The organism is Pseudomonas sp. CFBP13508, assembly GCF_005233515.1.
GTDB lineage: Bacteria > Pseudomonadota > Gammaproteobacteria > Pseudomonadales > Pseudomonadaceae > Aquipseudomonas > Aquipseudomonas mercuritolerans.
Genome location: NZ_QFZZ01000001.1, coordinates 108923 through 162943, shown reverse-complemented (window position 1 = coordinate 162943; position 54021 = coordinate 108923). Strand labels below are relative to the sequence as shown.

58 protein-coding genes (2 of these 58 only partly in view) are annotated in these 54021 nt (G+C 59.8%); 41 read left to right on the top strand and 17 right to left on the bottom strand.

What is annotated here, in order from left to right; genetic code table 11:
- Positions 1–891, top strand: partial view of an MFS transporter gene (locus PspCFBP13508_RS00865; protein ID WP_137213363.1) — the 3' portion only. Its footprint begins 420 nt before the window's first position; only the last 891 of its 1311 coding nucleotides appear in the window; its start codon lies beyond the left edge, outside the window; the stop codon is at positions 889–891.
- A gap of 165 nt (positions 892–1056) precedes the next feature.
- Positions 1057–1959, top strand: coding sequence for a bestrophin family ion channel (locus PspCFBP13508_RS00860; RefSeq protein ID WP_024012629.1), 903 nt, complete (start codon positions 1057–1059; stop codon positions 1957–1959).
- Positions 1960–2002: 43 nt separating this feature from the next.
- Here PspCFBP13508_RS00860 and PspCFBP13508_RS00855 read toward each other — a convergent pair whose 3' ends face one another.
- Positions 2003–2302, bottom strand: a complete 300-nt coding sequence (locus tag PspCFBP13508_RS00855) for a hypothetical protein (RefSeq protein ID WP_073475000.1) — start codon at positions 2300–2302, stop codon at positions 2003–2005.
- Positions 2303–2412: 110 nt separating this feature from the next.
- On the opposite strand from PspCFBP13508_RS00855, the gene PspCFBP13508_RS00850 reads away from it, so the two are divergent.
- The 3 genes from PspCFBP13508_RS00850 to PspCFBP13508_RS00840 all read left to right on the top strand — a co-directional run bounded on the left by PspCFBP13508_RS00850 (position 2413) and on the right by PspCFBP13508_RS00840 (position 5459).
- A complete protein-coding gene (locus tag PspCFBP13508_RS00850) occupies positions 2413–3024 on the top strand; it encodes a transferase (protein ID WP_137213362.1) in 612 nt (203 codons plus the stop codon).
- A gap of 230 nt (positions 3025–3254) precedes the next feature.
- A complete protein-coding gene (locus PspCFBP13508_RS00845) occupies positions 3255–4238 on the top strand; it encodes a helix-turn-helix domain-containing protein (RefSeq protein WP_137213361.1) in 984 nt (327 codons plus the stop codon).
- 93 nt (positions 4239–4331) lie between these two features.
- On the top strand, positions 4332–5459 hold the full coding sequence (locus PspCFBP13508_RS00840) for a mechanosensitive ion channel family protein (RefSeq protein ID WP_137213360.1): 1128 nt from the start codon (positions 4332–4334) through the stop codon (positions 5457–5459).
- A gap of 36 nt (positions 5460–5495) precedes the next feature.
- Here the strand turns inward: PspCFBP13508_RS00840 and PspCFBP13508_RS00835 are convergent, their stop codons facing one another.
- On the bottom strand, positions 5496–7415 hold the full coding sequence (locus tag PspCFBP13508_RS00835) for a tyrosine-protein phosphatase (protein WP_137213359.1): 1920 nt from the start codon (positions 7413–7415) through the stop codon (positions 5496–5498).
- A gap of 338 nt (positions 7416–7753) precedes the next feature.
- On the opposite strand from PspCFBP13508_RS00835, the gene PspCFBP13508_RS00830 reads away from it, so the two are divergent.
- The 4 genes from PspCFBP13508_RS00830 (at position 7754) to PspCFBP13508_RS27330 (ending at position 10962) form a co-directional block, all read left to right on the top strand.
- Complete coding sequence (locus tag PspCFBP13508_RS00830) at positions 7754–9292, top strand: class I SAM-dependent methyltransferase (RefSeq protein ID WP_137213358.1); 1539 nt, start codon at positions 7754–7756, stop codon at positions 9290–9292.
- Positions 9293–9572: 280 nt separating this feature from the next.
- Entirely contained in the window at positions 9573–10454 is an 882-nt protein-coding gene (locus PspCFBP13508_RS00820; RefSeq protein ID WP_016774362.1) for a manganese catalase family protein, read from the top strand.
- A gap of 52 nt (positions 10455–10506) precedes the next feature.
- A complete protein-coding gene (locus tag PspCFBP13508_RS00815) occupies positions 10507–10809 on the top strand; it encodes a hypothetical protein (RefSeq protein WP_137213356.1) in 303 nt (100 codons plus the stop codon).
- A gap of 12 nt (positions 10810–10821) precedes the next feature.
- Entirely contained in the window at positions 10822–10962 is a 141-nt protein-coding gene (locus tag PspCFBP13508_RS27330) for a hypothetical protein (RefSeq protein WP_161984061.1), read from the top strand.
- Between the two features lie 22 nt (positions 10963–10984).
- On the opposite strand, the gene PspCFBP13508_RS00810 is transcribed toward PspCFBP13508_RS27330, so the two are convergent.
- Entirely contained in the window at positions 10985–11416 is a 432-nt protein-coding gene (locus tag PspCFBP13508_RS00810; protein WP_137213355.1) for a DNA methylase, read from the bottom strand.
- A gap of 160 nt (positions 11417–11576) precedes the next feature.
- On the opposite strand from PspCFBP13508_RS00810, the gene PspCFBP13508_RS00805 reads away from it, so the two are divergent.
- Positions 11577–13160, top strand: coding sequence for a sensor domain-containing diguanylate cyclase (locus PspCFBP13508_RS00805; protein WP_137213354.1), 1584 nt, complete (start codon positions 11577–11579; stop codon positions 13158–13160).
- Positions 13161–13163: 3 nt separating this feature from the next.
- On the opposite strand, the gene PspCFBP13508_RS00800 is transcribed toward PspCFBP13508_RS00805, so the two are convergent.
- Positions 13164–13400, bottom strand: a complete 237-nt coding sequence (locus PspCFBP13508_RS00800; RefSeq protein ID WP_016774354.1) for a hypothetical protein — start codon at positions 13398–13400, stop codon at positions 13164–13166.
- 163 nt (positions 13401–13563) lie between these two features.
- On the opposite strand from PspCFBP13508_RS00800, the gene PspCFBP13508_RS00795 reads away from it, so the two are divergent.
- The 3 genes from PspCFBP13508_RS00795 (at position 13564) to PspCFBP13508_RS00785 (ending at position 15461) form a co-directional block, all read left to right on the top strand.
- Entirely contained in the window at positions 13564–14007 is a 444-nt protein-coding gene (locus PspCFBP13508_RS00795; protein ID WP_137213353.1) for a TspO/MBR family protein, read from the top strand.
- On the top strand, positions 14004–14987 hold the full coding sequence (locus tag PspCFBP13508_RS00790; protein WP_137213352.1) for an alpha/beta hydrolase fold domain-containing protein: 984 nt from the start codon (positions 14004–14006) through the stop codon (positions 14985–14987). The genes PspCFBP13508_RS00795 and PspCFBP13508_RS00790 overlap by 4 nt, the downstream gene beginning before the upstream one ends.
- Before the next feature lie 222 nt (positions 14988–15209).
- Positions 15210–15461: a DUF2790 domain-containing protein gene (locus PspCFBP13508_RS00785; protein WP_016774351.1), complete on the top strand. Its 252-nt coding sequence runs from the start codon at positions 15210–15212 to the stop codon at positions 15459–15461.
- Between the two features lie 70 nt (positions 15462–15531).
- Here PspCFBP13508_RS00785 and PspCFBP13508_RS00780 read toward each other — a convergent pair whose 3' ends face one another.
- Positions 15532–16458 (bottom strand): LysR family transcriptional regulator, encoded by a 927-nt coding sequence (locus tag PspCFBP13508_RS00780; protein ID WP_041480513.1) that lies wholly within the window; start codon positions 16456–16458, stop codon positions 15532–15534.
- 211 nt (positions 16459–16669) lie between these two features.
- Between PspCFBP13508_RS00780 and PspCFBP13508_RS00775 the strand changes: the two genes are divergently transcribed.
- Genes PspCFBP13508_RS00775 through PspCFBP13508_RS00765 form a run of 3 tightly spaced genes read left to right on the top strand, consistent with a single transcriptional unit; the run spans position 16670 to position 19452 of the window.
- Positions 16670–18106 (top strand): NAD-dependent succinate-semialdehyde dehydrogenase, encoded by a 1437-nt coding sequence (locus PspCFBP13508_RS00775; protein WP_137213351.1) that lies wholly within the window; start codon positions 16670–16672, stop codon positions 18104–18106.
- Positions 18107–18116: 10 nt separating this feature from the next.
- A complete protein-coding gene (locus PspCFBP13508_RS00770; RefSeq protein WP_137213350.1) occupies positions 18117–18443 on the top strand; it encodes a carboxymuconolactone decarboxylase family protein in 327 nt (108 codons plus the stop codon).
- A 7-nt stretch (positions 18444–18450) separates the two neighbouring features.
- The gene (locus PspCFBP13508_RS00765) at positions 18451–19452 is read left to right on the top strand and encodes an NAD(P)H-quinone oxidoreductase (protein ID WP_137213349.1); all 1002 of its coding nucleotides are present in this window, start codon (positions 18451–18453) and stop codon (positions 19450–19452) included.
- Positions 19453–19518: 66 nt separating this feature from the next.
- Here PspCFBP13508_RS00765 and PspCFBP13508_RS00760 read toward each other — a convergent pair whose 3' ends face one another.
- Positions 19519–20529, bottom strand: a complete 1011-nt coding sequence (locus tag PspCFBP13508_RS00760) for an NAD(P)-dependent alcohol dehydrogenase (protein WP_137213348.1) — start codon at positions 20527–20529, stop codon at positions 19519–19521.
- A gap of 157 nt (positions 20530–20686) precedes the next feature.
- Here PspCFBP13508_RS00760 and PspCFBP13508_RS00755 point away from each other — a divergent pair, with 157 nt between their 5' ends.
- Entirely contained in the window at positions 20687–21601 is a 915-nt protein-coding gene (locus PspCFBP13508_RS00755) for a LysR family transcriptional regulator (RefSeq protein ID WP_137213347.1), read from the top strand.
- A 38-nt stretch (positions 21602–21639) separates the two neighbouring features.
- On the opposite strand, the gene PspCFBP13508_RS00750 is transcribed toward PspCFBP13508_RS00755, so the two are convergent.
- Together PspCFBP13508_RS00750 and PspCFBP13508_RS00745 are read right to left on the bottom strand one after the other, a co-directional pair.
- Positions 21640–22026 carry a carboxymuconolactone decarboxylase family protein gene (locus PspCFBP13508_RS00750; protein ID WP_137213786.1) on the bottom strand — a complete coding sequence of 129 codons (387 nt, stop codon included), beginning with the start codon at positions 22024–22026 and terminating at the stop codon, positions 21640–21642.
- Positions 22027–22102: 76 nt separating this feature from the next.
- On the bottom strand, positions 22103–22489 hold the full coding sequence (locus PspCFBP13508_RS00745) for a MerR family transcriptional regulator (RefSeq protein WP_137213346.1): 387 nt from the start codon (positions 22487–22489) through the stop codon (positions 22103–22105).
- A 281-nt stretch (positions 22490–22770) separates the two neighbouring features.
- Between PspCFBP13508_RS00745 and PspCFBP13508_RS00740 the strand changes: the two genes are divergently transcribed.
- The 5 genes from PspCFBP13508_RS00740 to PspCFBP13508_RS00720 all read left to right on the top strand — a co-directional run bounded on the left by PspCFBP13508_RS00740 (position 22771) and on the right by PspCFBP13508_RS00720 (position 26826).
- On the top strand, positions 22771–23127 hold the full coding sequence (locus tag PspCFBP13508_RS00740; protein ID WP_122610110.1) for a metalloregulator ArsR/SmtB family transcription factor: 357 nt from the start codon (positions 22771–22773) through the stop codon (positions 23125–23127).
- A gap of 24 nt (positions 23128–23151) precedes the next feature.
- Entirely contained in the window at positions 23152–24435 is a 1284-nt protein-coding gene (locus tag PspCFBP13508_RS00735; RefSeq protein ID WP_137213345.1) for an arsenic transporter, read from the top strand.
- Between the two features lie 16 nt (positions 24436–24451).
- Complete coding sequence (locus PspCFBP13508_RS00730; protein ID WP_137213344.1) at positions 24452–24922, top strand: arsenate reductase ArsC; 471 nt, start codon at positions 24452–24454, stop codon at positions 24920–24922.
- Between the two features lie 47 nt (positions 24923–24969).
- The gene (gene arsH / locus PspCFBP13508_RS00725; protein WP_137213343.1) at positions 24970–25683 is read left to right on the top strand and encodes an arsenical resistance protein ArsH; all 714 of its coding nucleotides are present in this window, start codon (positions 24970–24972) and stop codon (positions 25681–25683) included.
- A gap of 69 nt (positions 25684–25752) precedes the next feature.
- Positions 25753–26826, top strand: a complete 1074-nt coding sequence (locus PspCFBP13508_RS00720) for an ArsO family NAD(P)H-dependent flavin-containing monooxygenase (RefSeq protein ID WP_137213342.1) — start codon at positions 25753–25755, stop codon at positions 26824–26826.
- Between the two features lie 28 nt (positions 26827–26854).
- On the opposite strand, the gene PspCFBP13508_RS00715 is transcribed toward PspCFBP13508_RS00720, so the two are convergent.
- Positions 26855–27406 carry an arsinothricin resistance N-acetyltransferase ArsN1 family B gene (locus PspCFBP13508_RS00715; protein WP_073475408.1) on the bottom strand — a complete coding sequence of 184 codons (552 nt, stop codon included), beginning with the start codon at positions 27404–27406 and terminating at the stop codon, positions 26855–26857.
- A 297-nt stretch (positions 27407–27703) separates the two neighbouring features.
- On the opposite strand from PspCFBP13508_RS00715, the gene PspCFBP13508_RS00710 reads away from it, so the two are divergent.
- From PspCFBP13508_RS00710 to PspCFBP13508_RS00695, 4 genes are all read left to right on the top strand, one after another.
- Positions 27704–28036 (top strand): hypothetical protein, encoded by a 333-nt coding sequence (locus PspCFBP13508_RS00710; RefSeq protein WP_137213341.1) that lies wholly within the window; start codon positions 27704–27706, stop codon positions 28034–28036.
- A 189-nt stretch (positions 28037–28225) separates the two neighbouring features.
- The gene (locus PspCFBP13508_RS00705; RefSeq protein ID WP_137213340.1) at positions 28226–29050 is read left to right on the top strand and encodes an oxidoreductase; all 825 of its coding nucleotides are present in this window, start codon (positions 28226–28228) and stop codon (positions 29048–29050) included.
- Between the two features lie 284 nt (positions 29051–29334).
- Positions 29335–30276, top strand: a complete 942-nt coding sequence (locus PspCFBP13508_RS00700) for an AraC family transcriptional regulator (RefSeq protein WP_137213339.1) — start codon at positions 29335–29337, stop codon at positions 30274–30276.
- Positions 30277–30324: 48 nt separating this feature from the next.
- Positions 30325–30954, top strand: a complete 630-nt coding sequence (locus tag PspCFBP13508_RS00695) for a DUF3885 domain-containing protein (protein WP_137213338.1) — start codon at positions 30325–30327, stop codon at positions 30952–30954.
- 7 nt (positions 30955–30961) lie between these two features.
- Here the strand turns inward: PspCFBP13508_RS00695 and PspCFBP13508_RS00690 are convergent, their stop codons facing one another.
- Positions 30962–31417 carry a GNAT family N-acetyltransferase gene (locus PspCFBP13508_RS00690; RefSeq protein WP_137213337.1) on the bottom strand — a complete coding sequence of 152 codons (456 nt, stop codon included), beginning with the start codon at positions 31415–31417 and terminating at the stop codon, positions 30962–30964.
- 132 nt (positions 31418–31549) lie between these two features.
- Here PspCFBP13508_RS00690 and PspCFBP13508_RS00685 point away from each other — a divergent pair, with 132 nt between their 5' ends.
- Positions 31550–31963: a PaaI family thioesterase gene (locus tag PspCFBP13508_RS00685; RefSeq protein WP_137213336.1), complete on the top strand. Its 414-nt coding sequence runs from the start codon at positions 31550–31552 to the stop codon at positions 31961–31963.
- An 11-nt stretch (positions 31964–31974) separates the two neighbouring features.
- Here PspCFBP13508_RS00685 and PspCFBP13508_RS00680 read toward each other — a convergent pair whose 3' ends face one another.
- The gene (locus tag PspCFBP13508_RS00680; protein WP_130911018.1) at positions 31975–32433 is read right to left on the bottom strand and encodes a helix-turn-helix domain-containing protein; all 459 of its coding nucleotides are present in this window, start codon (positions 32431–32433) and stop codon (positions 31975–31977) included.
- A 93-nt stretch (positions 32434–32526) separates the two neighbouring features.
- Between PspCFBP13508_RS00680 and PspCFBP13508_RS00675 the strand changes: the two genes are divergently transcribed.
- The gene (locus tag PspCFBP13508_RS00675; RefSeq protein WP_137213335.1) at positions 32527–33468 is read left to right on the top strand and encodes an aromatic alcohol reductase; all 942 of its coding nucleotides are present in this window, start codon (positions 32527–32529) and stop codon (positions 33466–33468) included.
- Positions 33469–33503: 35 nt separating this feature from the next.
- Here PspCFBP13508_RS00675 and PspCFBP13508_RS00670 read toward each other — a convergent pair whose 3' ends face one another.
- Together PspCFBP13508_RS00670 and PspCFBP13508_RS00665 are read right to left on the bottom strand one after the other, a co-directional pair.
- Positions 33504–35048, bottom strand: coding sequence for a GMC family oxidoreductase N-terminal domain-containing protein (locus PspCFBP13508_RS00670; protein WP_137213334.1), 1545 nt, complete (start codon positions 35046–35048; stop codon positions 33504–33506).
- 26 nt (positions 35049–35074) lie between these two features.
- Positions 35075–35848, bottom strand: a complete 774-nt coding sequence (locus PspCFBP13508_RS00665; protein WP_130911015.1) for an alpha/beta hydrolase — start codon at positions 35846–35848, stop codon at positions 35075–35077.
- An 88-nt stretch (positions 35849–35936) separates the two neighbouring features.
- Between PspCFBP13508_RS00665 and PspCFBP13508_RS00660 the strand changes: the two genes are divergently transcribed.
- Positions 35937–37376 carry an HD domain-containing phosphohydrolase gene (locus PspCFBP13508_RS00660; RefSeq protein ID WP_137213333.1) on the top strand — a complete coding sequence of 480 codons (1440 nt, stop codon included), beginning with the start codon at positions 35937–35939 and terminating at the stop codon, positions 37374–37376.
- Positions 37377–37386: 10 nt separating this feature from the next.
- On the opposite strand, the gene PspCFBP13508_RS00655 is transcribed toward PspCFBP13508_RS00660, so the two are convergent.
- The gene (locus PspCFBP13508_RS00655) at positions 37387–38295 is read right to left on the bottom strand and encodes a LysR family transcriptional regulator (RefSeq protein WP_110599163.1); all 909 of its coding nucleotides are present in this window, start codon (positions 38293–38295) and stop codon (positions 37387–37389) included.
- A 208-nt stretch (positions 38296–38503) separates the two neighbouring features.
- On the opposite strand from PspCFBP13508_RS00655, the gene PspCFBP13508_RS00650 reads away from it, so the two are divergent.
- Positions 38504–39280 carry an SDR family oxidoreductase gene (locus PspCFBP13508_RS00650; RefSeq protein ID WP_130911013.1) on the top strand — a complete coding sequence of 259 codons (777 nt, stop codon included), beginning with the start codon at positions 38504–38506 and terminating at the stop codon, positions 39278–39280.
- A gap of 48 nt (positions 39281–39328) precedes the next feature.
- On the opposite strand, the gene PspCFBP13508_RS00645 is transcribed toward PspCFBP13508_RS00650, so the two are convergent.
- A complete protein-coding gene (locus PspCFBP13508_RS00645) occupies positions 39329–40222 on the bottom strand; it encodes a LysR family transcriptional regulator (RefSeq protein WP_137213332.1) in 894 nt (297 codons plus the stop codon).
- A 95-nt stretch (positions 40223–40317) separates the two neighbouring features.
- Here PspCFBP13508_RS00645 and PspCFBP13508_RS00640 point away from each other — a divergent pair, with 95 nt between their 5' ends.
- Complete coding sequence (locus PspCFBP13508_RS00640) at positions 40318–41484, top strand: MFS transporter (RefSeq protein ID WP_137213331.1); 1167 nt, start codon at positions 40318–40320, stop codon at positions 41482–41484.
- Positions 41485–41496: 12 nt separating this feature from the next.
- Here PspCFBP13508_RS00640 and PspCFBP13508_RS00635 read toward each other — a convergent pair whose 3' ends face one another.
- A complete protein-coding gene (locus PspCFBP13508_RS00635; protein WP_137213330.1) occupies positions 41497–42672 on the bottom strand; it encodes a XylR family transcriptional regulator in 1176 nt (391 codons plus the stop codon).
- Positions 42673–42961: 289 nt separating this feature from the next.
- Between PspCFBP13508_RS00635 and xylA the strand changes: the two genes are divergently transcribed.
- From xylA to PspCFBP13508_RS00600, 6 genes are all read left to right on the top strand, one after another.
- Entirely contained in the window at positions 42962–44278 is a 1317-nt protein-coding gene (gene xylA, locus PspCFBP13508_RS00630) for a xylose isomerase (protein ID WP_041480538.1), read from the top strand.
- Positions 44279–44425: 147 nt separating this feature from the next.
- Entirely contained in the window at positions 44426–45427 is a 1002-nt protein-coding gene (xylF, locus tag PspCFBP13508_RS00625) for a D-xylose ABC transporter substrate-binding protein (protein ID WP_016774327.1), read from the top strand.
- A gap of 157 nt (positions 45428–45584) precedes the next feature.
- On the top strand, positions 45585–47141 hold the full coding sequence (gene xylG / locus PspCFBP13508_RS00620; RefSeq protein ID WP_137213329.1) for a D-xylose ABC transporter ATP-binding protein: 1557 nt from the start codon (positions 45585–45587) through the stop codon (positions 47139–47141).
- Positions 47142–48278 (top strand): sugar ABC transporter permease, encoded by a 1137-nt coding sequence (locus PspCFBP13508_RS00615; RefSeq protein WP_137213327.1) that lies wholly within the window; start codon positions 47142–47144, stop codon positions 48276–48278. It begins immediately after the preceding gene.
- A gap of 524 nt (positions 48279–48802) precedes the next feature.
- Positions 48803–49477, top strand: coding sequence for an isochorismatase family cysteine hydrolase (locus PspCFBP13508_RS00605; protein ID WP_137213326.1), 675 nt, complete (start codon positions 48803–48805; stop codon positions 49475–49477).
- Between the two features lie 13 nt (positions 49478–49490).
- Positions 49491–50852 (top strand): cytosine permease, encoded by a 1362-nt coding sequence (locus PspCFBP13508_RS00600; protein ID WP_137213324.1) that lies wholly within the window; start codon positions 49491–49493, stop codon positions 50850–50852.
- Positions 50853–51124: 272 nt separating this feature from the next.
- Here PspCFBP13508_RS00600 and PspCFBP13508_RS00595 read toward each other — a convergent pair whose 3' ends face one another.
- Positions 51125–51343 (bottom strand): hypothetical protein, encoded by a 219-nt coding sequence (locus tag PspCFBP13508_RS00595; protein WP_125916003.1) that lies wholly within the window; start codon positions 51341–51343, stop codon positions 51125–51127.
- 445 nt (positions 51344–51788) lie between these two features.
- Here PspCFBP13508_RS00595 and PspCFBP13508_RS00590 point away from each other — a divergent pair, with 445 nt between their 5' ends.
- From PspCFBP13508_RS00590 to dctM, 4 genes are all read left to right on the top strand, one after another.
- A complete protein-coding gene (locus PspCFBP13508_RS00590; RefSeq protein WP_039758965.1) occupies positions 51789–52046 on the top strand; it encodes a DUF6555 family protein in 258 nt (85 codons plus the stop codon).
- 324 nt (positions 52047–52370) lie between these two features.
- Positions 52371–53315: a C4-dicarboxylate TRAP substrate-binding protein DctP gene (dctP, locus tag PspCFBP13508_RS00585; RefSeq protein WP_241669496.1), complete on the top strand. Its 945-nt coding sequence runs from the start codon at positions 52371–52373 to the stop codon at positions 53313–53315.
- A gap of 62 nt (positions 53316–53377) precedes the next feature.
- Positions 53378–54010 carry a TRAP transporter small permease gene (locus PspCFBP13508_RS00580; RefSeq protein ID WP_016774320.1) on the top strand — a complete coding sequence of 211 codons (633 nt, stop codon included), beginning with the start codon at positions 53378–53380 and terminating at the stop codon, positions 54008–54010.
- Positions 54007–54021 carry the start of a C4-dicarboxylate TRAP transporter large permease protein DctM gene (dctM, locus tag PspCFBP13508_RS00575; protein ID WP_041480541.1) on the top strand. Its footprint extends 1269 nt past the window's final position, so 15 of the gene's 1284 nt are visible here — the first part of the coding sequence; its start codon is at positions 54007–54009; the stop codon falls past the right edge of the window. Before PspCFBP13508_RS00580 ends, dctM begins: the two co-directional genes overlap by 4 nt.

The window sequence follows — 54021 nt, the reverse complement described above, 5'->3', positions numbered from 1 at the left end:
TTCGACAGTGCCCAGGCCAAACGTCTGTTCGCGTTCATCGCGGCGGGCGCCAGCGTCGGCGGCCTGAGTGGCCCTGCGCTGAGCGCCTTGCTGATCGGTCCGCTGGGCGAGTCCGGCCTGATGCTGCTGGCCGCTGTTCTGCTCGGCGCTGCGATGTGGTTCAAGCGCCAGCTGATGCGCTGGCGTGAACGGGGTGGCGCAGGACGCCCCGATGCCGCGCCGAGCGAAAGCCCTCGCAGGCCGTTGCCGGGCAATCCGTTCAGCGGTATGACGGCCGTTTTGAAATCACCCTATCTGCTCGGCATCTGCGGTTTTGTGGTGCTACTGGCGACAGTCTCCACCTTCCTTTACTTCGAGCAGGCACGCGTCGTCGCCGAACACTTCCCGGACCGCGAGGCGCAGGTGCGCGTGTTCGGCATCATCGACTTTGTCGTGCAGGCGGGCGCCCTGCTCTGTCAGCTGTTCATCACCGGACGCCTCGCCCAAAGGCTCGGTGTCGGCGTGCTGTTGGCCATGGTGCCGCTGGTCATGTGTGCGGGGTTTATCGGGCTGATCTTCGCCCCCGGCTTTGGCCTGATCGCCGCGCTGATGATCGTGCGCCGCATCGGTGAGTACGCCTTCGTGCGCCCAGGCCGAGAGATGCTGTTTGCCCCGCTCGATGCCGAAAGCAAGTACAAGGCGAAGAACTTCATCGACACCGTGGTCTACCGCGCCGGCGACGCCATCAGTGCCTGGGCGAAAAGCGCGCTGGACGCCCTCAGCCAAGGTGCTGGCATGGCAGCGCTGGTCGGCGCGTTGTGTGCACTGCTGTGGGGTCTGCTGGGATGGCGACTCGGCGAGCGGGCGGACCGCCGAGCCAGGGTGTCGGGAGCGCGGCAAAACCCAGCGTAGCGCGGTCCAATCGAGAGACGAGGATTTTTCATGCGGGCATTAGCTATTCAACGGGCGATTCTTTGCAGACTGACTGACGGCTGACCGCCCCACCAGGGAACTGCCGGTGCCAGGCATCGTCCGAGCTTAAGCGTTTAAGCAAACTGCTCGCCACGAGGTTTCCGTTTGAAAGCTGCCATCGTTAAAAAATACCGTCTGATCATCAAGACCCTCGGCTACGTGGGCTGGTCTTTGTTCTGGTTGCTGCTCTGGGACATCGCCGTCACCGTCGACTTCATGCTGTTTCTCAACGCCAAGCTGAATCTGCCGTTGATGCCGCTGACCTTGCTCGGTTCAGCGTTGATCGTGTTGATCAGTTTTCGCAACAGCAGCGCTTACAACCGCTGGTGGGAAGCGCGGACGCTGTGGGGGTCGATGATCAACAATTCCCGCAGCTTTGCCCGGCAGGTGCTGACGCTGCTGGACGACGCAGGTGGCGAGGTGAACCCGGTCAAATCGACGCTGTTGCGCCGCCACGTCGCTTACGTGAATTGCCTTGCCGCGCATCTGCAAGGCCAGCCTTGTCCCGACGAGGTGCGGGCGTTTATTCCCGCCGAAGAGTTCGCCCGCAGTGGCACAACCAATAACTTTGCCAACGATATCCTCACCGGCTCGGCGACTTTGCTCGCTCGCGAATACAAGGCCGGGCATCTGGACAGTATTCGTCTGGCGCGGCTTGAGTCGACGCTGGTGGACTTGTCCAACAGCCAAGGCGGCATGGAGCGGATCGCCAATACCCCGCTGCCCTACCCTTACGTGTATTTTCCACGGCTGTTCATTTCGCTGTTCTGCCTGATCGTACCGATAGGACTGGTCGAATCCCTCGGCTGGTTCACGCCGCTGGCGTCGACCGTGGTCGGGTTCATGCTGCTGGCCATCGAGCGCATCGGCACCGACCTGCAAAGCCCGTTTCGCCACAGCGAACACCAGATTCAAATGGAAGCGCTGTGCGAAACCATCGAAAAGAATTTGCAGTCGATGCAGCGTGATTCGTTGGGGGATGTGCGCAGGGTTGAGGAGCCCGCTTGAGGCGCTGCCTTAGCAGCAGCGCTTTTCATCAGATGCGCAGCGGCTATTGACGAGTGTCCGCCGCCTCGGCCGGGTAAAACTCGCCCTGCTTGCCCATTTCTTCGAGTCGTTCGCGCGCTACCGCCTCAACACGTGCCACTGCCTCTCGATCGTCAGGGTCAACCAACTGCAAGCACAGGCGTCGAACATTCTGATCATGCGTCCCCTCGCTGAGCATTTCGTGGGTAAAGACTTGTTCAGCACGCCATAGGCATAACTGGGTATGGGTCCCGCCGAGCCATATCTCGTTGATTGATCCAAGATCAGTGGTTGCCAGTTGATCCACGGTGATTGTCTTATCCATTGCGCCGTACCTTGAAAATGCTTGTACAGGTACGACTGGCAGGCATAGCGAGTCGTTCAAGTCGTCGACAGTCCACCCACGCCCCACTCTCACTTGTTCGGAAGATTCTTATGAAATCGCCAAAAATCGAAGATTACATCGCTCAATGGCCATTACTGGGCGTGGACTCGACTGCTCCTTGGACGGTGACCCAGGATTGCGAGAGCCGGATTCTGGAATTGCTTGAAACGCTCGGCCCGGGATACCGGCGCCACGACTATTGTGCGATTCATGAAACCGCCATCGTTGAGCAAGGCGCCGTTCTCAAAGGCGCAATCATCATCGGCGAAGGCTGCTTCGTTGCGGCGGGGGCTTATCTACGGGGAGGTGTATACCTCGGCAAAAACTGCATCGTTGGCCCGAGCTGCGAGCTGAAAAGTACCTTCATGCTCGATGGCAGCAAGCTTGCCCACTTCAACTTCGTCGGCGACTCATTGATTGGCGAAGCGGTAAATATTGAAGCCGGCGCGATCATCGCCAACTACCGTAACGAACTGGACGGAGCCGATATCAAGATCCGCCACGAAAATCAGGTAATCGAAACAGGCGTCAGCAAATTCGGAGCGCTGGTGGGTGACGGCTGCAAGATTGGCGCAAACGCCGTGATTGCTCCTGGCGCTTTGTTGCGGCCCCACACACGTGTTCCTCGTCTGGGGTTGATTGATCAGTTTGCTTACGAATGACACCAGATATTCGAATCTATTTTTCGGCCAGAAGCTGCCGTTGGAATGTGTACCTTCCCGAGTATGTTCGGTGGTGGTGATCTGTCTGCCGGGAATATGCAAGTGCGATTAATCGGCTGTCTGCTTTTGCTTGAAAGCAGTCCACGGTTCCAGCCTTGTCACTGAACCGTCACACCCACCTCCTACGCTCGTCCGATCTCGACCGTTGACCCAAGAGCCCGCATTCCAAAATGCCGCCCATCGCAATTGCATCCCCACCCCGCCAAAAGATCATCCTGCGCTCCGACAACCTCACCTCTTCCGACTTCGGCGCCCTGTTCTCCAGGCTCTTCGGCAACCGCTACGCCGATACTCCGCCGCCGCCCTCCAACATCATCATCGGCGGTGTCTACGGGCGGCACGACGGGGTGAGTTTTCGGCGTATGCATTACCACGGCGACTTCAGCGTCGCCCTCCCCGACCCGCAGAACGAAATCACTTTCGTCATCCCCACCGCCGGCAAGATCGTTTTCAACCACGTCACTGAATCCATTGGCATGGCGCACATCGGTCTGGCGATCGACAAAGCGGATATCCGTTCGATGCGCTTTATTGATGATCACGCCCATCACGGCATTTCGATCGATCGTCTTCAGCTCACCGAGCGGTTGTCGGCGCTGCTGGAGAAACCGGTCGTGCAGAAGATCGTGTTTGAGCCGAGTGTGGATCTGAATGCGCCAGCCTTTCAGGGCCTCAAGGCGTTGATCGATCTGGCCACGGGCACTGAGTTCGATGCCTTGATCAACAGCGGAACGTTGATGCCGTCACGGTTGCGCGAGATGTTGATCGATGCGGTGCTGGAGGCGTGGCCGCACAATTTCACCGAGGCATTACGGGGGCCGGCGCCGTGTGTGGCGCCGCGTCATGTGAAGGTGGCGATGGAATTTATTCAGGCGCATCCGCAGCAGTTGGCCAGTGGCGTGGATCTGGCGCGGTTGAGCCATGTCAGCCAGCGCGCCTTGCAGGAAGGCTTTCGACGTTTTGTCGGGATGTCGATCGTGGCGTATCAGCGGCAGGTGCGTTTGCAGCGGGCGTATGAGGCGTTGGTGCGCGGGCATGCAAGCTCCGTGACGGAGGTGGCGTTGCGTTTTGGCTTCAGCAATGTCGGGCGCTTTTGTCAGTATTTTCAAAGCGCTTACGGCGTAAGCCCAGCGGAGTTGAAGGCCAGGCGGTGACCATTCGGTCCGGCGAAACCTGCATTTGATTGAACAGCAGGAATCTCAGGGCGACTAACCCCAGACAGGTCACTTGGCGAAAAGGGGGTTTCCATGACCGAGGATTTCATCGGCTTTTTCACAGCTCACACGATTTTAGGAATTCCACTGGCGAACTGGGTGCTGGCGTTCCTCGCAGCGACACTCAGTTATCTGCTGACCACCACGGCGATCCGTTTCGTGTTCCGCAAGGTGCAGGCGCGGGCCAGCGCCGGCAATGGGCATCTGACCTACATGGCCAGCGAAGTGCTGGCGGCGACCAGCACCACGTTGCTGCTGTTGGCATCGATTCTGGTCGGCATCGGCTTGCTGGATTTGCCGGAGCGCTGGCTCGGGCGGGTCAGCAGTTTATGGTTCGTGGTGGCGGCGTTGCAGGTCGGCCTGTGGACCAACCGCGCGCTGGCGCTGGGGTTGCATCGGTATTTCTCGCGGCATAACGCGACCGGCACTTTTCAGGCGAGCGCCCTGGCGACCCTGAGCCTGTGGGGCGTCAAGGTGTTGCTGTGGGCGGTGATACTGCTGGCGATGCTGTCGAACCTGGGCGTCAACATCACTGCATTCGTCGCCAGCCTCGGTGTCGGCGGTATCGCGGTGGCGCTGGCGGTGCAGAACATTCTCGGCGACGTGTTCGCCTCGCTGTCGATTGCCGTGGACAAGCCGTTTGAGGTGGGCGATTTCATCGTCGTCGGCACGCTGGCCGGTACGGTCGAGCACGTCGGCCTGAAGACCACGCGCATCCGCAGTCTGGGCGGTGAGCAGATTGTCATGGCCAACGCCGACATGATCGGCAGCACCATTCAGAACTACAAACGCTTGCAGGAACGTCGAGTGGTGTTCGAGTTTCGTCTGACTTACGAGTGCACCAGCGAACAGATCCGCCAGATCACTCAACGCGTTGAGAACATCATCAAGAACGAAAAACAGGCACGCTTCGACCGTTGCCATTTCCGCAGTTTTGGTGAGAGCGCGCTGGAATTCGAGACGGTATATATCGTTCTGGACGCCAGCTACAACGTCTACATGGACGTGCAGCAACGCATCAACCTGGCAATCATGGAAGCGGTGGCCGAGCTGGACGCGACGTTCGCCTTCCCGGCGCGCACCGTGCATGTCGCCTCCCTGCCCGAACCCAGCGCGCAGCCAGCACGCACACAGCAACCTTCGCGTGCGCAGCATGCTTGAGCGCAAGAGCCCGGCAATTTGCCGGGCTCGCTGTGTTCAAAACGCGTAACTGGCCTTGAGTCCGCCATTGAAACCATGGCTGTCACCGCCACCGTTGGCCCCGACCTCAGCGCCTACACTCAGTGCGCCGAGGTTGGCCATCAGATTAACGCCGCCGCTGAACTGGTCGCGGTTGTCGAACGCCGCGCGCTGCTCGATATCCAGCCCCAGCAGCTGGCCTTCGCTGTCGACTTGCTGATTGCCGAGCGCACGTTCATAGCCCACGCGAACACCCGGGACCAACTGCCACGCACCCATCGTCACCGGGGCAAATGACACGTCGAGATTGGCCACCGCGCTGCGGCGGGTTTGCTTGATGCCGTCGACGTCGAGCGCCAGTTCACTGCCCTTCTCTTTGAAACCTTGCAAGTCGAGATGACTGACGCGAAAGCCCAGGCTCGGTTCGACAATCACTCCGCTGAGCGGTGCGCGATAACCCAGCGCCAAGGTCGCGCCGGTGAGATTGCCGTGGGTGTCACCTTTGGCTGTGCCGAGGCCACCATCAAGCTCGCGTTTGCTGTCGTAGTCGACGTAACCGGCGCTGGCGCTGGCGTCGACAAACATGCCGCGCTCGAGACTGTTGAGGCCGTAACGCGCACCGAGGTTGAGAAAGGTGAAATCAGTATCAGCCTCGCCACTCGCCCCGCCGACGCTGCCCTTGCTGTAGCCGAAACCGGCGCGCGCACTGAGTTGTTCGCTGAAGCGCTGGGTGATGCCGAGCATCAGGCCCTGGCTGTGTTCGTTGCTGCTCTCGGCATGGGCCGAGCCGTCCGTGCCGAGGTAGCCGGCAAGCGCGGTGCTCCACAGGCGGTATTGGCCGACCTTCAAATCGCTGCCGCTGGCGAACGGTGCGGCGGCTTGTTCGATCATCGCGTTCTGCCGCAGCAGGTAGCTGGCCGCATCAGCGTGGACCTGACCGCCGACTTGAGATTCGACACCGCCCAGAGTGCCGGCGTCGATCGCCGATTGCAGGTAGTAGTTGTAAGCGCTGTAGGTGCCGGACAGCTCGGAGTTCTGCAACTGCCGCAGCAACTCGGCACCAGCAGCGGCGTTGCCGACCAGCCCGGCCTGGCCCGGCAAGCTGTTGTACTCGACGAGTTTGCCGCGCAGTACGTAAATGGTTTCCTGGGACAGACCGAGGCCCTGCTTGAGGTAGTTGTCCATGCTGCCGTACTCGGCGGCGACTTGGTCGAGACCGGCCTGCAAGTAACTGGCCTGCACCCCGAGCAGCGGCTCGTAGACGGCGGCCATGCTCGGCGGCAGTGCTTTGAGGGTCGCAGCGACGCGGGCGGCGGTGTAGTCGTTGGTCGCCAGGTAGTTGGCCATGATCGTCGCCTCATCGACGCCGGCGATGCTCTGCAACACGGCGGCGGTCCAGCCAGTGCGGTCCTTGCCGGCGGTGCAGTGGAACAACTGCGCGGCGTCGACACTGGCCAGCTCATTGAACAACTGGCCGAACTGCCCGCGCATGCCGGCATCGCTGACGAAAGCGCGGTTGGTTTCTTCCATCATCGCCACGGCTTCGGCGGCGCTGTGGAACGAGATGTTGGTGATGTTCGAGCCCGAGGTGGTGCTGCCGATGATGTCGATGTTGCGATAGGCCGCGCCCGTGATCATCGTGTCGGGCGTGGCGGCAATTTCACCGGGAGTGCGCAGGTCGTAGATGACTTTGATGCCGAGGCCATTGAGCGTCGCCAGATCCGCCGCCGACGGCGTCAATGCGTTGGAGCGGTAGAACACGCCGCTGCGCATAGTGCCGTCGTGGGCGGTGGAATACGCGGTAGTGGTGCCGGCGATGTCGCGGAAGTTGTCGATGCCGGACAAGCGCGGCGTGTCGAGGGCGACAGGCTCGGCCGCGTGGGCAGCGCCGATGGACAGGCTCAGAACGGACAGCGAACACAGAAGACGTTGGAACACAGTGCAGCCTCATGAAATCAGCGTTGGGCTGGTCACTATGGGCAGGCGAGTGAGATGGAATATGACAGTTTCGGCAGGCGACAAAATGCCTGCGCGAATGGGCCGTGGGGTGCGTGATTGGTCCATCAATCCTGCTTGAATGTGTTGAAGATCCCTGTGGCAGCGAGCCTGCTCATGAAAGCGGCGTGTCAGCCGATTATATTCAAGCTGAAAAAAAGCTTTCGCGAGCAGGCTCGCTCCCACAGGGTTTGGGGAAGTATCCGTTTTTTCAATTTGTCGCGCGCAATCACAACCCCTTATAAGACTGCCATCACTTTCAAGAACAAGAGGCTGTACCCATGAGCAACGCCTGGAACGAAGGTTATTTCACCGACGAAGGCTACACCTACAGCTATAGCCGGGAGATCAATCCGGTGTTCCTGCGTTACTGCCTGTTGTTGCGCGGGTTCGCCACGCTGGAAAGCAACGACGGCGTGCACTGCGAACTGGGCTTCGGTCAGGGCGTGTCGATCAACATCCACGCCACCGCCAACCCGGGTTCGTTTGTCGGTACGGACTTTCACCCGGGTATGGCGGCCCATGCCATCGACCTCGCGACTGCCGCCAACAATGGCGCGCGTCTGTATGACGACAGCTTCGAACAACTGCTCGCACGCAACGATCTGCCGCAGTTCGACAGCATCAGCCTGCACGGTATCTGGACCTGGGTCAGCCGCGACAACCAGAAGCTGATCGTCGAATTCGCCCGCCGCCACCTGAAACCGGGCGGCATGCTCTACGTCAGCTACAACTGCTTCCCCGGCTGGTCGCCGTCGGCGCCGCTGCGCAATCTGTTCAGCCTGCATGACCGTTTCGCCAACGCCTCGGCGCGCTCCGATGAGCGCATCGACGCCGCACTGGAGTTTTCCGAAGCGTTGCTCGCGGCCAATCCGAAGTATGCCGCGGCGGCGCCGAGCCTGGGCGCGCGGCTACAGAGCATCAAGGGCCAGGATCGTCACTACGTCGCCCACGAATATTTCAACCGCGACTGGAACTGCATGTACTTCGCCGACATGGTCGACGCGTTGGCCCCGGCCAAGCTTGACTACGCCACCACGGCAGTGCCGCTGGACTCGGTCGACCCGCTCAACCTGAGCGCCGAAGGCATGGACTTCCTGGAAACCATCGAACACCCGATCATGCGCGAGCAAGCACGGGACTACTTCGTCAACCAGCACTTCCGCCGCGACCTGTACGTGCGTGGCGCGACGCGCCTGTCCGCTGCCGAACGCCGGGCGAGAATGCTGCACAGCCGTTTCGCGTTGCTGCAACCCTGGGAAACTGTCGCGGGTTCGGTCACCGGTCCTGCCGGCGAAGCGACCCTGCAAGCGGAAATCTACGGCCCGGTGCTCGATGCCTTGGCGGCGCAGAACTATGCGGCCAAATCAATGCGCCAATTGCTCTCCGAGACTGCAATGGCTTACGACGACCTCGAACAAGCCCTGGCCGTGCTGATCGGTATGGGCGCTGTCGCTCCGTGCCAGAGCGAGGCCGCCGAGTCGCAGGTCAGCGGTCGCTGCGCCGCGCTCAATCTGCAACTGTGCAAACGCTCACTGTACGGCGCCAACATCCAGACCTTGGCCAGCCCGGTCACCGGTGGTGGCGTGACGGTCAGCCGCTTCCAGCAGTTGTTCCTGATCTCGATCAAACAGGGCAAACAGCAGCCGGCCGAATGGGCGCAACTGGCGTGGGGGGTGATCAGCGAACAAGGTGAAGTGCTGGTCGACAATGGCCAGCCGCTGCTCACCGCTGAAGCCAATATCGCCGCGCTGACCGCACAGGCGCAGGTGTTTGCCGAGCAAACGCTGCCTGTGCTGAGGGCGCTTAAAATCGCTTGATTGCAAACGAACCAAGGTGGGAGCGAGCCTGCTCGCGAAAGCGCTGGATCAGCCGCCAAATCGGTGGCTGACGTACCGCATTCGCGAGCAGGCTCGCTCCCACATTGGTCGAGGTACGTGGCTAAGCCAACCGTCCTGTTTACGGAACTTTCCGCCCTCTGCCGCCTGTCCTGCCACTCGGCAAAAAACGAAATTTCTGCTGCGCGCCCTCCTCACAACTATGCATGCGCCAACGCCCACAAGGGTCGAGGCGCGATAGCCTGGTCTGAGGAAAATTTGAATGTTCATACATAACAAGCGACTTCAGTACACCGTTCGAGTGGCCGAGCCCAACCCGGGTCTGGCCAATCTGCTTTTGGAACAATTCGGGGGCGCCAATGGCGAACTGGCCGCGGCAGCGCGTTATTTCACCCAAGCCTTGGCCGAGGAAGATCCAGGGCGCAAAGACCTTCTGCTGGACATTGCCACTGAAGAGTTGAGCCACCTTGAGGTGGTCGGCTCGATCATCGTCATGCTCAACAAAGGCGCCAAAGGTCAACTCGCCGAGGGCGTTCAGGAGGAAGGCGAGCTGTATCGCGCACTGAATGGCGCCGGTAATGACTCGCACATCACCAGCCTGCTCTATGGCGCAGGCGCGCCTCTGGTCAATTCCGCTGGCGTACCGTGGACGGCGGCCTACGTTGACTCGATCACCGAGCCGACCGCCGACTTCCGCTCCAACATCGCAGCCGAAGCGCGAGCGAAAATTCTCTACGAACGCTTGATCAACATCACCGATGATCCGGGCGTCAAAGAGGCGCTGGGCTTCTTGATGACGCGGGAGATCGCCCATCAACAGTCCTTCGAAAAAGCCCTGCATTCGATCCAGCCAAACTTCCCGCAGGGCAAACTGCCGGGCATGCCGGAGTTCACCAACAAGTACTTCAACATGTCTGGCGAGCCCAACGTTCGTGGTCCGTGGAACGAGGGCGGTGCGTGGGAATATGTGGAAACTCCAGAGCCGGCAGTTGATGGCGGTGACGGTCTGGCGACGGTCAGCCTCCCTGCTGACGACGCAGAGGTCCTGGAAGCCATGAAGATCCGCACGGCGTCTGACCCACTCAGCGAGCCGGTGACCGGTGCTGATCTGGGCTCCGGTTACGTGCAAGGCAAAGATGTCTGAACCCCGTCCGGCGGCCCCGGATCGGGGTCGCCACTTGCTCAAGGTGATCAACATGAAAAACAGCAAAGTCTCGGCACTGACCTCTGAACATTTTCAACGTTTGATGGAGCACGCATACGCCGGTTTTGAGCTGGACTGCAAACAGGCCTGTCGAGGATTGAGAGTCAGCATGGCGGTGAATGTTTTTGGCCTGGGCACCCTGCTGCCGAACAATTTCGCCGAGGAGACTGCCGTCCCGCCAGCGGACGGACATCCAGCCGTCGACGACGCCTTGCCCACGATGCCGGTGGTCGCCAAGCGCGTATTGGCGCAGCGCAACCGTTCAATCGACGGGGCTGAAAGTTTTCATCGGTAACAGGAGCGCGACATGAGAACTTATAAAAACCTGAGTTTCCCCTCAAGCCTGAGCGTCGCCCCGGGCCTCCAGTTTGTGCTGGGCTGTGCGATATTCGCCGGCGGAACGCTGATCCTGATGAGCGAACTGGCGGGAACCTTCTTTGCGATGTGAACCTTGGTTTGCTATCGGGCGTTCAAAACAACACCGCAGCCGCTTCCCTCATGAAGATCTCAACGGTCTTCGGCCCTATCCCCTCGAACTCGGACAGGCGCTTCTCCAGCGCCTTGCGATCCGCGCTCGCCGCCACGATGTTGCTCACCTTACCGGCGTACTCGCTGTTGAGCTTGTTGGCCAGCGCGAGCAGTCGCGACGCCGTGCTTTCATCGTAGCGAACGTAACGCGCCTGCCCTAGCATCGACACCAGTTGACGGTGCGTACACTGCGCGAGCATTTGCGGGGTGTCGTTGTGATGCTGCTCTACTATGACTTGATACGCCTTGGCGGCGATGGCGCCTTGAATCCTTTTGCCCATCAGAAAACTCGCCAGCAGCCATTTGAACAGGCCGGTTTCGTTGGCGTTTTGCAGGTCGATGTTCAAGTCACCGGCGGTGATGATTTCACTCACAAGTCTCACCTCAGGGCGCGCTTCAATTACAGATGTTGACCGGGCATGACTTTGAACGATCCAATGGCCGCCGCCTGACCATGCCAATAAATTGAATCCCCAGTGGAAAAGGATGGTCATCTTTCAGTAGATGAGAGATGACAAGCATAAGGATCTTTGAATGCTCGGTCGTAAAATGCCCGAAACCAAGGGGCATGACGCCGCAGAAACGGCTCCCATCAAAGCGGCGAGTGATATCGCTGCCTTCCGCCTGACCGTGATTTTCCTGCTGACGGTCATTCTGGCGTTTCTCGGTGTGGAAGGATGGCGCACCTGGCGTGACTATCATGCGGCCTTCTCGTCGGCGCGCGATTCGGTCACCAACCTCGCTCGCGCAACCGCGCAGCATGCCGAGGACGCTATCCGCCAAGTGGACGTATTGACCGCCGCCCTGGGCGAGCGCGTTGAAGGTGACGGCTTGCAAAACATCGACGTACCACGCATCCACAAGTTGCTGGTCCAGCAAGCCAAGTTGATGCCGCAGCTGCATGGGCTGTTCATCTACGGCCCGGACGGGCACTGGATCGTCACCGACAAGGAAAACATACCGGACCCGGCGAACAACGCCGACCGCGATTACTTCCAGTATCACCGCACTCACACCGATCGCAACGTGCGCATCGGAGATGTCGTCACAAGCAAATCCACCGACGACCTTATCATCCCGATTTCCCGCCGCTTGAATAACCCGGACGGCTCCTTCGCCGGCGTGCTGCTGGGGACGATCAAGGTCAGTTACTTCGTCGACTATTACGGCGATTTCAAGATTGACGACAAGGGCGCGCTGGTACTGGCGTTGCGCAACGGAACCATTCTTGTGCGTCGCCCCTTCATCGCCTCGGTGATCGGTCAGAGCCTCGCCGACAGTGAGGTTTTCAAGAACTACCTGCCCTTTTCCAACCAAGGGATCGCCGAGGTGAAAGCCATCGTCGACGGCACCGAGCGCTTGTATGGCTACCGCGCGCTGAGCACGTACCCACTGGTGGTGGAAACCGGACTATCGCGCGAATCGATCATCGCGCCGTGGCGCTGGGATCTGATCAAAACCGGGTTTGTGCTGTTGTCGGTAATCATCGCATTCACGGTCTTCGGCTTGATCGTCTTGAGACAACTGCGCCAGCGAATGGTGATGGAAAAGGATTTGCGTCGGGCACACCAAGCCATGAAAGACATGGCTCTGACCGACAGCCTGACCGGACTGGCCAACCGTCGGCGGCTGGACACTGCTTTGATTGACGAAATTCGCCTGGCCAGACGCCAGGGTTCGTCGATCTCACTGATCATGATCGATGTCGATCACTTCAAGCTCTACAACGACAGCTACGGGCACGCGGCAGGTGATGATTGCCTGAGCGCTGTCGGACAGGCCATTGCGCAGGCGGTAAAGCGACCGGGTGATCTTGCCGTGCGCTATGGCGGCGAGGAGTTTTCCGTGCTGCTGCCCAACACCGATATTCGCGGGGCGGCGCTTGTGGCGCAGGAAATACTGGAGGCCATTCGATCCTTGAGGCTCGAGCACAGAGCTCATCCGCTGGGCCACGTCACCGCCAGCGCGGGTATTGCGGTCGGCAAACCCGCCGAACAGGAGGTGAGCCCCGCCATGCTGATCGATTCGGCCGACAAGATGCTTTATGCGGCGAAGCAGCACGGCCGGGATCGTTATTGCAGTGGCGGGGACAGCGGCTTGGAATGCGATGGACCGTGAAGGTCAATTGGTCCGGCTGACCACCCGGATATGTGTAATCCCTACCCGCTCGGCCTGCTCGAGAATCTGTTCTGGCGTCGAATCCGCCGTGGGCATGACCAGGCTGTTTTCGGCATCGCCCAGATGCAGTTCCAGCAGATGCATCGCCGCGTCGTGCTCGGCCAGTTGCGCTTCCTTGAGTTCGAGCAGATAAGTACGAGGCTCGCCGTTGAAACGGTATTCGATGTGATAGGTGTACATGATGTCGTCCGCGTCGGTGGGAAAAGGCAGTGTTTATCCTGACGCGACGGTCAGCTTTTAGTTCAACCTGACTGCCATTTTGCGTTTGCAAACAAACTTTTTGCGCAGCGAAGCGTCCTCTTCTTAACTCTCCATAACAGCTGATCACAGCTAAGGACTGGCAATGACCTTTTTCATCTTCCTTCTGGCCTGCGCGGCGGCGGCAACCACTGGCGTGATGTTCAAGCCCGGCCCGTGGTACGAAGCGCTGACCAAACCCTCCTTCACCCCGCCCAACTGGGCCTTTCCCGTGGCCTGGACGATTATCTACCTGCTGCTGGCCTGGGCCGGTTATCGCTTGAGCCTGATCCCCGGCAGCCAAACGGTGCTGGCCTTGTGGGCCGCGCAAATCGCCCTGAACACGCTGTGGACGCCGGTTTTCTTCGGCGCGCATCAGGTGCTGGCGGCGCTGGTGATTCTGGCGGTGCTGTGGGTGGTCGTCGCCGTGATGGTGGTACTCGCACTGCAACTGGACGTGGTCACCGGGCTGATTCTGTTCCCGTACCTGGCGTGGCTGTGCGTTGCGGCGGCGCTGAACTGCTCGATCCTGATGAAGAATCGCCTGTGAGCGATTTTCCGTGGCCACAAGGCGAGCGCGAGCTGGCGCAGGTTCGCGCGTTCAACAAAAAGCTCGCCTGGCTGCCGCGTTTCAAGATTCGCAATCGCCTTACCCCGAGGTTGATTCAGGCGTTGCTGCGGGCGGGTCAGCTCGGCGGCGACGGCAAGCTGCGCCAGCATGGGCTGAGCGCCGAACGGAAGATCATCGACACGGTGCCCGTGCGCATCATCCGCCCCAAGGGCAAAGCCAAAGGCGTGGTGCTGGATTTCCATGGTGGCGGCTGGGTGATCGGCAATGCGCAGATGAACGACAACTTCAACATCGCCATCGTCAACACCTGCGACGTGGCGGTGGTTTCGGTTGATTATCGGCTGGCCGTTTCGACGCCGATCGAGGGCTTGCTGGACGACTGCCTGCGTGCCACTCGCGGCATTTTGAACGATGGCGAGTTTGCCGGGCTGCCCGTAATCGTCGTCGGTGAATCGGCCGGCGGGCATCTGGCGGCGGCCACCCTGCTCGCCCTCAAATCTTCGCCCGAACTGCTGCAACGGATCTGCGGGGCGCTGCTGTATTACGGCGTCTACGACCTGACCGGCACGCCCAGCGTGCGCGCCGCGCCCGCCGAAACTCTGGTGCTCGACGGCCCCGGCATGGTCGAAGCGTTGCGCCTGCTCACGCCGGACATCAGCGACGAACAACGACGCCAGCCACCGCTGTCGCCGCTGTACGGCGATTTCAGCGGACTGCCACCAGCGCTGCTGTTTGCCGGCGACCTCGATCCGCTGCTGGATGACACGCGGCTCATCGCCGAGTGCTGGCAACACGCGGCGCCGGTGGAGATGTACGTGCTGCCGGAGTGTCCGCATGGCTTCATCCACTTCCCCACCGCCACTGCAGACCATGTGCTGGCTTACAGCCGCAAGTGGATTTCGGCACGAGTGGCAAGCTACTCAGGGAAATCCGCCGAAATCAGCCCAGTGCTTTCGTAGCTGCCGATTGCATGGCGAGCCGTAAAAAACCCAGATATGCAAAAAGGCGCCCTCACCGGCGCCTTTTTTGTTTGCGCTGAACCCCGCGCGCCCGTTCACCACATGCCGATTGTGGCTCAAACCGTAAACAGTCTTTACCCGATCCGCGCCTGTTTCCCCCGCCAGCCGCCGCATAGAGTTTGTTCCAGCAGCGCACTCAACTTCAGCAAAGGAACATCTTCCATGAAAGTCTCAATGCTCGTCCTCGCACTCTTCGGCTTCAGCTCGGTGGTCATGGCTCAGGAATCGACTACCACGCCACCAGTCGAGCAATACACCTACGCCAGTCACCTCGACGTCGCCAAAATCATCTCGGAAGATCCCGTGCCGGATGTCTGCGCTGTAGTGCCGGTGCACATGACTTATCAGGATTCCCAAGGCAAACAGCACATCCTGCAATACGAGGTCATGGGCAGCGGCTGCAGCAACGGTTGATCTGGCCAATACCTCGCACACCCATTGCGTCTCAGAGTTGGCTCGCTGAGACGCAAATGCCTTTACCGCTTCAATCGATAAGCGCCTGAGCAGTGCTCGCCAACTGCGCGCCGACCCGGGTTTTCAAGGTATCGATGAATCGAGTGATCTTCGCATCGACAAACTGGCGAGACGTGTAGACCGCGTAAACATTGCGCTCGTAGGTGTGGTAATCGGGCAGCACCCGCACCAGCCTGCCGGTACGCAAATCGTCGATCGCCGTGAAGCCTGCCAGCAGACCAATCCCCGCCCCTTCGCGAATGGCCACGGCCATTGCGTCCATATCGTTCACGCTGAAACTCGGCCCGCTCGGGATGAACGTCGCGTCGCCCGCCTTGCTTTTGAGCTGCCATTCATCGCGCACGTAATCCACGGTACCGAGCAGCAGGCATTGATGATCGCAAAGCTGCTCCGGCGTTTCGGGTGCGCCATGCCGCGCCAGGTATTGCGGGGAGGCCACCAGTACACAGTGACTGACGCCGATCTTCTGGCTGACATACGCCGAATCCGGCAGCGTTCGCGCGATCAGAATGGACACGTCCAACTGATCCTCAAGCAGATTGGGCATGCGTTGGGAGAGCATCAAATCGACGGTCACTTCGGGAAACGCCTGGCGATACTCCAGCACCGCGCCGGTCACCAGTTGCCGGGCCAGTCCGGGCACGCAGTGCACCCGCAACGTCCCTCGTGGTTGCAAGGCGGCATTGCTCGCCTCGGCTTCGGCGCTTTCCAGGTCAGCGAGAATCTTCACACAGCGTTCATAAAACCGCCGGCCCGCGTCGGTCACCGAGAGACGCCGGGTCGAGCGTTGCAACAGGCGGGTGTCGAGCACGTTTTCCAACGCCGAGACCGCACGCGATACGTTACCGACGGTGGAGTCGAGATGGTTGGCCACGGCAGTGAAACTGCCCATCTCGACTACCTTGATGTACACCGACATGTTTGAAAGTTTGTCCATCCTGATCGTCCTGTAGACCTGCCACTCACTGCGGATAACGTCGGATCCTACACGCTCGCTCCTGGGATCGATATTACCTTCTGGGACAACAATGATTCCCTCGTGGCCGGCTAAATCAAACGGCACGCCTTCCATAGACTGGATTCCATGGGACGCCTGAACCACTGCGTACAAGGCGCCGAATGAATCCTCAACCATGAAGGCGACATCCATGAACACTCCTTACGATCCGCTCTATCTCTTCATCGGTGGTCAATGGCTCACCGCCCAAGACCGCGCGACCGCCGCCGTGGTCAACCCGGCAACCGGCGAGGAACTCGGCCAGGTGCCACTGGCCACCGCCGAAGACCTGGATCACGCCCTCGAAGTGGCCCGACTGAGCTTCGACCAATGGCGCCAGACCGTGCCGGACCAGCGCGCAAAAATCCTCAAGCGTGCCGCCGACCTGATCCTCGAACGCGCCCCGCACATCGCTGCGCAAATGACGCTGGAAGAAGGCAAGCCACTGCGCGAAAGCCTCGATGAAGTGACCCGTGCGGCGGAATATTTCGAGTGGTTCGCCGAAAGCGCACGACGCATCGACGGCCGTGTCGTCCCGGCCAATCGTCCGGGTGTACTGCAACTGGTCAAACGCCAGGCAATCGGCCCTGTGGCAGCGTTCACACCGTGGAATTTCCCGGCCATCACCCCGGCGCGCAAGCTCTCGGCAGCGCTGGCCGCCGGTTGCAGCGTGGTGCTCAAGCCCGGCGAGGAAAGCCCTTCCACCGCTCTGGCCCTGGCCCGGGCGCTGGACGATGCCGGCCTGCCTAAAGGCGTGCTGCAGGTGGTGTTCGGCGTGCCGGATCAAGTGTCCAGCCATTTGATTGCCTCACCGATCATTCGCAAAGTGACCTTCACCGGTTCGGTGCCGATCGGTCGGCTGCTCTCGGCCCGCGCTGCCGAAGGCGTCAAGCCGATCACCCTGGAACTGGGCGGCCACGGCCCGGTGCTGGTGTTTGCCGACGCCGACATCGAAAAGGCTGCTGTGGAAGGCGTCGCCAATCGCTTTCGCGGCACCGGCCAGGTGTGCATTTCCTCGACTCGTTTTCTTATCCAGCGTGAGGCCTACGCCGAGTTCGTCGAGCGCTTCGTTGCTGCCACCAAGGCACTGAAAATCGGCGATGGCATGGATCCGCAAACCCAGGTCGGCCCTCTGGCGAACCCACGGCAACTGGCGAAGATGGAGCAACTGATCGCCGACGCCGTCGAGAAAGGTGCACGGGTGCTGGCCGGCGGTGAAGCGTTGCCGGGCGCAGGCTTCTTCTTTCAGCCCACCGTATTGGCCGATGTGCCGATGAGTGCGCGAATCATGCACGAAGAACCCTTTGGCCCCATCGCGATACTGATGCCTTTCGATGAGTTGAGCGACGGCCTGCAAGAAGCCAACCGCCTGCCCTACGGCCTCTCGGCCTACGCGTTCACTTCCAATGCGCGCACCGCGATCGACGTCGCCGATGGCCTGGAAGCCGGAATGATCGGCATCAACCAGTACCGCATCGTCGCCACCGAACTGCCCTTCGGCGGCATGAAAGAAAGCGGCCACGGTTCCGAAGGCGGCATCGAAGGCATCGAGCACTACCTCACCAACAAATTCATCAGCCAGGTTTAAGGGGATTTCCATGTCGACTATCGATTTCAGCAGCCCACGCGAAGCCGCGCGTGCCTTCACCCCGAAACTGGCGCAATTCGTTGACTCAACGCTGTACCCGCAGATCTGGAATGACCCCGCCTTGTCACCCCGCGAGCGCAGTCTGATCACTGTCGCTGCGCTGATTGCCGGCGGCCACTGCGAAGAATTACCCGCGCACCTGCGCCGCGCCGTCAGCAATGGCGTGAGCCATGAAGAGTTGTCGGCGGCGATCACTCACCTGGCCTTTTACGTCGGTTTCCCGGGCGCCATCACCGCCTCGGCCATCGCCAATGCCACCCTTGCCGACACGGAGTAACGTTGAGATGAAAGCCATCAACCTGAAAGCGTTCGGTTCGGCAGAAGTGCTGCAACTCGGCGAAGCGCCCAACCCTGAAGTGCGCCCGACCGACCTGCTGGTGCGTGTCTATGCGGCCGGCGTGAACCGTGCCGACCTGACCCACCGAACAGGCGGCTACGGCCATGCGAACTTTGGTGACTCGTTGATCATCGGTCTGGAGATCGCCGGGGAAGTGCTGGAGACCGGCAGCGAGGTGAGCGGATTCGCCGTCGGCGACCGGGTAATGGGCGTGGTCGGTGGCGGCGCCTACGCCGAACTGGCGCGCATCGACTACCGCATGGCCATGCCGATTCCGGCGCAGCTCGACTATGTGCACGCCGCGGCGATTCCCGAAGTGTTTGTCACCGCCCACGAAGCGATGCTGCACCTGGCCCGACTCAAGTCAGGCGACTCAGTGCTGATTCATGCCGCCGCCGGCGGCGTCGGCTCCGCTGCCGTGCAACTGGCCTACGCCACAGGCGCCACGGTGTACGCGACCACCGAAGGCAGCAAGCTGTCGCGCGTCGAACACCTGGGCGCCGACGTGGCCATCGACTACAAAAACGAGGATTTCGCCGCAGTCATCGCCGACAAAACCCAAGGGCGCGGGGTCGACGTGATCATCGACTTCGTCGGCGCGCCCTACTTCGCCCGCAACATCGCCTCGCTGGCCCACGGCGGCCGCCTGGTGCAGGTCGGCATTCTTGGCGGCGGCGGCAAGGTCGACGTGGAGCTGGAGCACATCCTCTACCGGCACCTGCAAATCATCGGAACGGTGATGAAGTCGCGCACCCAGCCGGAGAAGCACGCGATGATCCAGCGCTTTCGCGACCACTGGCTGAAACGCTTCGCCGGCGCTGCGAGTCTGGAACCGGTGGTGGACAGCACCTTTCCGTTGTCCCGCGCAGCCGATGCCCATCGGCGGATGGAGTCTTCGCAGAATGTCGGGAAGATTATTCTGACGATGCAGCCCGAGGATTTGCGTTAAGACAGACATAAAAAAAGGCCAGTCAGTTGAGCTGACTGGCCTTGGTTTGTCTGACGTTTTCGCTGATCAGCTCACCTTGATCACAATCTTGCCAAACGCCCCTTTCGCCAGATGCTCATAGGCCTCACGCGCCTGTTCGAACGGATACACATGGTCGATCACCGGCCGAATGTCGTGCTCGGCGAGGAACACGTTCATCCGGTCGAACGATGAACGCGGTGCCACCGCGATGCCGCGAATGGTGGTCTGGCGGAAGATCAGCGGCATCAGGTTCAGCTCGACGGTCTGCCCTGTCAGAAAGCCAATCTGCGCTATCCGCCCCGAAGCCTTGGTCGCTGCTACCGACTGATTGATGCCATTGCCTCCCGCCACATCAAGGAGCAGATCCACACCCTTGCCCCCGGTGAGTTTCAGCACCTCGTCCGCCCAGTTCGGCGTGCTGCGGTAATTGATACCGGCGACCGCGCCCAGACGTTTTACCGCGTGCAGATTGTCATCGCTGCTTGAGGTAGCGATGACTTTGGCGCCCAGCGCGGTGGCGATCTGCACGGCGAAAATCGATACGCCGCCGGTGCCCTGTACCAACACGGTCTGCCCCGGTTGAATAGCGCCGAAATCCACCAGCGCGTACCACGCAGTCAGTGCGGCGATAGGCAGCGTCGCCGCCTCTTCATCGCTCATGTTGGCCGGCGCGCCGACGGCGCTGTCCTCGTGAATGATCATGTACTCGGCGAGGCCACCGGGCAGCGGCGAACCGAAGCAATAATCCGGCTCGTTCGGCCCCGGCTCGCCATCCAACCAGCGCGAGTACAGATGTGAATTGACGCGGTCGCCAACCTTGAAACGAGTAACACCGGCGCCGATTGCAACTACGGTACCGGCGGCATCGCTCACCGGAATCAGCGGTTTCGGCACCAGGTGCGGCTCGTAGATACCGTCAACGATGGCCTTGTCACGAAAATTCAGCGAGACCGCGCCGACCTTGACCAGCAGCTCGCCAGCCTTGGGCTGCGGGGTTTGCGTCTCGCCCAGTTGCAGATTGTCGAGCCCGAAATCTTTCAGTAACCACGCTTTCATGATGTGTCTCCAAATGCATTATTGGCCGCAAACCCTCAGGGGGGTTGCCTTGGGGCCATGATTGGCTTTTACATCAGCGCAATAAATGCTTGGAAACAGACATGATTGTTCTATTCTCAGGCAACAAATACAGATACTGAAGCTCACCGGAAAAGTCATGGAATTACTGCAATCGATGCGCCTGTTCGCCCGACTGGCGGAGCTGGGCAGTTTCACCAAAGCCGCTGAGTCGCTGGACATCGGCCGGCCGCAGGTCACTCGCTATATTCAGGAACTGGAAACATCGCTGGGCGTGCGCCTCTTCCAGCGCACTACCAGGAAAGTCGCACTCACCGCCGAGGGTGAACTTTTCTATCAGCGGGTCCAGGAAATTCTGGCCGAGATCACCGCCGCCACCACGATGTTCGATCGCACCGGAGCCACGCTGTCCGGCCGCCTGCGCATCGACATTCCCACTGCGTTCGCGCAACTGGAATTCATCAAGAGCCTGCGCGAGTTCACCGCCACCTACCCCGGCATCGACATGGTGCTGGGCGTCACCGATCGTGCGGTTGATCTGGTCGGCGAAGGCATCGACTGCGCGCTGCGCATCGGCGAGCTGCCCGACTCAACGCTGATCGCCCGCCCTATCGCCCTGGCGACCATGGTCACCTGCGCCGCGCCCGAATACCTGCGGGAGCACGGCACACCCGAAACCCTTGCAGACCTGACGAACCATCAAGGCGTGAACTTTCTCTCGGGCCAGAACAACCGCACCTTGCCTTGGCAGTTTTCAGTTGAGGGCAAACAGAAAAGCTATGTCAGCCGCAAAGGCATTACCGTCACCGAGTCGAACGCTTACGTGCAGTGTGGCGTGTCGGGCTTCGGCATTATCCAGGCGCCGGGCATCGCGGTCGCCGAGCATTTGGCTAGCGATGCTCTGGTGGAAATTCTGCAACCGCTGCGCCCGCTGCCTCGGCCGGTATCGCTGCTGTACCCGAGCCGCACGCATTTGCCGGCGCAGGTGCAGGTGTTTATCGAATGGCTGCAGGTGCGGTTTGTGCAGTTGTATGCGGGGTGGGTGGAAGGTTGAATCTGGCTTTATCGCGCAGTTTCTGCAGCGTGCTGCACCTAGGATTTGACACTGATCCCGCGAGCAGCAAAGACTTCACGCGCAGCCGTTATTCCGTTCAAGGCGCTGGGAAACCCTGCGTATACGGTCATTTGCAAGATCACATCGACTACCGCCTCCGGTGTGCACCCGACGTTCAGGGCACCGCCGATATGCACTTTCAGTTGTGGCTGGGCGTTGCCCAGTGCGGTCAATGCCGCAACGGTTGCCAGCTCACGAATGCAGTGATCGAGCCCGGGGCGGGCGAAGACATCGCCGTAGGCAAAACTCAGAATCCAGTCCGCAAGCTCTGGAGCAGTATCCTTCAATGAATCGACCACTGCCTGACCAGGTCCGCCAGTGATCTGCGTCAGAGCGGCTTCTCCGCGCGCTCGACGATCAGTCATCTCCACCGGCGCTGCCACACTGGTCACGCTTGCGCCAATCAGTGTGGCGGACAGCAAACGATTGAGACCGGGAAGTTTACGGATCATGGTGATGCTCCTTTTGCTCGAGTTGGTGGTAGATCTGAATCTTGTTATCCAGAACCTCCAGGGACTGGCTCAACTGGCTGATCTGCGCTTGCACGTCCCGGCGATGCTGCTCGAGAAGCTCGCGGCGTTCTGCCAGGGTCGAGTCGCCTGATCGACGCAATTCGGCATACCGCAGCATTTGATGGATCGGCATTCCGGTCGCCTTCAGCCGGAGCAGAAACTCGGCCCACAGCACATCCTTCTCGGCGTACACCCGGTGGCCATTGCCACCGCGCCCAACCGGGTCGAACAGCCCGATGCGCTCGTAATAGCGGATCGTGTGAGCGCTCAAATCAAGGCGCTTGGCCAACTTTGAAATTGTCAGTTCTGGATTCATGTCATCACCGTAAAGGTTTGAGCGCGCTCTAAGTCAATGGCTATTTTCAATCAGCTGGAATCAGAAAATTCGCGGACAATATCCGTGCGGTCCGCCGCTATCAGTCTCGACGGTTCAACCGCTGTTATATTCGCTTTACCAGATATATGCTTATGCGTATATTCGGTCATCCGTATCCATTGCCCGGCAATCATCCCGCCGCCTTTCATCCTACGCATCACGACATCCGCAAACGCATCAGGCTCTTCGTTTTGGTCAAGACAAAAGCATCTGGAGGACGAATGACAGAACCCATGACCCCCACCACCTTGTTCAAGTGCCTGGCCGACGACACCCGAGCCAAAATTTCCCTGCTTGTCGTGAGCCAAGGTGAACTCTGTGTATGCGAGCTGACGGCAGCGCTCGACCTGAGTCAGCCGAAGATTTCTCGTCATCTGGCGCTGCTGCGCTCCGCCGGTTTGCTGCTGGATCGTCGCCAGGGTCAATGGGTGTACTACCGGGTCAATCCTGATTTGCCCGCGTGGGTGGCTGCAGTTTTGAAGGAAGTGGTAGACGCCAATCAGCAATGGCTGGAAACCGAGGCCAAGCGCCTGTGCGGCATGAGCGACCGTCCGATCAACCAAGCCGTGTGCAACTGATTCACGCCCAACCGGATTAATGAAATGCTGATTGCCGTATTGATCTTTATCGCCACCATCGTCCTTGTCATCTGGCAGCCCAAGGGACTCGGGGTTGGCTGGAGTGCGACGTTCGGCGCCATCGTGGCGCTGCTGGCAGGCGTCGTTACCCTTGCAGACATACCCGAGGTCTGGCGCATCGTCTGGAATGCCACTGGGACATTCATCGCGGTCATCATTATTAGTCTGTTGCTTGATGAGGCAGGCTTTTTCAAGTGGGCTGCATTGCACGTGGCTCGGTGGGGAGGCGGAAGCACCCGCAAGCTGTTCGCATTTATCGTCCTGCTGGGTGCGGCTGTATCGGCACTGTTCGCCAACGACGGAGCGGCATTGATCCTCACTCCCATCGTAATCGCGATGTTGCTGGCGCTGCGTTTTTCTCCCGCCGCGACGTTGGCGTTCGTCATGGCCGCTGGATTTATCGCAGATACGGCGAGCTTGCCATTTGTCGTTTCCAACCTGGTCAACATTGTTTCTGCCGACTATTTCAATATCGGCTTCAACGAATATGCTTCGATCATGGTGCCGGTAAACATCGTCAGCGTGGCGGCGACACTAGCCATGCTGCTGTGGTTTTTCCGCAGAGATTTACCAAAGACCTATGACCTCAACCAACTGGACAACCCGGATGACGCAATCCATGACCGTGCCACTTTCGTAGCCGGCTGGTGGGTGCTGGCACTACTGCTGATCGGCTTCTTTGTCATTGAGCCATTGGGGGTTCCGATCAGCGCCATTGCAGCGATCTGTGCATGCATTCTCTATGTCATCGCGGCTCGTGGTCACGCCATCAACACAAGCAAGGTGCTCAAAGAGGCGCCATGGCAGGTGGTGATTTTTTCTTTGGGTATGTACCTGGTTGTTTATGGCCTGAAGAACGCGGGCCTGACCGATTACATCGCGCAGATCCTGAACGTGTTCGCCGGTTATGGCGTTTGGGGCGCGTCCCTTGGTACAGGACTGCTGACAGCATTGCTGTCTTCGATCATGAACAACATGCCCACCGTTCTGGTAGGCGCCTTATCCATTCATGCCGCCGAAGTCGACGGTGTAGTCCAGCAAGCGATGGTTTACGCCAACATCATCGGCTGCGACCTGGGCCCGAAGATCACCCCGATCGGGAGCCTGGCCACGCTGTTGTGGCTGCACGTGCTCGCCCGGAAAAACATAACGATCAGTTGGGGTTACTACTTCAAGACCGGGATCGTGATGACCTTGCCCATTCTCGTCGCCACATTGTCCGCCCTGGCACTGCGCCTAAGTTTCTGAATCAAGGAATCGTCTGATGAAAATCCTGTTCATGTGCACCCACAACAGCTGCCGCAGCATTCTGTCCGAGGCGCTTTTCAACCACTTGGCGCCCGAGGGTCTAGAAGCCATCAGCTCGGGAAGCTTTCCCAGTGGCCGGGTGAATCAACGGGCACTGCAAACGCTGGAGGCGGCGGGCGTCTCCACGGCGGGCTTGAGCAGCAAGGCTTCGGATGCTTTTGAGGGCGCGCCTCCCGACATCGTCATTACCGTCTGTGATCGCGCTGCTGGAGAAGCATGCCCGATCTTCTTCGGCCCAGCCCTGAAGGCGCATTGGGGGCTGGCCGACCCGTCCGAGGCTAGCGGGTCGGAAGCCGAGATCACCGCTGCATTTGAAAGCACACTGGCCAAAATTCGGGAACGCGTGAATGCATTTCTTGCACTGCCGCTCAAGACCCTGAGCCCTGACCAACTGCAAGCTGAACTGAACCGCATCGGTTCGCTTTAAAGATCAACCGAGGCGGCGCCCCTCCACGCGCCGCCGCAGGAGTTCATATGCAAGATACATTGCCGAACGTACACGCCGACCTGATCGACATTCCTACGCTGGAGCAGTTGTCTCCTCGCAATCCTTCGCAGCATAAACCGCGCATTCTGCTGTTATACGGGTCGACGCGAGCGCGCTCATTCAGCCGTCTGGTCACGCAAGAGGCGGCACGCCTGCTGAATGAGTTTGGCGCCGAAACCAGGATCTTCGACCCTTCGGGTCTGCCGCTGCCCGATGACGCACCCGACACCCATCCCCAAGTCGTGGAGCTGCGCGAGCTGATGCAATGGTCAGAGGGTCAGGTGTGGTGCTCTCCTGAGCGTCACGGTTCCATGAGTGCCGTGTTCAAAGCGCAGATCGACTGGGTTCCGCTGGCGCTGGGCGCTGTACGACCTACGCAAGGCAAAACCCTTGCTGTGATGCAGGTCTGCGGCGGCTCGCAGTCCTTCAACGTGGTCAATCAGTTGCGGGTACTTGGCCGGTGGATGCGGATGTTCACCATCCCGAACCAGTCCTCCGTGGCCAAGGCGTTCACCGAGTTCGATGAAGCGGGTCGCATGAAGCCTTCTTCGTACTACGACCGCCTGGTGGACGTGATGGAAGAATTGATGAAGTTCACGCTTCTCTTGCGCGATCGTCAGGATTACCTGGTTGACCGTTATTCCGAGCGCAAGGAATCCGCCGAAGAGCTGTCCAGACGTGTCAACCAGCGTTCGATTTGATGCCTGTGTGCGGAACCGGTATGAGCCGCACCACGATCTTTCACAAGTTGAGGCCGTTGAGCCTGGAGGATGCTGGTGAGTCAGAATTCGAAACTTGATGTCGTGGTCATTGGTGGTGGCCAATCCGCGCTGACTGTCGCTTATTTTTTGAAGCGCACAGGCTTGTCTTACGTGCTGCTGGATGCCGAGCCGGGACCAGGAGGCGCCTGGCGGCATGGCTGGGATTCGCTGCGGCTCTTCTCGCCGTCGGCATGGAGTTCGATTGCAGGCTGGCCGATGCCGGCCCTGTCCGAGGGGACGCCCGGGCGGGACGACGTTGTCCAATACCTGACTCAGTACGAGCGCCGGTATGACTTCCCCATCATCCGCTCCACGCGGGTGACCCGTGTCGAAAAGATCGAAGGCGGCTTGCGTGTTATCTCAAAGGACAAACACTGGGACGCCAAAGCGGTTATCAGTGCAACAGGCACCTGGAGCCGCCCGTTCGTACCGGACTATCCCGGCCAGGCATTGTTTGCAGGCAGGCAGCTTCATTCCGCTCATTACGTCGGGCCGAACGAGTTTGCGGGTAAAACCGTCCTTGTCGTCGGTGGCGGCAACTCCGGCGCCCAGATTTACGCCGAGGTCTCCAAAGTGGCTCAGGCAACCTGGGTCACTCAACAGGCCCCAACGTTTCTACCTGATGATGTTGACGGACGCGTCCTGTTCGAACGCGCTACCGCTCGACTGAAGGCGCAGCAGGATGGCGTGGAGCCTCAACCGCCCGTTGGAGGACTGGGCGACATCGTCATGGTGCCACCGGTCAAGGAAGCTCGCGAACGCGGTGTATTGAGCGCGGTACGGCCGTTCACGCGTTTTACTTCGACAGGGGTTGTGTGGTCATCGGGGATCGAGACAAAGGTGGACGCTGTCATCTGGTGCACCGGGTTTTCTCCGGCGCTCGACCACCTGAACAGCCTGAATATTGTAGGCCGGGATGGCAAAGTGGCTGTGAACGAAAACCGGAGTGTCGCGTTGCCCGATTTATGGCTGGTGGGTTATGGCGACTGGACGGGGCTCGCTTCTGCCACATTGATCGGCGTAACCCGCACCGCCCGGGATGTAGTCAGGCAAGTGCAAAGCTATCTCACTGGCGGAACCTGATTGCTCGCGCCGACAAATTCGCGCGAGCTTACTGTGATGCGACTTCAAGCTCGGGGAAGATGATTGGCTCCAGCGGTGGAGTCGCCTGGTTCAGGCCGAGTCGCCAGTAGCCGACATCGTGCCATTTTCCAAGCTTGAACCCTACCTCCGGGTACATGCCGATTTGGGTGAATCCTAGTGACTCATGCAGGCCCACGCTGCCTTCATTTGGTTGCGCGATCCCAGCGTAGGCTGAGTGAAATCCCTGCTTTTCAAGAATCGAAAGCAAGGTCCCGTAAAGTTCTCGGCCGACGCCCTGACGACGAACTGATTCTGCGATGTACACGGTCACATCAACGGCCCATCGGTAGGCCGGACGTGCGCGATGCTGACTTGCGTATGCATAGCCTTTGATCTCGCCCTGCTCTTCAGCCACCAGATAGGGATAAGTCTGAAGCGTCTTAGTTATCCTATGCGCAATTTCCGTAATGCTCGGCGGTGTTTCTTCGAAAGAGATCGCAGTATTCAGAACGATTGGGGCATAAATGCGCTGGATGGCATCTGCATCGGTTGCCGCCGCCGTACGGATATTCAAAGCCATGGAGGATCGTCCTTGAGACCAAGCCTGAACCTTAGCTTTTCCAAGCCACTTTTCAATATCAACGAATGCAATATCGGTATTCAGTGTCGGAATCACAGCTTGAAGCCTGAAGGTCGGTAGTCTGTAAAATCATCTTCAGCGAGCAGAATCAGGCAAATCGCCGACAGTATCCGCTTAACACCGACACCGCCCTGCCCCCTAATCTGAACCCATGCAGAACACACCACTGCAACGGGTTAACCAGATACGGATCTGAACGACCCGGACCTCAATCTCAACTTGACCGGAGTCACCGCCATGAAAACTGTAAGCCAACTGATCGCCGTCGCCACTTTCGCTCTGAGCGCCAGCGCATTCGCCGTACCGAGTAATCAGGAAGAACGTTTCTTCACCCAGGTCAGCGAACCACAGCAGACTGTTGCTGCCGATGGCTCGGAACGTACGCCGCAGGGCCAGGCTCTGGCTGAAAACGGCCGCAACCGCCTCGAGGAACAAGGCCTGGTTGAAGACGGCTATGACAAGACCCCACAAGGCCAGGCCATCGCTGCCGACGGCTCAGACCGCACCCCACTGGGTGAGGCCCTCGCCGCTGATGGATCGGACCGTACACCGGGTCGTCGCGCAGCTTAAGCGCGTGATGCCGAGACAGGAAAAGTCCTGCGGGTATGAGACCTGCAGGACTTTTCCGTTTTTTGAGGCAAGACCTGATCGAAAACTCTATTGATAGGAACAGGCAATACTTCGATCCGATTCGGCATCGTCCGCCAGCGTTATCCGCCCTAGCATGGCCTCTCCAATTGCCTGCTGGAGTACAGATCCATGAAGACCCTTTTCATCACCGGTGTCAGCAGCGGCTTCGGCCAGGCTCTGGCCAAGGAAGCGCTCGCTCAAGGTCACAGGATTATCGGCACAGTGCGCAGTGAATCCGCTCTGGCAGCCTTCGAAGCGCTGTCGCCCGAGCGCGCGCATGGGGTGGCGCTGGACGTTACCGATTTCGATGCCATCGATGGGGTGGTTGCGGCTGTGGAGGATCGTCACGGCCCGGTGGACGTGCTGGTCAACAACGCAGGTTATGGCCATGAGGGGATTTTTGAAGAGTCATCGCTGCAGGAAATGCGCCGCCAGTTCGACGTCAACGTATTCGGCGCGGTGGCGGTGACCAAGGCTTTCGTCCCGTATTTCCGCCAGCGCCGCGCGGGGCATATCCTCAATATCACTTCGATGGGCGGCCATATCACCATGCCCGGGATCGCGTATTACTGCGGCAGCAAGTTTGCGCTTGAGGGGATCTCCGACACCTTGAGCAAGGAGCTTGCGCCCTTCAATATTTTTGTCACCGCTGTGGCGCCGGGGTCATTTCGCACCGACTGGGCAGGCCGCTCGATGCAACGCACGCCGCGTAGCATCAGTGACTACGACGCAAGCTTCGATCCGGTGCGCAAGGCCCGGGAGGAGAAAAGCGGCCATCAGTTGGGCGATCCGCAGAAAGCTGCACGGGTCATGCTGACGATCATCGACAGTCCAAACCCGCCGGCTCACCTGCTATTGGGCAGTGATGCGCTGGCGCTGGTGCGTGACAAATTGCAGCGCACGGCGGAGAGTATTGAGCAATGGGCAGCGCTTAGCCGCTCGACGGATGGCTGAAAGATCAAAAGCACCCTCACCCCAGCCCTCTCCCGGAGGGAGAGGGAGCCGATCGCGGGTGGATTCAACTCCTGAGCCTGCCTCGAAGATTTCCGCAGGGCTTATTACTCTAGAACAGCGCGGTCAGCATTCGGCGCGATATTTCAGGTCGGCAGATCCCGATCAAACACCACGGTCAGTCCCCTCTCCCTCTGGGAGAGGGCTAGGGTGAGGGCTCTGTCTGATACCCCGCCAATCAGCCAGACAGGTTCAAACCCGCCTTTTCACAAGGAAACCCACAGCCCATGCCGAAACCGAAAGACCCTATCACAGCGCGCATGGTCCAGTTAATGAGCCAGCTCGCCCCGCTGGAGGGTTACAACCTGAGCCCGCTGGACGATGTGCGTTTCCTGCGTTCCAACCGACCGCTGACCCGCACGCCGGTGTTGTACGAACCGGGCATCGTGATCCTTTGTCAGGGGCGTAAACGCGGCTATCTCGGCGATGAAATCTACGTCTACGACGCTCAGCATTATCTGGTGGTGTCGGTGCCGGTACCCTTCACCATGGAAACCGACGCCAGCGAAGCCGAGCCGATGCTCGCGGTGTACGTGCGTCTGGATTTCGCCTTGGCCGGCGAGCTGATTCAGCAAGTGGATGAGCGGTGGGATTTCCCTACAGCGCAGCCGATGGGCATGTACGCCTCGCCTCTCGACGAACCGCTACACCGGTCGACCCTGCGTTTTCTTGAAGTGGTGAGCAACGATGCCGACGCGCAAATCCTCGGCCCGGCGATGCTGCGCGAACTCTACTACCGTATCCTCACCGGCGAACAAGGCGGCACCCTGCGCGCCGCCATCGCCCAGCAAGGTCAGTTCGGCAAAGTGACCCGCGCCATCCACAAGATCCACAGTTGCTATAACCAACATCTCGACGTAGAAACCCTGGCCGAGGAAGCGCAGATGAGCGTGCCGAATTTTCATTTGCACTTTCGCAAGGTCACCGATTCCTCGCCGATGCAGTACCTGAAATCGACGCGGCTGCACCAGGCGCGATTGCTGATGCTGCGCAACGACCTGACCGCGGCAAAATCTGCGTTTCTGGTCGGCTACGAAAGCGCCTCGCAATTCAGCCGCGATTTCAAACGCCTCTTCGGCCGCACACCGCTAGCGGAAGTTGCGTGGATGAAACAGGCCTATGCGCTGCCGGCACCGACGACTGCTTCGCCGTTTGTGTCTTCGCATTGACTTCACCCGCGTATTGAACAAACAGAAATCCACATTGAAGGGAAGAAAGTGAATCTGAGAGCTGAGATCGAAAACGCATTTGGACCCCAGGCATTCGCCCGTCCGCTTTTCTATTCCTGGCCCGGAGGATTGCGTTTCGAACTCTCCGAAACGGGCGGAATGATCGAGCAATTCCTGACCGCTATGCGCAAATCCATAACCATCTGCGGCGACATTTTCCAGGGGGACGCATCGTTTGTCGCATGCCTGCGCATTCATTCCGGTCGCAATCGATTCGCCCATCGCAGCACTCTTCGCGCCCTTAAATCTGCTGGCATCGACACTCCATCAGCGCTGTGCATCTGGAGCGAAGAAATAGACAACGAGGAATGGTTCAGTGAGCAAGAACCGGAATACTGGGTCAACGTCGCCTTCGAAGCGTCTGTCACGAGCATTCAAGCATTACTCTGGTGCGCATTGGCCAAGGACTTCGGTGCTATCCAACCGCGTGGGAACTGTGCTGTCTACCTGTTCAATCTGCCCAAGCGAGTCATGGTCTTTCCCTATGACGACAGAGGCATGGACGTGGTTGGAGCCAACACCGAACTACTTTTGCAGCTTTATCAACGACATCATGCCTGGTTGCTCGACCATGACCGGGCAGCGATGGAAACCACATTCGGCAGGCTTAAACGTTAGGTGAACGCTATCGTTTCAACTTCTTCGCCATGATGATCGTGCGCTCCGTCTGATGAAACTCATCTCTGATTTTCTTGAAGCCGAGGGAAGCATAGAAGCCTTCTGCGGTGACTGAAGAAGGAACGCGCAGCAAATTGAAACCTGTGTCCATGGCGAGTGATTGAATGCGCTTCATCAGCTGTCTTCCAACCCCCATTCCTTGAAAGTCCGGGTCGACAAATACGCTTCGAACAACGTCTTGATCGAGACTTGCCGTTGCGACGATTTGACTCTCGAGCGTAGCGACCAGCACTTGACGCTCAGTCAAAAAACGAAGGATGTTCGAGGGCAAAAAACTTTCAATCACTCGATCAATGATCTCGGGTGGATAGTCGCGAGCATTGCTCTCACGGAGCGTCTTGATGATCGTTTCACTGATAGCCGATGCATCCGCATCCCTCGCAATGTGAATTTGAATATCCATCCCGTAGCTCCTTGCTGGTCAGTTCCGTGTACAGCACTTATCGCAGCAAATTCCCCATCCGCATAGTGCTTGCCCCCTTCTGTGTTTCCCCGCCCAATCAAACAGGTCAGCCACCTGCATCAGGATGGGATCATGAACACCACGGCCATTCCCGAAGGTTTCACTCCATTGACCCGCAGCAGTCCGTTGCTGGATCTGCTCGGCCCGATCTACGCCAGAGGCCACGGCCTGCAATTGGAGTTGGGCTTACTGACCGACTCCCGCCACGCCAACGGCCGTGGCACTTTGCATGGCGGTGTATTGGCGACACTAGCGGACGTGGGCATGGGCTACGCCATGGCCTTCTCCAGCGATCCGCCGCAGCCGTTGATCACGGCGAGCATGACCCTGGATTATCTCGGTGCGGTGCAAATCAACGAGTGGCTCGAAGTGCGTCTTGAACACTCCAGAAAGGGCCGCCAACTGGCGTTTGCTGGCGTCAGTCTGCACGTCGGTGAGCGATCGGTCGCGCGCGCCAGCGCCGTCTTCGCCGTGCCGCTGAGCTGAAGCGCGAAACCTCAGTCTGACGCTTCAGAATCATCCCGCGCTGGAACAGGAATTTGCCATGAGGGTTTCTTGCCGATCTGGCTATCGAACGTGCGTCGCGCTTGGCGGAAACCCTCGACGTTTTCCACCACCCAAGTCCAGATCGGCGACATCCGCACCAGCAAGCCCATGCCCAATGGCGTCAGCTCGTACTCGACGTGCGGCGGCACCTGGTCGAGCTCGCGCCGGGTCAGCAGGCCGTCGCGTTCCAGTGCACGCAGGGTTTTGGTCAACATGCGCTGAGTCACGCCGGTCATCTGCCGTTTGATCTCGGCGTGACGCATCGTGCCGTACACCCCCAAGGCATGCAGGATGCCCAAAGACCAGCGACTGCCGGCGTGCGCGAGCACTTCGCGGCGCACGCCATCATCGTCTCGTCTGAGCGTCTGGCAGATTGCTTCTGCCTCACTGAGCGCTTGCTGATCAGTCATTTCTTCCCCTGGTATCACGCGTGTGCCTTCTTCTGAGTGCTGCCCGATCGTGCCAGCATTTGCCGATCTTACATGCAGATCTCAGGAGACATCATGACCGAATCGAACCACCCTTCCCCGCAATCCATTCTTGTCCTGGGCGCAGGCGAGCTCGGCCTGCCGGTTTTGCGCAACCTTGCGCGAGTGGCAAAGCGCTCGCCCGGCAGCACGATCAGCGTCCTGCTCAGGGCCTCGACGATTGACAGTCAGGTGCCGGCAAAGAAAGCCGAAATCGATGAACTGCGCAGTCTCGGCGTGCAGATGGTAGCGGCAGATCTGGTCAACGATTCGATCGACCAACTGGCCGAAGTCTTCGCACCTTTCGATACCGTCATTGGCTGCGCCGGCATGGTCGCTGGTCGCGAGACGCCGATGAAGCTAGCGACCGCCGCGCTCAAGTCCGGCATCAAGCGCTACTTCCCGTGGCAGTTTGGCGTGGACTTCGAAGTGATCGGCCGGGGCAGTCCGCAGGATCTGTTCGATGCTCAGCTCGACGTGCGCGAACTGCTGCGCGCGCAGGACAAAACCGAATGGGTGATCATCTCGACCGGCATGTTTACCAGTTTCCTCTTCGAGCCGGTGTTTGAAGTCGTTGATTTCGACAACGACACCGTTAACGCCCTGGGCAGCCTGGACACCAGCGTGACGCTGACGACCCCGGACGACATCGGCAAACTGACTGCAGAAATCGTTTTCTTCGAACCGCGTTTTCGCAACGAGATCGTGTATCTGTCGGGCGACACGCTGACCTATGAACAGGTCGCGGGCCTTCTCGAACGCGTGCTCGGACGGCCCTTCAAGCGTAACGTCTGGACAGTGCCGCACCTGATGCAGGAACTGGAAAAAGACCCCACTCACCACATCAAAAAATACCGCGCGGTGTTTGCCCAAGGTCGAGGTGTGGCGTGGCCGAAAGCGGGCACGTTCAATGAGCAGCAGACGATACAGGTCACGACGGCCGAGCAGTGGGCGCGGGAAAATCTTGCGAACGAGTGAAAGCAGATTTTGCGCAGCGGGGCGTTGTGGGCGCTTTATACTCCCGCAAGCACCAGCTCCGCTGCCCGCTCACCAATAACGACACACGGCGCCATCGTGTTGCCAACGGTGATGCGCGGCATGATCGAAGCATCTGCAACGCGCAGCCCGTCGATCCCGTATACGCGTAATTGATGGTCAACCACCGACAGCGCATCGCGGCCCATTTTTGCCGTACACGACAAGTGCCAGTAGGTCATCGCCGAGTTGCGGATGAACTGTTCCATAGCGCGGCGTTCTCTCGGCCCGGGCACGACTTCGCGCTTGATCAGCCCATCGAAGGCCTGGCTGTTGCCGAGCGCCCGGCACAGTTCGATCGACGCATGGGATGCGGCCATGTCCTCGGGCTCGCTCAGGGAGTTCGGCTCAATGATCGGTGCATCCAGCGGCCCAGCACCCGACAACCGCAAGCGTCCGCGACTGGCAGGTCTGGCCAGCCCGGCGAACATGGTCCAGCCATGCTCCGGCGGCTCGACGGCGACCTCAGGCGGAGACGGTACCGCGAATGCCAACTGGCACTGCAACAGGTCCGGGGCTTCCAGGCGGCTGTCGCTTTTCCAGTACAAGGTGGTTTCGCATCCGCTGCCAGCGACCGCTTGGGGTTGTTGGTATTCCCACGTGCAGCCGAAAGCCAGATGATCCTGCAAATTCTCGCCGACACCGGGTAAATGAACGACCGGTGCGATGCTGTGTTTTCGCAGTTCATCCGCCGGGCCGATGCCCGACTGCATGAGCACTTTCGGTGATTGCACCGCGCCCATGGACAGGATGACTTCAGATGCGGCATGAAAGCGCCGCCGCTCGCCGGCGATCAACACTTCGACACCGACGGCCCGGGTGCCGACCAGCAACACGCGGGTCACCAACGCCCCGGTCAGCACCGTCAGGTTCGGACAGTGCAAGCGTGGCCGGACGTAAGCGTCGTAAACCGACTCGCGCTTGCCCTGTTTGATGCGCAAGTCGGTGACAGCGATCCCTCCTGGCCCTTCCATCATCTCGCCATTGGGGCTGTCGAATCGAGGGATGCCCAGATCGCTGGCCGCCTCCAGCGTTGCCCACGCAAGGGGTTGAGGCGTGGCCGGCTGTTCGACATGTACCGGCCCACCTGAACCACGCCGGGTGGCGTCCGGGCTGCCTTGCCAGTTTTCGATCCTGCGGTAGTAATCGAGCACCGATGCGTAGCCCCAGGCCGGGTCGCCAGACTCGGCAGCAAAATGCTCCCAATCGCAGCGATGGCCGCGCGACCAGACCATCACGTTGATGCTCGAACCTCCACCGAGCCCCTTGCCCATGCTCAGCGGGAGCCGTCGACCGTTGAGGCGTGGATCGGATTGCCCCTCGAATGCCCAGTCGCGCGTGGAGCCGAGGTTCAGCGGCCATTGCGCCGGTTCGGTCACCTCGGGGCCTGAGTAACCTTCGCCGGCTTCAATCAGCAGAACCCGTGCGCCTGACTCATCGGCAAGCCGCGCAGCGACCACGCAACCCGACGTGCCGGCACCACAGACAATGAAGTCATAGTCGTGATCGCTTCGAGGGTTCATACGCCCGCTCCCCTTCGATGCCGCGATCACTGCTTAGCAACGCTGTGCACGGCTTTGAGAATCACTGCGGCGACCTCGGCCGGCTGCGATTGCTGTGGGACATGGCTGGCGTGCACTTCTGCAAGGGTCGCACCAATACGCTTGGCGGCAGAACGCTGGACATCGGGATGAATCATCCGGTCTTCGGTAGCGAGCAGGTACCAGGACGGTTTGGTTTTCCAGGACGAAACGGTGGTTTTATCTTCGAAAGCCGAGGCCTTGATCGGCCCTTGCGTGGCGGTCATGACGGCAGTTTGCGCGGCCGGCAGATCCTGAGCGAAGTCCTTGGCCATGCCTTCGGGGGTCAGATAGAGGAAGCCGTTAGCGTCGGCCTTGATCTGACTGATGCCCGGCGGCGTCGGCGCGCCTTTACCCTGCTCGCCACTGGTTTGCCCGGCGTCTGGCGCGAAGGCGGCGACATACACCAGCGCGCTGACTTTCTGGTCGCTGCCAGCCTCGGTGATCACCGTGCCACCCCAGGAGTGACCGACCAGCACCACCTTGCCCTGCTGGTTGTTCAGCGCGCGGCGCGTGGCGGCAACGTCGTCGGCCAGAGAGGTGAGCGGGTTTTGCACAACGGTAACGGCCACGCCTTTGGCTTGCAGCAGTGGCACCACCTTGGCCCAGTCGGAACCGTCGGCGAAGGCGCCGTGTACGATCACCACCGAAGGCGTTGTATCCTGCGCGTGGCTGGCGCCGGCCATGAAGGTACTGGCCAGGGCAAAGGCGACGGTGGCGAATTTCGATTTGATTGTTTTCATTGGATGAGCTCCTGTTCGGGAGTTCAGATTCTGCTGACTGGCCTGCGTTGTGGGCATCGGTCAATTATCCGACCCCGGGGCATTTTTCATGGATAGTGGCTTGCAACTGGACATCTCGCTGGACGGCGCACTGGCAACCATCGCCCAGGTCGGTGACCTCAGCATGGGGCAACCGCTCGGTCACTCCCGGCGCGTTGCCGCTTTGGCGCGGATGCTCGCGCAGGCATGCCATGGCGACGGTGAGCATCTGCAGGTTGCAGAGCAGATTGCCTTGCTGCGCTGGTCTGGGTGCACGGCCAACGCCGAAGGCTTTGCCGACCTGCTGGGCGACGACGTCGATGGTCGCCGCGCGATGCTCGATCTGACCCTGGGCAATGAACAGATGAACGCGGTGCATCAGGCAACCCCGCTGGCCGTGGTGCACTGTGAAGTGTCCGGTGCAATCGCCAAAACCCTCCAGCTCGGAACCGCCGTTGAAGCGGGCCTGTGTCGGGTGTTCGAAACCTACGACGGCACTGGCCGACCACTGGGCGTAAGCCATGAGCACATCCCGGAAGTCGCCTATCAGGTGGTCATGGCCGGTGATCTGGACATTCTCACCCGCGCCCATGGCCTGGACGCGGCGCTGCGCTGGATCAGCGAGCAGTCGGATCGGCGCTATCCCGCATCGCTGGTGTCGTTGCTGGTGGCCAATGCCAAGGAATGGCTGGCGGATCTGGAAACGCTTTCCTCTAAAGTTGAACCCGCGCCCGAGCAGCGTCATGTCTCACTGACTTTGGTCGGAGACATCATTGACTTGAAGCTGCCATGGCTGGCCGGGCATTCGCGTCAGGTCGCCCATGTTGCCGTGGAAGCTGCGCGCCTGTGGGGCCTGGGTGAGCCGACGCTGACAGACATTGGCAAGTCCGCGCTGATTTACGGTCTCGGCCGCGCAGCCGTTTCCAATCACCTATGGAATAGCCCAGGGCCGCTGCCCTACGGTGCGGCAGAGCGAGTGCGCCTGGTGCCTTACTGGACGCAACAGGCGCTCCGACCGGTTCCTGAACTGACCGCGCCCGCCGAGATAGCCACCCACGCTTATGAACGACTCGACGGCAGCGGCTATTTTCGCGGCGTGGCGGGTGATGCACTGAATGCCGAACATCGGCTGTTCGCCACCTCGGTCGCCTGGGTGGCGTTGAGGCAAGCCCGGCCATGGCGATCAGCCCACGACGAAACCGCAGCAGCCACGCTACTCAAAAAGGATGCTGGCCGTGGTCTGTTCGATAACGATGTCTGCGAAGCGGTCATTGCTGCCGCCAGTGGCGAGCGCCGCCTGCGGCAACCCAAGCCTTCGCTGCTGACAGCCCGTGAGTGCCGCATTCTTCTGGAGATCAGCCGTGGCGCCAGCAACAAACAAGTCGCGCAACTGTTGGCTATCAGTCCGAGCACGGTACGCACGCACATGGAAAGCATCTTTCGCAAACTGCAATGTTCGACCCGGGCAGCCGCCACCCTGAAGGGGCTGACACTGGGCTTGATCGCCTGAGTCCACCCGGTCACGCCTGATCAGCCTGCCTGGCGCGAGCCAGTTCGATGAATGCCCTGGCGGCCGCAGAGGGATTGCGGCGGTTCGGGTAGTACAGGCACAACCTGTCTCGGGGCGGCGTCCAGTCCTCGAGTACCTGCACGAACTCGCCGGTGCGGATTTCGTCACGAACGTCCTGCTCCATGAAAAAGCCCAGCCCCATGCCCGCCTGCACCGCGACCTTGACCACGCTCGATTCATCCAGGGTCAGCGGACCGTTCACATCCAGACGGGTGACTTCTCCGTCCCGCTCGAAATACCAGGGGAAAATCGCCCCGTTCGGCAGTCGCACGCGGATGCATCGATGCCCGGGCAGATCGGACGGCGTGCGCGGTTTGCCGTGTTGTGCAAAATACCCCGGCGAACCGACCACCGCGTAACGTTGCGGCGGGCCGACTGGCACCACAATCACATCGTTGGGCACCAGGCCTGCCGAGCGCACGCCGAAATCGAAGCCGTCAGCCACGATATCCACCAGCCGGCCTTCGGTTACAAGATCAATATGGACTTTCGGATGCTGCTGCAAAAACTCGATCACCAGTGGCAGCAGCGCCGAACGCGCAGCGCTGGCGAAGGCGTTGATGCGCAGCGTGCCCGAGGGTCCGGCGTTTTGCGAGCGCACTGCATCGAGTGCCGCACGCAAATCCTGCAAGGCTGGCCCCACCTGTTCGAGAAACACTCTCCCCGCTTCGGTGATGGCGACGCTACGGGTCGTGCGGTTGAACAGTCGCGATTCGAGGCGCGCTTCCAGTTGCGCAATGGTGTTGCTCAGCGCGGTGGTGGAGACGTCGAGATCAATGGCGGCCTGGCGAAACGACCCCCTTCGAGCCACGGCTATGACGGCGTCCAGTTCATTGAGGGCCAAACGATCCTGAACCATGGATTGTCCTGTTTTTCGGGATAGGTCATTAAGGCTTGTCCCAGTTGAACAAACTATCTGCAGCGCAGCAAGATGACTCCAGTTAATCAATCAGGAGTCAGCCAATGAACCTTCAACTTCCCGCCGTCGTGCAGACGTATGTCACAGTCATCGACGAGAAAGAAATCTACGACGCGACCCATCAATTCCGAGCGCTGGAGATTTCGCCATGCTGAATTCAGGATTGACTGGCAAGCGGGTCCTCGTCACCGGCGGCACCAAGGGAATCGGCAAAGCAGTGGTCGAGTGGTTTCTGGCCGAGGACGCAAAGGTCATCACCTCGGCTCGGCAAGTGGACGTCGAAATGCCGGGAGCACTGCTGGTTGCGGCTGATCTTTCGACACAGGAAGGTTGTGACGCACTCATCGCAGCGGTCCAACAGCAACTGGGCGGCGTCGACATAGTGGTTCATGTCCTGGGTGGCTCGTCGGCCCCCGGTGGTGGTTTTGCAGCGCTCGACGAGGAGCAGTGGCAACGCGAGCTCAATCTGAATTTGCTGCCAGCGGTGCGCCTCGATCGCGCCCTGCTCCCGGGCATGCTCGAGCGTCGGGATGGCGTGGTGATCCATGTCACCTCCATCCAGAGTCGATTGCCGCTGCCGGAATCCACCACAGCGTACGCGGCGGCCAAGGCTGCGCTGTCGACCTACAGCAAGAGCCTGTCGAAAGAGGTGTCGCCCAAAGGGGTCCGGGTGGTTCGGGTTTCCCCGGGCTGGGTCGAAACCGAAGCATCGGTGGCATTGGCCGAGCGACTCGCGCAGGAGGCTGGCACTGACTATCAGGGGGGCAAGGACATCATCATGCAAGCCTTGGGCGGTATTCCGCTCGGCCGCCCATCGACGCCAGCTGAAGTGGCTGAGCTGATCGGGTTTGTGGCGTCGCCGCGAGCGGCTTCGATCACAGGAAGTGAATTTGTGATCGACGGCGGGACCATCCCGACAATCTAGCCGCCAGCCTGCGGGTCAAGGACGACTCGCTGAATCCGACCGGCACGCTTACATCCGATGCTGCTCCAGCAAAAAATCCACGAACAAGCGCACCCGCACCGGCATCGCCGCGCCGCCGACGAACACCGCATGAATCGGTTCCTCATCGCCCGGGTTGAACGCTTGCAGCAGCGGGATCAGCGCGCCGCGCTGCAAGTCTTCCCTGACGGTGAACTCGCCAATGCGCGCAATGCCTGCACCGAGCCTGGCGAACTGGGCCAGTGCTTCGCCGCTGCTGCATTCGATGTTGCCGCTGACTTTCAGCGAGAACTCCTTGCCGTCGCGGATAAACGGCCAGTTGGCTTCGGCGCGGCGGAAGTTGAAGCGCAGGCAGTTGTGCTTGAGCAGGTCTTCCGGTTCGAGAGGTGTGCCGTGGCGTTTCAGGTAGTCGGACGATGCGACCACGACTTGGCCGGTGTGGCCGAGCCGGCGTGCGGTCAACGGGCTGTCGGGCAGATGGCCGAAGCGGATGGCGACGTCCGCCTGACCGGCAAGGATGTCGACTACTTCGTCGCCAAGGCTGAGGTCGACGACGATGTTCGGGTAACGGACGGTGAAGGCTGCGACCAGCGGCACAATGGTCAGCCGTCCATGGCCAAGGGCGGCACTGACACGCAAGCGGCCCTTGGGTACGCCTTGATCGGTAATGGCCCCTTCCACTTCATCCATGTCGGCGAGAATCCGCCGGGCACCGCGCAGGAAGGCCTCGCCCTCGGCGGTAAACGTCAGCGCGCGGGTCGTGCGCAGCAGCAGACGAGTGCCGAGGCGCTGCTCAGCGCGGGCGATGATCCGACTGACCGCCGAAGGCGTCAGCCCCAGCGCGCGCGCAGCCGCTGAGAGGCTGCCCTCCTGCGCCACGGTGACGAACACGCTCATTTCCCCTGACCTGCCGTTGAAGTCCATTCGTGCCTCTTACGCAAAGGTGATTGCCAAAATCGCCATCTACCGCCTTAAAACGATGGATCGTAGCATTGGCGGCATAGATGAGGAGACTTTCCATGCGTATCAATCCACCACTTGTTGCACTCGCTGTCGGCGCCTTTGGCATCGGCGTCACCGAGTTCGCGCCGATGGGCATGTTGCCCGGCATCGCCGCCGATCTCGGCGTTTCCATTCCCGCTGCGGGGTTGCTGGTCAGTGCCTACGCCTTGGGCGTGCTGCTCGGCGCGCCGCTGATGACCCTGACCACCGGCAAGATCCCGCGGCGCTATCTGCTGATCGGGCTGATGGCGATTTTCACCCTGGGTAACCTGATGTCGGCGCTGGCCACCGATTACTCCAGCCTGATGATCGCCCGGGTGATCACCTCGCTCAATCACGGCGCATTCTTTGGGGTTGGTTCGGTGGTCGCCGCCAGCGTGGTCGCGCCGGAAAAACGTGCCGGCGCCGTGGCGGCGATGTTCATGGGCCTGACGTTGGCGACTATCGGCGGTGTGCCGCTGGCAGCCTGGTTTGGTGAACTGTTTGGCTGGCGCACCGCGTTCTGGGGCATTACCGGCCTCGGCGTGCTGACCATGATCGCCTTGTGGTTCGCCCTGCCCAATCTGAAGGCAGAGCAAGGCGCGGGTGCGCTGGCGGAAATACGTGTATTGGGCCGCGGTCCGGTGTTGGCCGCGCTGGCCCTGACCGTGGTCGGCTCGAGTGCGATGTTCACCGTGTTCACTTACATCGCGCCGATCCTCAGCAGCGAAACCCACGCCTCCGCCGCGTTCATCACCGCCATGCTGGTGTTGTTCGGGATCGGGTTGACGCTGGGCAATATGTGGGGCGGCAAGGCTGCCGACCGTTCGATCGACCGCACCCTGATCGTGTCGCTGAGCGCATTGATTGTGGTGTTGCTGGCGTTCACGGTGCTGATGCGCTGGCCGCTGCCGGCCGCCGTGGCCATTCTGATCTGGGGTATCGCCAGCTTCGCTTTGGTGCCGCCGCTGCAGATGCGCGTGATGGAAGCGGCCAAGGACGCGCCGAATCTGGCTTCGGCGGTGAACATCGGTGCGTTCAATTTCGGCAACGCGATCGGCGCGGCGCTCGGTGGCGCGGTGATCAATGCCGGGCTGGGTTATCCGGCGATATCCCTGGCCGGCGCGGCGATGGCTGGTCTGGGCCTGCTGATGGTGCTGACGTTCGCCTGGCGCTCCAGAGCCAGTGCCGCTGCGCTGGCGTAAGTCTTCGCAGCGCTACGCCCCGCCCTGCTGATATTCGCGGGGCGTGCAGCCGAACTCGCGACGAAACACCGTGTGCAGATATTGCGCAGACTTGAAGCCGCAGGCCTGGGCAATGTCGGCAATCGCCGCATTGGTGTTCTTCAAACCGCTGGTAGCCGCCGCCAGTTTGAAACGCAGAATCTCGTCATGCACGCTGCAACCGCGCTCGGCGCGGAAATGCGCTTCCAGTGATGAACGCGACACCCCGACATACGCAGCCACCTGTGCGGTCTTGATGCCCTGACAGGCATATTGGCGGATGAACAGCAGCGCTTGCATGACGTAGGGATTACCCAGCGGTTGATGCAAGCTCGACACCTGCACGTTGACCGCGTCCGGCGGAACCAGAATCTGCGTGCCGGTGGACGGCATGCCGTGGAGCATCTGGTGCAGCAATTGCGCAGCGGTGCGGCCCATGGTTTCGGTGCCCTGAATCACCGAACTCAGCGGTACGCGAGTCAGGCTGCGGGTCAGCGGGTCGTTGTCGATGCCGATCAGCGCGACCTGCTCCGGCACGGCAATGCCGGCGGTCAGGCAGGCTTGCAGCAACTGCCGGGCGCGGGCGTCGCTGACGGCGATGATGCCGATCGGTTTCGGCAGGCTGTGCAGCCAGGCGATCAGTTGTTCGACGGCGCTGTCCCACAGCGGCGCGCTGGTGCCCATGCCGCGATAGATCTCGGCGTGCAGGCCGTCGCGCTGCATCAGTTTGCGAAAGGCTTTTTCCCGCTCCTGCGCCCAGCGATTGGCTTGTGCCTCGGGCAGGCTGAAACAGGCAAAGCGCTGCAACCCCGCCTCGACCAGATGCGAGTAAGCCAGAGTGATCAATGCGTTGTTATCGGTGGCGACATAGGGAATCGCTTTCGGATAGGCGCGTGCATCCTCGTAGGAACCGCCGACCGCCACCACCGGCAAATGAATGTCGGCCAGCGCCTCGCCAATCAGCGGATCGTCAAAGTCGGCAATGATCCCGTCACCCTGCCAGCGCTCGATGCCTTTCAAGCGGCAGAGAAAGTCCTCTTCCAGAAACAGGTCCCAGGAAGCGCGGGTGCTGCTCAGGTAGTTGCCGATGCCGCTGATGATTCCACGGTCGTAGATCTTGCTGCCGTTGAACAACAGGGCGATGCGGTGCACGGGCGGTAGGCTTTTCATTCAGTATCCGGATTTTGCGTCAAGCCATTCGCGAGCAGGCTCGCTCCCACACGGTTTTGTGAACGACACAAGTTCAATGTGGGAGCGAGCCTGCTCGCGAAAGCGGCCTCAAATTGTTTTTGTACTGTTCCAGGCCGCCATGTCGCGGCGACGATGGACACAGACTAGGCCTGCGAGCGCTGAAGCTCAATACGCAAAATCGCACTCGCAGTTGAGGCTTTTCATAATCAGCGGGCACGGGGCCGTTGCTAGTATCGAGACACCGCCAAGAACAACAAGGACAAGGTCCATGCAGTATTTTCCCAATATCGAGCCGGTTCGCTACGAAGGCCCGAACAGTGATTCGCCCCTCGCTTTCCGCCACTACGACGCCGACAAACTGATCCTCGGCAAACCCATGCGTGAACACCTGCGCATGGCCGCCTGCTACTGGCACACTTTCGTCTGGCCGGGCTCCGATGTGTTCGGTGCCGGCACCTTCAAACGCCCGTGGCAACGCAGTGGCGAACCGATGGAACTGGCTATCGGCAAGGCTCAAGCCGCGTTCGAGTTCTTCAGCAAACTGGGCATCGATTACTACTGCTTTCACGACACGGACGTCGCCCCGGAAGGCAACTCGCTGAAGGAGTACCGCGAACACTTCGCGCAAATGGTCGACCGCCTTGAGCAACATCAGGAACAGAGCGGTATCAAGTTGCTCTGGGGCACCGCCAACTGCTTCAGCAATCCTCGTTTTGCCGCCGGTGCCGCGAGCAATCCCGATCCGGAAGTGTTCGCCTGCGCCGCCGCGCAAGTGTTCAGCGCAATGAACGCGACTCATCGCCTCAAGGGTTCCAACTACGTTCTGTGGGGCGGTCGTGAAGGCTACGAAACCCTGCTCAATACCGACCTGAAACGCGAGCGCGAACAACTCGGGCGCTTCATGCGCATGGTGGTCGAGCACAAGCACAAGATCGGTTTCACCGGCGACCTGCTGATCGAACCCAAGCCGCAGGAGCCGACCAAGCACCAATACGATTACGACAGCGCCACAGTGTTCGGCTTCCTCCAGCAGTACGGTCTGGAGAAAGAAATCAAGGTCAACATCGAAGCCAACCACGCGACCCTGGCCGGCCACAGCTTTCATCACGAAATTGCCACGGCTGCCTCGCTGGGTATTTTCGGCAGCATCGACGCCAACCGTGGCGATCCGCAGAACGGCTGGGACACCGACCAGTTCCCCAACAGCGTCGAAGAAATGACCCTGGCGACCTATGAAATCCTCAAGGCCGGCGGTTTCAAGAATGGCGGTTTCAACTTCGACTCCAAGGTGCGCCGGCAGAGCCTCGACGAGATCGACCTGTTCCACGGTCATGTTGGTGCCATGGACGTCCTCGCCCTGTCGCTGGAGCGCGCCGCTGCGATGGTTGAGAACGATCAATTGCAAACCCTCAAGGACCAACGCTACGCCGGCTGGCGTCAGCCGTTCGGGCAAGCGGTGATGGCGGGCGACTTCAATCTTGAGTCGCTGGCCGAGCACGCGTTCACCAACGAGCTGAACCCGCAAGCCGTCAGCGGCCGCCAGGAAATGCTCGAAAACATCGTCAATCGTTACCTGTATCGCTGATCGCCGAGACCCTCTGTCGACGCAACGACGCTGTGACAATTGCACGACAATTCTGTGCCTGCTGCGTCGGCAGATTCTCTACAGTTCTACCAGCCCGATTCATCGTCAGGCCGTGTCTTTCCAACAAAAATAAAAGGACGCACCACCATGAAGAACTTGAAACGTACGCTGTTGGCCAGTGCCCTGGCGTTGTTGGCCCTGCCGGTAATGGCCGACGCCACCCACCCGAAAATCGGTTTCTCCATTGACGATCTGCGTCTGGAACGCTGGTCGCGCGACCGCGATTACTTCGTCGCGGCGGCAGAAAAAATGGACGCCAAAGTCTTCGTGCAATCGGCGGACGCCAACGAGCAGAAGCAGATTTCGCAGATCGAAAACCTCATCTCTCGCGGCGTCGATGTAATCGTCATCGTGCCGTTCAACGCGACAGTGCTGACCAACGCCGTGGCCGAGGCGAAGAAAGCCGGAATCAAAGTGGTGTCTTACGACCGGCTGATTCTCAACGCCGATGTCGACGCCTATATCTCCTTCGATAACGAAAAGGTCGGCGAGATGCAGGCCGGTGGCGTGCTGAAAGCAGCGCCCAAGGGCAATTACTTTCTGTTAGGTGGCGCGCCGACCGACAACAACGCCAAGATCCTCCGTGAAGGCCAGATGAAAGTGCTGCAACCGGCCATCGACAAGGGCGATATCAAGATCGTTGGCCAGCAGTGGGTCAAGGAATGGAACCCGACCGAAGCGCTGAGCATCGTCGAAAACGCGCTGACCCGTAACAACAACAAAATCGACGGCATCGTCGCCTCCAACGACGCCACCGCTGGCGGCGCCATCCAGGCACTGGCCGCGCAGCAACTGGCCGGCAAGGTGCCGATTTCCGGTCAGGACGCCGACCTCGCAGCGGTCAAACGCGTGATCGCAGGCACGCAAACCATGACCGTTTACAAACCGCTGAAACTCATCGCCTCGGAAGCGGCCAAGCTCTCGGTGCAACTGGCACGCAACGAAAAACCGGCCTACACCTCGCAGTATGACAACGGCAGCAAAAAGGTCGACACCATCCTGCTCACGCCAACGCCGTTGACCAAGGACAACATCGACTTGCTCGAACAGGACGGCTTCTACACCAAGGCGCAGATTGCCGGGCAGTGATCCGGTCGTAAATCTTGATCAGACCTGTGGGAGCGAGCCTGCTCGCGAAAGCGGAGTGTCAGTCAGTAAAGCTCTGGCTGAAAAGGCCCCTTCGCGAGCAGGCTCGCTCCCACACAGGTTCAGTGGTGTTTGAGTCCCTGGTATACGAGCCTTTTCCATGTCCGACTATCTGCTGCAAATGAACGGCATCGTCAAAACCTTCGGCGGTGTCAAAGCGCTCAACGGCATCGACATCAAGGTCCGACCCGGCGAATGCGTGGGCCTGTGCGGCGAGAATGGCGCCGGCAAGTCGACGCTGATGAAGATCCTTTCGGCGGTCTATCCCCATGGCACCTGGGACGGCGAAATCCTCTGGGACGGGCAACCGCTCCGGGCGCAGTCGATCAGCGAAACCGAGGCCGCCGGCATCGTCATCATCCATCAGGAACTGACCCTGGTTCCGGATCTGTCGGTGGCGGAAAACATCTTCATGGGCCATGAGCTGACGCTGCCGGGCGGGCGCATGAACTACCCGGCGATGATCCATCGCGCCGAAGCGTTGATGCGTGAATTGAAAGTGCCGGATATGAACGTGTCGCTGCCGGTTTCGCAGTACGGCGGCGGTTATCAGCAACTGGTGGAAATCGCCAAGGCCCTGAACAAACAGGCGCGTCTGCTGATCCTCGACGAACCCTCCTCGGCCCTGAGCCGCTCGGAAATCGAAGTGCTGCTCGACATCATCCGTGACCTCAAAGCCAAGGGCGTCGCCTGCGTCTACATCTCGCACAAACTCGATGAAGTCGCCGCCGTGTGCGACACCATTTCGGTGATCCGCGACGGCAAACACATCGCTACCACCGCCATGGCCGACATGGACATTCCACAGATCATCACGCAGATGGTCGGGCGCGAAATGAACAACCTCTACCCCAGCGAGCCGCATGAAATTGGCGAGGTGATTTTCGAGGCGCGCCACATCACTTGCTACGACGTCGACAACCCCAAGCGCAAACGGGTCGACGACATTTCCTTCAGCCTCAAACGCGGCGAGATTCTTGGCATTGCCGGGCTGGTCGGGGCCGGCCGCACCGAGCTGGTCACCGCACTGTTCGGCGCTTACCCCGGCCGCCATGAAGGCGAAGTCTGGCTGGACGGCCAGCCAATCGACACGCGCACGCCGCTGAAAGCGATCCGCGCCGGCCTGTGCCTGGTGCCTGAAGATCGCAAGCGCCAAGGCATCATTCCGGATCTCGGTGTCGGCCAGAACATCACCCTCGCCGTGCTCGAGAGTTATTCGAAAATGACCCGCATCGATGCCGAAGCCGAACTGGGCTGCATCGACCGGGAAATCTCCCGCCTGCATCTGAAGACCGCAAGTCCGTCCCTGCCGATCACCAGCCTGTCGGGCGGCAATCAGCAAAAAGCCGTACTGGCCAAGATGCTGCTGGCCAAACCGCGCGTGCTGATTCTCGACGAGCCGACCCGAGGCGTGGACGTCGGCGCCAAGTATGAGATCTACAAGTTGATGGGCGCGCTCGCCGCTGAGGGCGTGTCGATCATCATGGTTTCGTCGGAACTGGCCGAAGTGCTCGGCGTCTCCGACCGCGTGCTGGTGATCGGCGAAGGCCAGTTGCGCGGCGACTTCGTCAACCATGAGCTGACCCAGGAACAGGTACTCGCCGCCGCCCTCAGCCAGCCGGGCAGCCATAACAATAATGATCGGAAAACCGCGTAAATGAATCAGGTCAAACAACTGTTCACCCGCTACAAAATGCTCGCGCTGGTATTCGCCGTGGTGCTGATCTGGCTGTTCTTCAGCTGGCAGACCGAAGGCGGTTTCCTCACCCCGCGCAACCTTTCCAACCTGCTGCGGCAGATGTCGATCACCGGCATCCTCGCCTGCGGCATGGTGCTGGTGATCATCAGCGGCGAGATCGATTTGTCGGTGGGCTCATTGCTCGGCCTGCTGGGTGGCCTCGCGGCGATACTCGACGTGGTCTATCACATTCCGTTGCTGGCGAATCTGAGTCTGGTCGCCCTGTGCGGCCTGATGATCGGCCTCGCCAACGGCTACATGGCGGCGTACTTGCGCATACCGTCATTTATCGTCGGGCTCGGTGGCATGTTGGCGTTTCGCGGGATTTTGCTGGGGATCACCGGCGGCACCACCATCGCCCCGGTATCGCCGGAGCTGGTCTATATCGGCCAAGGTTATCTGCCCCACGCGATCGGCACTGGCCTGGGTGTGCTGCTGTTTGCGCTGACAATGTTCCTGACCTGGAAACAACGACGCAATCGCGCCCTGCATGGCCTGGCGGCGCATTCACTGGTGCGTGATGTTGTGCGCGTGCTGGTGATCGGCGCGGTGCTGGCCGGTTTTGTTCAGACCCTCAACAGCTATGACGGCATTCCCGTGCCGGTGCTGCTGTTGCTGATTCTGCTCGGGGTGTTCAGTTACGTCACCAGCCAGACCGTGTTCGGCCGCCGGGTCTATTCGGTCGGCAGCAACATGGAAGCCACGCGCCTGTCAGGCATCAATGTGCAGGCGGTCAAGCTGTGGATCTTCGGCATCATGGGCGTGATGTGCGCCCTCGCCGGCGTGGTCAACACCGCACGCCTCGCCGCCGGCTCACCGTCCGCCGGCAGCATGGGCGAACTCGACGCCATCGCCGCCTGCTTCATCGGCGGCACCTCCATGCGCGGCGGCTCCGGCACCGTCTACGGCGCCCTCCTCGGCGCGCTGGTGATCACCAGTCTGGACAACGGCATGTCCATGCTCGACGTGGATAGTTACTGGCAGATGATCGTCAAGGGCAGCATTCTGGTGTTGGCGGTCTGGGTGGATGTGAGTACGCGCACGGCGCGGCGTTGATCGCGGCAAACCTGGAGGGATCTGCTTCAAAAGGGAGCAAGAACGCAAGCCGCTGCTACGCTACGTAACACAATATTATGGAATGCCAGATACCAAAAAACGCTGTTTCAAACGCTTGGTCCGCTCTGGCTCAATGGCTTCGAAGGCCTTGCACAGCTTGGCCCGTATCTTGCTCCTCCAGTGCATATCGCGCTCAAGGTCTATGGCCATGCCTGCATCCTCCGCAAATTTCGGCGACGCTCACACCCGCTCTTCAAGCGCGGTGTGTGCGTTGCCGTGCGCAGCCATGGCGCGTTATCTCCGTCGATTCCGCTCTTCGTCCTCCATCGTGCTGCCGCAGCTGCCATCCTGCGTGAGCGCGAAGCAAAACGGTTTCTGGCAGATAGTCAGGTAACACCTCCCCACGAGAGTCTCTCTCGATCTCTCGCAGTTTCCGCCTTGGCGGATCGCTGCGCACCGTCATTACCGAGTTTTCTGGTGAGTCCCTCCGGCTCGCCCGACGCTCTGCATCCGGAACAAACCTGATGAACCAAGACACCGCCTTGCTTGTGATCGATATGCAAAAGGAAGATGGCTTCCCGCTCGAACGCTTCGATCAAGTGGTCGATAACGCCGCATCCCTGATCGATCGCGCTCGCCAGTTGCACATCCCGATTTTCTATACCCGCCATGTCAACGACGCTCCGGGCCGCGATCTGGCGCTGGGCGAACCGGTAGACGACCAAGGCAGGCCAACGACTTACCGCGCCGGCACATCTGCGATCGAGATCATTGACGCCCTGGCGCCTCGAGACGCTGACGTCGTCATCGATAAACGCCGCTACAGCGCCTTCCACGGCACCCGTTTGGCTCAGATGCTCAACCGCCGAGGCATCAAGCAACTGGTGGTCATCGGCGTGCTGACGGATGTGTGTGTCATGAGCAGTCTGTTCGACGCCTATCAGCACGACTTCCAGGTCAGCCTTGTCGCTGACGCCTGTAGTGCGACTACAGAGGGAGCGCATTACTCGGCACTGTTCATCCTTTCCAACTGGCTGTACGGGCTGGAGCTCTTCACCACCGAGCAGTTGTCGAGACGCTGGAACAACGAGCCCGCAACATCGCTTCGAACCGCCGAACCCGATCACCTCGCCTTCCAGCCAGATGAATTCCCACAAGTCGTAGCGCGCTTTCAACGCCGCCTCGTCGACGCCTGCTGAACGGAGAACAGACATGAAAGTTGAAAAACGCAGCATCGACTTTATCCCTGAGAGCGAGCGTCACGGTCGGCCACGTTCCCTGTTCTTCGTCTGGTTTGGTGCCAACGCCAACATCACCACGGTAGCGGCTGGAGTGTTGCCCATCAGCCTGGGACTCAATCTTTTCTGGAGTGCGCTATCGATCCTTACCGGTTCGCTGATTGGTGCAATTTTCATGGCTTCGCACTCCGCGCAGGGGCCGAGACTGGGTATTCCGCAGATGATCCAGAGCCGGGCACAATTCGGGGTTTTCGGCGCTATCGTCCCGCTGCTGTTCGTCATGCTTATCTACTTGGGCTTTTTCGTCAGCAACACGCTGTTGGCTGCTCAGGCGGTGAGCGACCTGAGCCCGTTGAGCACCGCTGGCAACATCGCTCTGCTGGGCGCGGCATGCTTCCTGGTCGCGCTGTTCGGCTACCAACTGATTCATCGCGTGCAGAAGCTGCTTTCGCTGATTTCGATTGCCGTGTTCGGCATCGCCACCCTGCTCGCCCTCGCGCTGCCGATAGAGGCCGGCCAATGGACCGCGCAGGGTTTCAATCTGGTCAGCTTCCTCGCCTCTGTCAGTATCGCGGTCACTTGGCAACTGTCCTACGCACCTTACGTGGCGGACTACTCTCGCTATTTGCCGAGCGCCACATCCACCCGCCAAGTGTTCTGGTACAGCTATGCCGGTACCGTTATCGGCGGAAGCTGGATGATGTTGTTAGGCGCCGTACTGGCCAAGGGCATGGTGGGGTTCTCCGATAACGTCGGGCTGCATCTTATAGGCCTGCTCGGAGGAGGCACGCTGCTGATGGTGGCATTCGTGCTATACGGCCAGATCGCCATCAATGTGTTCAACCTGTATGGCGCTTTCATGTCGACGATCACGATGATCGAGCCTTTCTCTGCACTCAAAATCACCCCGTCTGTACGTGCGGGATTCCTGCTGATCATCTGCACGACCGCTACCGGTTTATGCACTCTGGCGCAGGACGACTTTCTGCAGTTCTTCCTGAATTTCATCTTTTTCATGAGCTACTTTCTGATCCCCTGGACGGCGATCAATCTTGTCGATTACTACGCGCTGCGCAAAGGCGTTTACCGGATTGCCGACATCTTCGATCCGGCAGGCATCTACGGTCGGGTGAACTGGACAGCAATCGCAGTATTCCTTTGCACCATTGCTCTGGAAATTCCGTTCATGAACACCTCCATGTACGTCGGGCCTGTTGCCACCAGCCTGCAAGGCGTCGACCTGGCGTGGGCCGTTGGCTTGCTGTTCCCTGCGTGCGCTTACTACGCCCTCATGCGCCGGCGCGGTTCGCTGTTGATCAAGGCATCGCAAGTTTGATGTTCGCAGGCTGAGAGCGTTTGTGCTCTTTTATCGGAACAGTACTGAGGCCCGTATTCACGGGCCTCTTACTTCCTGTGCAAGTTTGTGTAACATCCTGGAAACTGGACGATTCGATTTATACGTAAGTCAAAACAATTACTGGCAGTGATTTATTGTCAGGGACATGATCAACGGCCCAACCCAACTCTCTGCAGTTGTACAAGCGCAGCGGTAATCGTTGAGTCTTGCCGAATTTCATCAGCCGCCTCGTTTGCGAGCTGAAGCGAACATCAGCGTTTCGCTGATGGCTTGAACTGACGATCAATGTCCAACATCTTCGCGGCACACAAGGCCAGGCGCTGACTGATCACCCGCTCCTGCTCGTTTTTGAGACATTTTTCACAAAGCCCGGCATGTCCGGCACTTGCCTTATAACGCTCCGCTTGCGGCGAGGTTTTGTACAGCTTATTGCACTTTGTACAAGTGTGGCGCAGCTCGTCGTTTTCCATGGCCCTTCTTCCTGTCAAGGCACAATCGGGTCATTAACCATTACATGAGCTTCGCTGAATCTGTACAGGAAATTGTGCGTTTATCGCCTCGCTTGCGAAGCTTGCTAACTAAAATATTCCACTGGTTAACTGCACCAACGTACCAATTTTACAGTATCGGCAGCGATCTACAGATTACGCGCTAGTTAAACGCAGCGATGTTCCTCGTCAATATCAAATGACATTCAAACGCCATCACACCGGACAAGCGTCGATATATTTTGCCGTTTCGCTTAGTTACGCTGATCAAACTTTCGCAATCACATAAGGAGCGTTGTTATACCGCAAGCGCATGCTTGTATAAGTGATTTTTCAACCGGTGCGGACGCATGTCGAGATGTTAGAAAAAACTGTGAATTTCCTGGCGCGAGGAACATCCCTCTTTCATGAGTAACAGGAGAGCCTCATGAGCCAGACAGATTTGTACATGATTAAGTACCGACTTCACGGTGTGCCCAAATCCTTTATTATCCGCGCCAAATTGATGAACAACGCAGAAGCCTGGCAGTGGGCGAGTTGTGATGCCGGGTTGACGCCAATTCCCAAGCCAGGCCGGCCTCCATTGAAGCGCTTCTCGAAACCGATGGCCGAGCGATTCGGCGTCACCGACGTGCAATGGCACGAATCAAAGGCCGTGTGTTGGGACGAGGACCTGGCGATATGAGAATCCCGCGCCGCCAACCCGAGGCCTATCTGCCCGGTTCACCTTCAGCAGCGGGCACTTGAAATTCAAACATCACTCGTCGCCGGGTAATCCCCATACCGTTCACGGCCCTGACGGAACCACGTACTCAGTTCACTCGCTACTGTTTTGCGGTTTTCTGGTCAATTCCCCGGCAAATCAGATATTTCTGCCTAGACTTGAACATGTCTCGGCACTTGAACGCGTTCAGCGCGTCGAGCGGTCATCACAATAAAAACAAGAGGAATCACCCAGATGCTCAGATCTCTGTTCAGCGCACTTGCCTGCGCTTTGGCGGTAAGCAGCATGAACCCGGCCATGGCGGCAGACCCGGTGATCATCAAGTTCTCGCATGTGGTCGCTGACCAGACGCCCAAGGGGCAAGGTGCGTTGCTGTTCAAGAAACTGGTCGAGGAACGCTTGCCGGGCAAGGTCAAGGTCGAGGTGTATCCCAACTCCTCGCTCTTTGGTGACGGCAAGGAAATGGAAGCCCTGTTGCTCGGCGATGTGCAGATGATTGCGCCGTCGCTGGCCAAGTTCGAGCAGTACACCAAGTCAGTGCAGCTGTTCGACCTGCCCTTCCTCTTCAATGACATCAACGCTGTCGACCGCTTTCAACTGAGCCCGCAGGGTCAGGGCCTGCTCAAATCCATGGAAAGCAAAAACATCACCGGCCTGGCTTATTGGCACAACGGCATGAAACAACTGTCGGCCAACAAGCCACTGCGTGTGCCCGCTGATGCGCGCGGCCTGAAGTTCCGGGTGCAGGCCTCGGCGGTGCTGGAGGAGCAATTCAAGGCGGTGCGCGCCAATCCGCGCAAGATGAGTTTTGCCGAGGTATATCAAGGCCTGCAGACCGGTGTGGTCAACGGGGCGGAGAATCCTTACTCGAACATCTACAGCCAGAAGATGCATGAAGTGCAGAAATACATCACCGAATCCAACCACGGTGTACTGGACTACATGCTGATCACCAACACCAAGTTCTGGAACGGCCTGCCGCCCGACGTGCGCAGCGAACTGGACAAGATCGTCGTGGAAGTCACCACCCACGTGAACAAGGAAGCCCAGCAACTGAACGAGGGTGACAAGCAGCGGATCATTGCCGCCAAAACCACGGAAATCATCACGCTTACGCCAGAAGAACGTGGGCAATGGCGCGACGCGATGAAACCGGTGTGGAAGAAATTCGAAGGCGAAATCGGCGCTGAGCTGATCTCTGCTGCCGAAGCCGCAAACCAGGCGCAATAATCGCAAGGCAGGCGCCGCTGCGTCGGCGCCTGCCCGTCTTCACTCGACGTGAGATGCCATCCATGAAAGCGCTTCGGCGAATCTGGGAACACTTCGAGGAAGGCTTCATCGTCTTCCTTCTGGCGGCCATGACCCTCGTCACGTTTGTCTACGTGATCCTCAATAACTTCTACAGCCTGTTTTACTGGCTCGCCGATCATTGGCCGGCGGCCAGTGTTCCGCTGTTCGCTGTTGGCGATCAGATCATGGGCATGGCGCAGGCCATGACCTGGAGCACTGCCCTGACCAAAGCGCTGTTTGGCTGGCTGATTTTTTTCGGCCTGGCTTATGGCGTGCGCACCGCCGGGCATATCGGTGTCGACGCACTGGTCAAACTGGCGCGCAGATCGGTACAGCGCTACATCGGCATTTTGGCCTGCCTGTGCTGTCTGGCCTACGCGGGGCTGCTCGCCGTCGCCAGCTTCGAATGGATTGAAACCTTGATGAACGCCGGCATCGGCGCCGAGGATCTCGGCCATTTCGGCGTCATGCAGTGGCATGTCGGGTTGATCGTGCCGCTGGGCTTCGCGCTGGTATTCATCCGCTTCGCTGAAATTCTCCTGCGCATCCTGCTCAACCGTCAGACCGGCCTCGGCCTGGCCGATGAGGCGGCCGACGCGCTGAAACTTGCCGAACACGAGGAAGACAAGCCATGACCATTGCCTTC

Bases quoted from the DNA above. Each gene is read 5' to 3' on its own strand.
- PspCFBP13508_RS00855 (WP_073475000.1), bottom strand. From the start codon at position 2,302: ATGGATAAGACAATCACCGTGGATCAACTGGCAACCACTGATCTTGGA.
- PspCFBP13508_RS00850 (WP_137213362.1), top strand. From the start codon at position 2,413: ATGAAATCGCCAAAAATCGAAGATTACATCGCTCAATGGCCATTACTG.
- PspCFBP13508_RS00845 (WP_137213361.1), top strand. From the start codon at position 3,255: ATGCCGCCCATCGCAATTGCATCCCCACCCCGCCAAAAGATCATCCTG.
- PspCFBP13508_RS00840 (WP_137213360.1), top strand. From the start codon at position 4,332: ATGACCGAGGATTTCATCGGCTTTTTCACAGCTCACACGATTTTAGGA.
- PspCFBP13508_RS00830 (WP_137213358.1), top strand. From the start codon at position 7,754: ATGAGCAACGCCTGGAACGAAGGTTATTTCACCGACGAAGGCTACACC.
- PspCFBP13508_RS00820 (WP_016774362.1), top strand. From the start codon at position 9,573: ATGTTCATACATAACAAGCGACTTCAGTACACCGTTCGAGTGGCCGAG.
- PspCFBP13508_RS00815 (WP_137213356.1), top strand. From the start codon at position 10,507: ATGAAAAACAGCAAAGTCTCGGCACTGACCTCTGAACATTTTCAACGT.
- PspCFBP13508_RS27330 (WP_161984061.1), top strand. From the start codon at position 10,822: ATGAGAACTTATAAAAACCTGAGTTTCCCCTCAAGCCTGAGCGTCGCC.
- PspCFBP13508_RS00805 (WP_137213354.1), top strand. From the start codon at position 11,577: ATGCTCGGTCGTAAAATGCCCGAAACCAAGGGGCATGACGCCGCAGAA.
- PspCFBP13508_RS00800 (WP_016774354.1), bottom strand. From the start codon at position 13,400: ATGTACACCTATCACATCGAATACCGTTTCAACGGCGAGCCTCGTACT.
- PspCFBP13508_RS00795 (WP_137213353.1), top strand. From the start codon at position 13,564: ATGACCTTTTTCATCTTCCTTCTGGCCTGCGCGGCGGCGGCAACCACT.
- PspCFBP13508_RS00785 (WP_016774351.1), top strand. From the start codon at position 15,210: ATGAAAGTCTCAATGCTCGTCCTCGCACTCTTCGGCTTCAGCTCGGTG.
- PspCFBP13508_RS00780 (WP_041480513.1), bottom strand. From the start codon at position 16,458: ATGGACAAACTTTCAAACATGTCGGTGTACATCAAGGTAGTCGAGATG.
- PspCFBP13508_RS00775 (WP_137213351.1), top strand. From the start codon at position 16,670: ATGAACACTCCTTACGATCCGCTCTATCTCTTCATCGGTGGTCAATGG.
- PspCFBP13508_RS00770 (WP_137213350.1), top strand. From the start codon at position 18,117: ATGTCGACTATCGATTTCAGCAGCCCACGCGAAGCCGCGCGTGCCTTC.
- PspCFBP13508_RS00765 (WP_137213349.1), top strand. From the start codon at position 18,451: ATGAAAGCCATCAACCTGAAAGCGTTCGGTTCGGCAGAAGTGCTGCAA.
- PspCFBP13508_RS00760 (WP_137213348.1), bottom strand. From the start codon at position 20,529: ATGAAAGCGTGGTTACTGAAAGATTTCGGGCTCGACAATCTGCAACTG.
- PspCFBP13508_RS00755 (WP_137213347.1), top strand. From the start codon at position 20,687: ATGGAATTACTGCAATCGATGCGCCTGTTCGCCCGACTGGCGGAGCTG.
- PspCFBP13508_RS00750 (WP_137213786.1), bottom strand. From the start codon at position 22,026: ATGACTGATCGTCGAGCGCGCGGAGAAGCCGCTCTGACGCAGATCACT.
- PspCFBP13508_RS00745 (WP_137213346.1), bottom strand. From the start codon at position 22,489: ATGAATCCAGAACTGACAATTTCAAAGTTGGCCAAGCGCCTTGATTTG.
- PspCFBP13508_RS00740 (WP_122610110.1), top strand. From the start codon at position 22,771: ATGACAGAACCCATGACCCCCACCACCTTGTTCAAGTGCCTGGCCGAC.
- PspCFBP13508_RS00735 (WP_137213345.1), top strand. From the start codon at position 23,152: ATGCTGATTGCCGTATTGATCTTTATCGCCACCATCGTCCTTGTCATC.
- PspCFBP13508_RS00730 (WP_137213344.1), top strand. From the start codon at position 24,452: ATGAAAATCCTGTTCATGTGCACCCACAACAGCTGCCGCAGCATTCTG.
- arsH (WP_137213343.1), top strand. From the start codon at position 24,970: ATGCAAGATACATTGCCGAACGTACACGCCGACCTGATCGACATTCCT.
- PspCFBP13508_RS00720 (WP_137213342.1), top strand. From the start codon at position 25,753: ATGCTGGTGAGTCAGAATTCGAAACTTGATGTCGTGGTCATTGGTGGT.
- PspCFBP13508_RS00715 (WP_073475408.1), bottom strand. From the start codon at position 27,406: ATGGCTTTGAATATCCGTACGGCGGCGGCAACCGATGCAGATGCCATC.
- PspCFBP13508_RS00710 (WP_137213341.1), top strand. From the start codon at position 27,704: ATGAAAACTGTAAGCCAACTGATCGCCGTCGCCACTTTCGCTCTGAGC.
- PspCFBP13508_RS00705 (WP_137213340.1), top strand. From the start codon at position 28,226: ATGAAGACCCTTTTCATCACCGGTGTCAGCAGCGGCTTCGGCCAGGCT.
- PspCFBP13508_RS00700 (WP_137213339.1), top strand. From the start codon at position 29,335: ATGCCGAAACCGAAAGACCCTATCACAGCGCGCATGGTCCAGTTAATG.
- PspCFBP13508_RS00690 (WP_137213337.1), bottom strand. From the start codon at position 31,417: ATGGATATTCAAATTCACATTGCGAGGGATGCGGATGCATCGGCTATC.
- PspCFBP13508_RS00685 (WP_137213336.1), top strand. From the start codon at position 31,550: ATGAACACCACGGCCATTCCCGAAGGTTTCACTCCATTGACCCGCAGC.
- PspCFBP13508_RS00680 (WP_130911018.1), bottom strand. From the start codon at position 32,433: ATGACTGATCAGCAAGCGCTCAGTGAGGCAGAAGCAATCTGCCAGACG.
- PspCFBP13508_RS00675 (WP_137213335.1), top strand. From the start codon at position 32,527: ATGACCGAATCGAACCACCCTTCCCCGCAATCCATTCTTGTCCTGGGC.
- PspCFBP13508_RS00670 (WP_137213334.1), bottom strand. From the start codon at position 35,048: ATGAACCCTCGAAGCGATCACGACTATGACTTCATTGTCTGTGGTGCC.
- PspCFBP13508_RS00665 (WP_130911015.1), bottom strand. From the start codon at position 35,848: ATGAAAACAATCAAATCGAAATTCGCCACCGTCGCCTTTGCCCTGGCC.
- PspCFBP13508_RS00660 (WP_137213333.1), top strand. From the start codon at position 35,937: ATGGATAGTGGCTTGCAACTGGACATCTCGCTGGACGGCGCACTGGCA.
- PspCFBP13508_RS00655 (WP_110599163.1), bottom strand. From the start codon at position 38,295: ATGGTTCAGGATCGTTTGGCCCTCAATGAACTGGACGCCGTCATAGCC.
- PspCFBP13508_RS00650 (WP_130911013.1), top strand. From the start codon at position 38,504: ATGCTGAATTCAGGATTGACTGGCAAGCGGGTCCTCGTCACCGGCGGC.
- PspCFBP13508_RS00645 (WP_137213332.1), bottom strand. From the start codon at position 40,222: ATGGACTTCAACGGCAGGTCAGGGGAAATGAGCGTGTTCGTCACCGTG.
- PspCFBP13508_RS00640 (WP_137213331.1), top strand. From the start codon at position 40,318: ATGCGTATCAATCCACCACTTGTTGCACTCGCTGTCGGCGCCTTTGGC.
- PspCFBP13508_RS00635 (WP_137213330.1), bottom strand. From the start codon at position 42,672: ATGAAAAGCCTACCGCCCGTGCACCGCATCGCCCTGTTGTTCAACGGC.
- xylA (WP_041480538.1), top strand. From the start codon at position 42,962: ATGCAGTATTTTCCCAATATCGAGCCGGTTCGCTACGAAGGCCCGAAC.
- xylF (WP_016774327.1), top strand. From the start codon at position 44,426: ATGAAGAACTTGAAACGTACGCTGTTGGCCAGTGCCCTGGCGTTGTTG.
- xylG (WP_137213329.1), top strand. From the start codon at position 45,585: ATGTCCGACTATCTGCTGCAAATGAACGGCATCGTCAAAACCTTCGGC.
- PspCFBP13508_RS00615 (WP_137213327.1), top strand. From the start codon at position 47,142: ATGAATCAGGTCAAACAACTGTTCACCCGCTACAAAATGCTCGCGCTG.
- PspCFBP13508_RS00605 (WP_137213326.1), top strand. From the start codon at position 48,803: ATGAACCAAGACACCGCCTTGCTTGTGATCGATATGCAAAAGGAAGAT.
- PspCFBP13508_RS00600 (WP_137213324.1), top strand. From the start codon at position 49,491: ATGAAAGTTGAAAAACGCAGCATCGACTTTATCCCTGAGAGCGAGCGT.
- PspCFBP13508_RS00595 (WP_125916003.1), bottom strand. From the start codon at position 51,343: ATGGAAAACGACGAGCTGCGCCACACTTGTACAAAGTGCAATAAGCTG.
- PspCFBP13508_RS00590 (WP_039758965.1), top strand. From the start codon at position 51,789: ATGAGCCAGACAGATTTGTACATGATTAAGTACCGACTTCACGGTGTG.
- dctP (WP_241669496.1), top strand. From the start codon at position 52,371: ATGAACCCGGCCATGGCGGCAGACCCGGTGATCATCAAGTTCTCGCAT.
- PspCFBP13508_RS00580 (WP_016774320.1), top strand. From the start codon at position 53,378: ATGAAAGCGCTTCGGCGAATCTGGGAACACTTCGAGGAAGGCTTCATC.